The sequence below is a fragment of the Actinoplanes sp. NPDC048967 genome, from assembly GCF_040649415.1.
GTDB lineage: Bacteria > Actinomycetota > Actinomycetes > Mycobacteriales > Micromonosporaceae > Actinoplanes.
This window is the reverse complement of sequence record NZ_JBEZFL010000003.1, coordinates 113,759-169,969: the sequence shown is the minus strand read 5'-3', so window position 1 is coordinate 169,969 and position 56,211 is coordinate 113,759. Positions and strand designations below refer to the sequence as shown.

Annotated in this window: 49 protein-coding genes (2 of these 49 only partly in view); 24 read left to right on the top strand and 25 right to left on the bottom strand. The window is 72.6% G+C overall.

The genetic code is table 11. The features are described 5' to 3' along the window. The 5 genes from AB0C12_RS13310 to AB0C12_RS13290 all read left to right on the top strand — a co-directional run. Positions 1 to 277: the end of an SDR family NAD(P)-dependent oxidoreductase gene (locus tag AB0C12_RS13310; RefSeq protein WP_360547441.1), read on the top strand. The gene continues 524 nt to the left of window position 1, outside the view; only the last 277 of its 801 coding nucleotides appear in the window; the start codon falls outside the window, past its left edge; it ends in the stop codon at positions 275 to 277. Positions 278 to 312: 35 nt separating this feature from the next. Then, entirely contained in the window at positions 313 to 1,497 is a 1,185-nt protein-coding gene (locus AB0C12_RS13305) for a spore photoproduct lyase family protein (protein WP_360547440.1), read from the top strand. A gap of 104 nt (positions 1,498 to 1,601) precedes the next feature. After that, positions 1,602 to 2,225, top strand: coding sequence for a tetratricopeptide repeat protein (locus AB0C12_RS13300; RefSeq protein WP_360547438.1), 624 nt, complete (start codon positions 1,602 to 1,604; stop codon positions 2,223 to 2,225). A gap of 14 nt (positions 2,226 to 2,239) precedes the next feature. After that, positions 2,240 to 2,986 carry an MBL fold metallo-hydrolase gene (locus AB0C12_RS13295; RefSeq protein WP_360547436.1) on the top strand — a complete coding sequence of 249 codons (747 nt, stop codon included), beginning with the start codon at positions 2,240 to 2,242 and terminating at the stop codon, positions 2,984 to 2,986. A gap of 60 nt (positions 2,987 to 3,046) precedes the next feature. Next, positions 3,047 to 3,874 (top strand): DUF72 domain-containing protein, encoded by an 828-nt coding sequence (locus AB0C12_RS13290; RefSeq protein ID WP_360548978.1) that lies wholly within the window; start codon positions 3,047 to 3,049, stop codon positions 3,872 to 3,874. A gap of 130 nt (positions 3,875 to 4,004) precedes the next feature. Here AB0C12_RS13290 and AB0C12_RS13285 read toward each other — a convergent pair whose 3' ends face one another. Next, positions 4,005 to 5,009: a cellulose binding domain-containing protein gene (locus tag AB0C12_RS13285; protein ID WP_360547434.1), complete on the bottom strand. Its 1,005-nt coding sequence runs from the start codon at positions 5,007 to 5,009 to the stop codon at positions 4,005 to 4,007. A 118-nt stretch (positions 5,010 to 5,127) separates the two neighbouring features. Between AB0C12_RS13285 and AB0C12_RS13280 the strand changes: the two genes are divergently transcribed. After that, on the top strand, positions 5,128 to 5,901 hold the full coding sequence (locus tag AB0C12_RS13280) for a hypothetical protein (protein ID WP_360547432.1): 774 nt from the start codon (positions 5,128 to 5,130) through the stop codon (positions 5,899 to 5,901). 117 nt (positions 5,902 to 6,018) lie between these two features. Here AB0C12_RS13280 and AB0C12_RS13275 read toward each other — a convergent pair whose 3' ends face one another. Genes AB0C12_RS13275 through AB0C12_RS13225 form a run of 11 tightly spaced genes read right to left on the bottom strand, consistent with a single transcriptional unit; the run spans position 6,019 to position 18,313 of the window. Continuing rightward, positions 6,019 to 6,633: an SGNH/GDSL hydrolase family protein gene (locus AB0C12_RS13275; RefSeq protein WP_360547430.1), complete on the bottom strand. Its 615-nt coding sequence runs from the start codon at positions 6,631 to 6,633 to the stop codon at positions 6,019 to 6,021. 8 nt (positions 6,634 to 6,641) lie between these two features. Continuing rightward, positions 6,642 to 7,454, bottom strand: coding sequence for a GNAT family N-acetyltransferase (locus AB0C12_RS13270; RefSeq protein ID WP_360547428.1), 813 nt, complete (start codon positions 7,452 to 7,454; stop codon positions 6,642 to 6,644). Positions 7,455 to 7,457: 3 nt separating this feature from the next. Then, entirely contained in the window at positions 7,458 to 8,702 is a 1,245-nt protein-coding gene (locus AB0C12_RS13265) for an FAD-dependent monooxygenase (protein ID WP_360547426.1), read from the bottom strand. A 9-nt stretch (positions 8,703 to 8,711) separates the two neighbouring features. Continuing rightward, a complete protein-coding gene (locus AB0C12_RS13260; protein ID WP_360547424.1) occupies positions 8,712 to 9,725 on the bottom strand; it encodes a GNAT family N-acetyltransferase in 1,014 nt (337 codons plus the stop codon). Between the two features lie 14 nt (positions 9,726 to 9,739). Next, positions 9,740 to 10,906: a hypothetical protein gene (locus AB0C12_RS13255; RefSeq protein ID WP_360547422.1), complete on the bottom strand. Its 1,167-nt coding sequence runs from the start codon at positions 10,904 to 10,906 to the stop codon at positions 9,740 to 9,742. Further along, a complete protein-coding gene (locus AB0C12_RS13250; RefSeq protein WP_360547420.1) occupies positions 10,903 to 12,132 on the bottom strand; it encodes an O-antigen ligase family protein in 1,230 nt (409 codons plus the stop codon). Before AB0C12_RS13250 ends, AB0C12_RS13255 begins: the two co-directional genes overlap by 4 nt. Next, positions 12,129 to 13,433 carry an NAD(P)H-quinone oxidoreductase gene (locus AB0C12_RS13245; protein ID WP_360547418.1) on the bottom strand — a complete coding sequence of 435 codons (1,305 nt, stop codon included), beginning with the start codon at positions 13,431 to 13,433 and terminating at the stop codon, positions 12,129 to 12,131. Before AB0C12_RS13245 ends, AB0C12_RS13250 begins: the two co-directional genes overlap by 4 nt. Further along, positions 13,426 to 15,129, bottom strand: a complete 1,704-nt coding sequence (locus AB0C12_RS13240) for a polysaccharide biosynthesis tyrosine autokinase (RefSeq protein ID WP_360547417.1) — start codon at positions 15,127 to 15,129, stop codon at positions 13,426 to 13,428. Before AB0C12_RS13240 ends, AB0C12_RS13245 begins: the two co-directional genes overlap by 8 nt. After that, positions 15,116 to 16,423, bottom strand: a complete 1,308-nt coding sequence (locus AB0C12_RS13235) for a glycosyltransferase family 4 protein (RefSeq protein ID WP_360547416.1) — start codon at positions 16,421 to 16,423, stop codon at positions 15,116 to 15,118. Before AB0C12_RS13235 ends, AB0C12_RS13240 begins: the two co-directional genes overlap by 14 nt. After that, complete coding sequence (locus AB0C12_RS13230; RefSeq protein WP_360547414.1) at positions 16,420 to 17,550, bottom strand: aminotransferase class I/II-fold pyridoxal phosphate-dependent enzyme; 1,131 nt, start codon at positions 17,548 to 17,550, stop codon at positions 16,420 to 16,422. The genes AB0C12_RS13235 and AB0C12_RS13230 overlap by 4 nt, the downstream gene beginning before the upstream one ends. Beyond that, entirely contained in the window at positions 17,543 to 18,313 is a 771-nt protein-coding gene (locus AB0C12_RS13225; protein ID WP_360547412.1) for a polysaccharide deacetylase family protein, read from the bottom strand. The genes AB0C12_RS13230 and AB0C12_RS13225 overlap by 8 nt, the downstream gene beginning before the upstream one ends. Positions 18,314 to 18,518: 205 nt before the next feature. On the opposite strand from AB0C12_RS13225, the gene AB0C12_RS13220 reads away from it, so the two are divergent. Beyond that, positions 18,519 to 19,541: a GNAT family N-acetyltransferase gene (locus AB0C12_RS13220; protein WP_360547410.1), complete on the top strand. Its 1,023-nt coding sequence runs from the start codon at positions 18,519 to 18,521 to the stop codon at positions 19,539 to 19,541. Here AB0C12_RS13220 and AB0C12_RS13215 read toward each other — a convergent pair. Both AB0C12_RS13215 and AB0C12_RS13210 read right to left on the bottom strand, forming a co-directional pair. Beyond that, complete coding sequence (locus AB0C12_RS13215) at positions 19,534 to 21,108, bottom strand: caspase family protein (RefSeq protein WP_360548976.1); 1,575 nt, start codon at positions 21,106 to 21,108, stop codon at positions 19,534 to 19,536. The two genes, AB0C12_RS13220 and AB0C12_RS13215, sit on opposite strands and share 8 nt — an antisense overlap. A 109-nt stretch (positions 21,109 to 21,217) precedes the next feature. After that, positions 21,218 to 21,625: a hypothetical protein gene (locus AB0C12_RS13210; protein WP_360547408.1), complete on the bottom strand. Its 408-nt coding sequence runs from the start codon at positions 21,623 to 21,625 to the stop codon at positions 21,218 to 21,220. Between AB0C12_RS13210 and AB0C12_RS13205 the strand changes: the two genes are divergently transcribed. The 6 genes from AB0C12_RS13205 to AB0C12_RS13180 all read left to right on the top strand — a co-directional run bounded on the left by AB0C12_RS13205 (position 21,615) and on the right by AB0C12_RS13180 (position 26,762). Next, positions 21,615 to 22,016 (top strand): hypothetical protein, encoded by a 402-nt coding sequence (locus AB0C12_RS13205; protein WP_360547406.1) that lies wholly within the window; start codon positions 21,615 to 21,617, stop codon positions 22,014 to 22,016. The genes AB0C12_RS13210 and AB0C12_RS13205 overlap by 11 nt on opposite strands. After that, positions 22,013 to 23,353 (top strand): hypothetical protein, encoded by a 1,341-nt coding sequence (locus AB0C12_RS13200; RefSeq protein WP_360547404.1) that lies wholly within the window; start codon positions 22,013 to 22,015, stop codon positions 23,351 to 23,353. The genes AB0C12_RS13205 and AB0C12_RS13200 overlap by 4 nt, the downstream gene beginning before the upstream one ends. Before the next feature lie 147 nt (positions 23,354 to 23,500). Further along, the gene (locus tag AB0C12_RS13195) at positions 23,501 to 23,908 is read left to right on the top strand and encodes a YciI family protein (protein ID WP_360547402.1); all 408 of its coding nucleotides are present in this window, start codon (positions 23,501 to 23,503) and stop codon (positions 23,906 to 23,908) included. After that, positions 23,908 to 25,137, top strand: coding sequence for a DUF6596 domain-containing protein (locus tag AB0C12_RS13190; protein WP_360547400.1), 1,230 nt, complete (start codon positions 23,908 to 23,910; stop codon positions 25,135 to 25,137). The genes AB0C12_RS13195 and AB0C12_RS13190 overlap by 1 nt, the downstream gene beginning before the upstream one ends. Before the next feature lie 64 nt (positions 25,138 to 25,201). Then, positions 25,202 to 26,374: a MarP family serine protease gene (locus tag AB0C12_RS13185; protein ID WP_360547398.1), complete on the top strand. Its 1,173-nt coding sequence runs from the start codon at positions 25,202 to 25,204 to the stop codon at positions 26,372 to 26,374. Between the two features lie 196 nt (positions 26,375 to 26,570). After that, the gene (locus AB0C12_RS13180; RefSeq protein ID WP_360547396.1) at positions 26,571 to 26,762 is read left to right on the top strand and encodes a hypothetical protein; all 192 of its coding nucleotides are present in this window, start codon (positions 26,571 to 26,573) and stop codon (positions 26,760 to 26,762) included. Positions 26,763 to 26,767: 5 nt separating this feature from the next. Here AB0C12_RS13180 and AB0C12_RS13175 read toward each other — a convergent pair whose 3' ends face one another. Further along, entirely contained in the window at positions 26,768 to 29,119 is a 2,352-nt protein-coding gene (locus AB0C12_RS13175; protein WP_360547394.1) for a glycosyl hydrolase family 65 protein, read from the bottom strand. A 195-nt stretch (positions 29,120 to 29,314) separates the two neighbouring features. On the opposite strand from AB0C12_RS13175, the gene AB0C12_RS13170 reads away from it, so the two are divergent. After that, the gene (locus AB0C12_RS13170) at positions 29,315 to 30,274 is read left to right on the top strand and encodes a redoxin domain-containing protein (RefSeq protein ID WP_360547392.1); all 960 of its coding nucleotides are present in this window, start codon (positions 29,315 to 29,317) and stop codon (positions 30,272 to 30,274) included. Positions 30,275 to 30,279: 5 nt separating this feature from the next. Here the strand turns inward: AB0C12_RS13170 and AB0C12_RS13165 are convergent, their stop codons facing one another. Further along, on the bottom strand, positions 30,280 to 30,678 hold the full coding sequence (locus AB0C12_RS13165) for a hypothetical protein (RefSeq protein WP_360547390.1): 399 nt from the start codon (positions 30,676 to 30,678) through the stop codon (positions 30,280 to 30,282). Positions 30,679 to 30,808: 130 nt separating this feature from the next. On the opposite strand from AB0C12_RS13165, the gene AB0C12_RS13160 reads away from it, so the two are divergent. Beyond that, positions 30,809 to 31,411 carry a hypothetical protein gene (locus AB0C12_RS13160; RefSeq protein ID WP_360547388.1) on the top strand — a complete coding sequence of 201 codons (603 nt, stop codon included), beginning with the start codon at positions 30,809 to 30,811 and terminating at the stop codon, positions 31,409 to 31,411. Positions 31,412 to 31,918: 507 nt separating this feature from the next. Continuing rightward, a complete protein-coding gene (locus tag AB0C12_RS13155) occupies positions 31,919 to 32,578 on the top strand; it encodes a hypothetical protein (RefSeq protein WP_360547386.1) in 660 nt (219 codons plus the stop codon). A gap of 5 nt (positions 32,579 to 32,583) precedes the next feature. On the opposite strand, the gene AB0C12_RS13150 is transcribed toward AB0C12_RS13155, so the two are convergent. Beyond that, positions 32,584 to 33,279: a phosphatase PAP2 family protein gene (locus tag AB0C12_RS13150; RefSeq protein ID WP_360547384.1), complete on the bottom strand. Its 696-nt coding sequence runs from the start codon at positions 33,277 to 33,279 to the stop codon at positions 32,584 to 32,586. A 130-nt stretch (positions 33,280 to 33,409) separates the two neighbouring features. Here AB0C12_RS13150 and AB0C12_RS13145 point away from each other — a divergent pair, with 130 nt between their 5' ends. The 3 genes from AB0C12_RS13145 to AB0C12_RS13135 are packed head-to-tail and all read left to right on the top strand — an operon-like array spanning position 33,410 to position 36,734. Next, the gene (locus AB0C12_RS13145; RefSeq protein WP_360547382.1) at positions 33,410 to 34,852 is read left to right on the top strand and encodes a glycosyl hydrolase family 79 C-terminal domain-containing protein; all 1,443 of its coding nucleotides are present in this window, start codon (positions 33,410 to 33,412) and stop codon (positions 34,850 to 34,852) included. 11 nt (positions 34,853 to 34,863) lie between these two features. Further along, on the top strand, positions 34,864 to 36,189 hold the full coding sequence (locus tag AB0C12_RS13140; RefSeq protein ID WP_360547380.1) for a BNR-4 repeat-containing protein: 1,326 nt from the start codon (positions 34,864 to 34,866) through the stop codon (positions 36,187 to 36,189). Between the two features lie 5 nt (positions 36,190 to 36,194). After that, on the top strand, positions 36,195 to 36,734 hold the full coding sequence (locus AB0C12_RS13135) for a GNAT family protein (RefSeq protein ID WP_360547378.1): 540 nt from the start codon (positions 36,195 to 36,197) through the stop codon (positions 36,732 to 36,734). 6 nt (positions 36,735 to 36,740) lie between these two features. On the opposite strand, the gene AB0C12_RS13130 is transcribed toward AB0C12_RS13135, so the two are convergent. Beyond that, complete coding sequence (locus AB0C12_RS13130; RefSeq protein ID WP_360547376.1) at positions 36,741 to 40,019, bottom strand: TIR domain-containing protein; 3,279 nt, start codon at positions 40,017 to 40,019, stop codon at positions 36,741 to 36,743. Positions 40,020 to 40,182: 163 nt separating this feature from the next. On the opposite strand from AB0C12_RS13130, the gene AB0C12_RS13125 reads away from it, so the two are divergent. Further along, complete coding sequence (locus AB0C12_RS13125) at positions 40,183 to 41,145, top strand: DUF4034 domain-containing protein (RefSeq protein ID WP_360547374.1); 963 nt, start codon at positions 40,183 to 40,185, stop codon at positions 41,143 to 41,145. Here the strand turns inward: AB0C12_RS13125 and AB0C12_RS13120 are convergent. Then, positions 41,096 to 41,578: a MarR family transcriptional regulator gene (locus AB0C12_RS13120; RefSeq protein ID WP_360547372.1), complete on the bottom strand. Its 483-nt coding sequence runs from the start codon at positions 41,576 to 41,578 to the stop codon at positions 41,096 to 41,098. The genes AB0C12_RS13125 and AB0C12_RS13120 overlap by 50 nt on opposite strands. Positions 41,579 to 41,649: 71 nt before the next feature. On the opposite strand from AB0C12_RS13120, the gene AB0C12_RS13115 reads away from it, so the two are divergent. Then, complete coding sequence (locus tag AB0C12_RS13115; protein WP_360547370.1) at positions 41,650 to 42,015, top strand: VOC family protein; 366 nt, start codon at positions 41,650 to 41,652, stop codon at positions 42,013 to 42,015. After that, positions 42,012 to 42,920: a hypothetical protein gene (locus tag AB0C12_RS13110; protein ID WP_360547368.1), complete on the top strand. Its 909-nt coding sequence runs from the start codon at positions 42,012 to 42,014 to the stop codon at positions 42,918 to 42,920. Before AB0C12_RS13115 ends, AB0C12_RS13110 begins: the two co-directional genes overlap by 4 nt. Here the strand turns inward: AB0C12_RS13110 and AB0C12_RS13105 are convergent. The 4 genes from AB0C12_RS13105 to AB0C12_RS13090 are packed head-to-tail and all read right to left on the bottom strand — an operon-like array spanning position 42,910 to position 50,517. Beyond that, positions 42,910 to 44,346 (bottom strand): aldehyde dehydrogenase family protein, encoded by a 1,437-nt coding sequence (locus AB0C12_RS13105; RefSeq protein ID WP_360547366.1) that lies wholly within the window; start codon positions 44,344 to 44,346, stop codon positions 42,910 to 42,912. The two genes, AB0C12_RS13110 and AB0C12_RS13105, sit on opposite strands and share 11 nt — an antisense overlap. A gap of 38 nt (positions 44,347 to 44,384) precedes the next feature. After that, positions 44,385 to 45,293, bottom strand: a complete 909-nt coding sequence (locus tag AB0C12_RS13100) for a pentapeptide repeat-containing protein (protein WP_360547364.1) — start codon at positions 45,291 to 45,293, stop codon at positions 44,385 to 44,387. After that, positions 45,290 to 49,441, bottom strand: a complete 4,152-nt coding sequence (locus tag AB0C12_RS13095) for a Hint domain-containing protein (RefSeq protein WP_360547362.1) — start codon at positions 49,439 to 49,441, stop codon at positions 45,290 to 45,292. Before AB0C12_RS13095 ends, AB0C12_RS13100 begins: the two co-directional genes overlap by 4 nt. Further along, positions 49,438 to 50,517 carry a hypothetical protein gene (locus tag AB0C12_RS13090; RefSeq protein WP_360547361.1) on the bottom strand — a complete coding sequence of 360 codons (1,080 nt, stop codon included), beginning with the start codon at positions 50,515 to 50,517 and terminating at the stop codon, positions 49,438 to 49,440. The genes AB0C12_RS13095 and AB0C12_RS13090 overlap by 4 nt, the downstream gene beginning before the upstream one ends. A gap of 211 nt (positions 50,518 to 50,728) precedes the next feature. On the opposite strand from AB0C12_RS13090, the gene AB0C12_RS13085 reads away from it, so the two are divergent. After that, positions 50,729 to 53,275: a glycoside hydrolase family 16 protein gene (locus tag AB0C12_RS13085; RefSeq protein WP_360547359.1), complete on the top strand. Its 2,547-nt coding sequence runs from the start codon at positions 50,729 to 50,731 to the stop codon at positions 53,273 to 53,275. A gap of 113 nt (positions 53,276 to 53,388) precedes the next feature. Beyond that, on the top strand, positions 53,389 to 54,759 hold the full coding sequence (locus AB0C12_RS13080; protein ID WP_360547357.1) for an FAD-binding oxidoreductase: 1,371 nt from the start codon (positions 53,389 to 53,391) through the stop codon (positions 54,757 to 54,759). 10 nt (positions 54,760 to 54,769) lie between these two features. Here AB0C12_RS13080 and AB0C12_RS13075 read toward each other — a convergent pair whose 3' ends face one another. Together AB0C12_RS13075 and AB0C12_RS13070 are read right to left on the bottom strand one after the other, a co-directional pair. Next, the gene (locus tag AB0C12_RS13075; protein ID WP_360547355.1) at positions 54,770 to 55,327 is read right to left on the bottom strand and encodes a dihydrofolate reductase family protein; all 558 of its coding nucleotides are present in this window, start codon (positions 55,325 to 55,327) and stop codon (positions 54,770 to 54,772) included. A gap of 54 nt (positions 55,328 to 55,381) precedes the next feature. After that, positions 55,382 to 56,211, bottom strand: partial view of a RecQ family ATP-dependent DNA helicase gene (locus AB0C12_RS13070; protein WP_360547353.1) — the 3' portion only. Its footprint extends 796 nt past the window's final position; 830 of the gene's 1,626 nt are visible here — the last part of the coding sequence; its start codon lies beyond the right edge, outside the window; it ends in the stop codon at positions 55,382 to 55,384.

The window sequence follows — 56,211 nt, the reverse complement described above, 5'->3', positions numbered from 1 at the left end:
CTTCCCGCAGGAGGTCTCGTACGGCGCCGCGAAAGCCGCCCAGACCAACTACACGATGTCCGCCGCGGTCGAGCTGGCCCCTCTCGGCATCACCGCCAACGTGATCCATCCGCCGGTGACCGACACCGGCTGGGTGACCGACGCGGTCCGCGAATTCGTGGCCCGGAGCCCGGCCCTGGTCAACGTCGCCACCCCGGCGCAGGTGGCCGACGTCATCGCCTACCTGGCCGCCGACGCCTCCGCGCTGATCACCGGCAACGTCATCACCCTGCGCTGACGGTAGATCCGTCCTGAGCAGGGTATCTGCCCGGGGTGACCGACCATGCCATCGACGTCGACCAGCCGCTCGCGCCGGACGTGCCCGCGGCCCCGCACAGCGCCAGCGGCGAGGCGGTGCGCACCTACGACCTCAGCGCCGTCGCGCCGCCCGCGCGGCCCGCGCGCCGGTGGACGCCGCGGCGGGTGGTGGCCACCCCGGCGGCCTACGACCATCCGCACGGGCGGCGGATCATGGCGTTGGTCGAGGCGCAGGGGATCGAGGTCGAGCGGCTGCGGGCCAACCGGTTGACCGGGGTACGCGGTGAGACCGACCGGGAGACGTACGCCCGCGCGAAAGCCACCATGGCCATCGTGGTGAGCCCGCCCGCCCGGCGCACCCTGCAGCCGATCGCCCCCAGCGCCGACTGGCGGTTCGACCTGGCCGAGGGCTGCCCGGCGCACTGCCAGTACTGCTACCTGGCCGGCTCCCTGTCCGGGCCGCCGGTGACCCGGGTGTACGCCGACCTCGACGACATCCTGGCCGGCCTGGCCGCGTACGAGGGGCGCGGGACGATCACCAGCCGCCGGGCCGCCCGCCGCGACGAGGGCACCACCTTCGAGGCGTCCTGCTACACCGACCCGCTGGCCCTGGAACATCTGACCGGCAGCTGGCGTCGCGCGGTCGAGCACTTCGGGGCCTGGGACGCGCCGGTGCAGTTGCGCTGGACCACCAAGTTCGACGACGTCGGCACCTTCGTGGGGCTGCCGCACGCCGGGCGTACCCGGGTCCGGCTCAGCGTCAACTGCGCACCGGTGAGCGACCGCATGGAGGGCGGTACGAGCCGCGTGGCGGATCGGCTGGCGGCTCTGCGCAAGCTGGCGCTCGACGGCTATCCGGTCGGCCTGACCATCGCGCCGATCATGCCGGTCGAGGACTGGCGCACCCACTACGGCCGGCTGCTGGACCAGGTGGCGACGGCCGTCGAGGGCGTACCGGGGCTCGATCTGACCGCGGAGCTGATCACCCACCGCTTCACTCCCGGCAGCAAGGAAGTGCTGCTGGGCTGGTACCCGCGCACGAAGCTGGAGATGGACGAGGAGTCCCGCAGCCGCAAGCACGGCAAGTTCGGCGCGGTGAAGTACGTCTATCCGGCCGGGACGATGGCCGAGCTGCGCGGCTGGTTCGAGGCGGAGATCGCGGCCCGGCTGCCGTCCGGCCGGATCCTCTACTGGACCTGACCGTCACCGGGCTAGGCTGCGCCCTCGAACGCCGATGCTGAACGGGGGCGGCGATGAGGGCCGAGGATCGGATCGAACGAGCCGGGAAGTTGTACCACCAGGCCGTGTACAACGGAGATGTCGGCGCGCTGGCCGAGGCCGACCGGGACCTGGACGCCGTGGAAGCCGACACGGCGCTGGCCCGCGGACGGATCCTGCACGCACGCTTCCTGAGCGGGCGTGCCGGCGACGGTCCGGCCCCCGTCGAGGACCCAGCCGAATTGCCGCTGTTCACCCGCGCGGCCGAGTTGTACCGGGCGCTGGGCGACGTACGCGGCGAGGCAGAGACGTTGTTCTGGATCGGTTGCCTGCACCAGGTCATCCGGCGGGACAACGACAGCGCCGTTCCGTACCTGGAGCGATCCTGTCGGCTGGCCGCACAGACCGGCGACAAGCCGACCCGGGCCGAGGCGCTGCGGCACCTGGGGATCGCCGCACACACGGCGGGCCGGCTGGATGAGGCCCGCGAACGGCTGGAGGAGTCCTCCGGGCTGCGCCGGGAGATCGGGGCTCTGCCGGGCGTGGCGGCCAACATGGTCGGGCTGGCCCACATCGCCGCCGCCCAGAGCCGGCGGGCGGACGCGGACGCGATTCTCGACGAGGCGGACGCCATCGCGCAGTCACAGGGGGCATCAGCCATCGTGCGGCAGATAGAGCGGGCGAGGGCGGATTTTCGCGGCGTGACCTGATTCAATCGGTGGTCATGGGGAATCTGTCGCTGTCCCGCCGCCGGCTGCTGTTCACGGCCGGCGCCGGCGCACTGGGTGTGGCTGTGCTCGGCTCCTGCTCGTCGGAGTCGCCCGGGCCATCGGCGCCCGCCGCGTCGTCGGAGCAGCCCGTCCCGGCGGCCAGCGGCGCGGTGGCCGGCGACTGGCGGCGGGTGACCATGTCCTATGTGGCCGCGTACATCCTGGTCCGCAACGGTGAGGCGGCGATCGTCGACCTGGGCACCGCCGGTTCGCAGTCGGCGATCGAGGCGGGTCTCAAGGCGGCGGGCGCGGGGTGGTCGTCGGTGAAGCACATCGTGCTGACCCACCTGCACGACGACCACATCGGCGGCCTCGCCGAGATCGCCCCGCTGGTCAAAGCCGCCATCTACGCCGGCACCGGCGACCTTTCCTCGATCATGTCCGACAAGCCGCTGAAGCCGCTCGCCGAGGGCGACGAGGTCTTCGGGATGCGCGTCGTCGAGACACCGGGCCACACCCTCGGCCACATCTCGATCTTCGAGCCGGCCACCGGTGTCCTGGTGGCCGGCGACGCCCTGCGCACGAGCAACGGTCTGGAACGCTCCGACCCCCAGTACACCGCCGACGAGGCCAAGGCCAACGACTCGGTCCGCAAGCTGGCCGCGATGGACATCAAGGCCATCCTGCCCGGCCACGGCGAGCCGCTGACGGCCGGCGCCGCCCAGGCTCTGCGGACATTGGCGGCCGGCCTGCCCGCCTGAAACCGGCCGGTCCGGCCCACCGCCTACCATTTCGGCATGCGGCTTCACGTGGGATGCGCGATGTGGTCACTGAAGTCTTGGCAGGGACGATTCGTGGCCCATCCGCTGCCGTCGCGCGAGCGGCTGCGGGCGTACGCCGGCTGGTGCAACGCGGTCGAGGGAAACACCACCTTCTACGCGACGCCGGCCCGCGACACCGTGGCGACCTGGGCCCAGCAGACCGACCCGGGCTTCCGGTTCGTGCTCAAGCTGCCCAAGGTCATCACCCACGAGCGCCGGCTGGTCGCGGTCGAGGACCCGCTGCGGATCTTCCTGGACGCGATCGAGCCGCTGGGCCCGCGGGCCCACGCGCTGTGGATCCAGCTGCCGGGATCCTTCGGCCCGGCCGACCTCCCCGCGCTGGAGACCTTCCTGCGGCAGGTGCCGGCCTCTTACCGGTACGCCGTGGAAGTCCGCCACCCGGCCTTCTTCGACGACCCCCGCGCGACAGCAGAGCTCGAACGCGCCCTCGCTCCGGTGGACGCGGAATGGGTGCCGTTCGACACCACGGTGTTCTTCGCGAAGCTCCCGACCAGCGCGGCCGAACGCGACGCGTGGACCAAGAAGCCCCGGCTGCCGCGCCGCTCGCAGGCCCTGACCGACCGGCCGATCATCCGCTACCTGGGCCGCGACGCGGTCACGGAGACGGTCGAGGGCTGGCAGCACTGGGTGGACGTGACCGTGGGGTGGCTACGGGAGGGCCGGGCGCCGACGGTGTTCGTGCACACGCCGGACAACGCCGACGCGCCGCAGCTGGCCCGCCGCTTCCACGACGCGGTCCGGGAACGGGTGCCGCGGCTCGAGCCACTGCCCGACCCGGACCCGGTCGAGCCGCTGACCCTCTTCTGAGCGGACCGCACGTGCCATACGGTCGTTCGTTCCGGGATTGCGGCATCCAGGTGCCGTAGGCGCGTCGTCCACCGGGTGCCGGTCAGTCCGACCCAGGAGCCGGGGCGCCCAGGCGGGACGCCCCGGCAGATCAGGCCAGGGTGCAGGCCGTACCGTTCAGCGCGGCGGTAGTGGCCGGCGCGTTGCTCTTCGCGTAGGTGCCGACCAGGCCGAGCGTGATGTCGGCTCCAGGCTGGATCGTCGCGTTCCAGGTTTCGTTGGTCAATGTCACCGTTGAGCCGGACTGGACCCACTTCGCCGCCCACGACGACGTGACGCGCTGATCGCCACCCAGGGACAGGAGCAGGGACCAGCCGTTGACCGCCGCGGTCGCGGTGTTCGTCAGCTTCACCTCCGCGACGAAACCGCCCGGCCACTCACTGGTTGTCTTATAGGCCACCTTGCACGGGGTGGCCGGTGGGGTCGGGGGTGTGGCGGTCGTGGACACCTGGTTGGAAGCGATCGACAGGTTGCCGGCCGCGTCGTGTGCGCGCACGTAGTAGCGCACCATGCCGGTCTGGGTGCTGAGGATCGGCGCGGTGAAGGAGGTGCCGGTCGTGGTGCCGAGAGACCGGGACACGAACCAGCCGTCGAACAAGTAGACGTAGTAGCCGGTCAGCTCCCCGTCGTCGGTGGACGCGGTCCAGGTCAGCTGAGCGCCGGCCGGGCCGACACCGGTCAGGGTGAGGTTGCCGGGAGCGGTCGGCGCGGTCGTGTCGCCGGCGGTGTTCGCCGGGGTGACCACGACGAGCGGGTTGCTCGCCGTCGAGGAGTGGCCCTCGGCGTCGATGGCCTGGACGTTGAACTGGTACTGACCGTTCGGAACGATGCCGGATGTGACAGTGGCGGTGGTGACGTTGCCGAGGCGCTGGCTGTAGCCGACGTCGCCGAAGGCGGGCCAGTAGGTGAGGGAGTAACCGGCGGGATCGCCGGCGGCGGCAGTCCAGGCGAGGGTCACCGAGGTCGGACTGATGGAGGTGACGCGGAGGTTGGTGGGCGCGGACGGCGCCGCCGCTGCGGCACGGTCGGCGACCAGAAAAAGCGCGCCGATGGAGAGCAGGACGGCCAGGAAGGCACGGGAACGGTACGTGAGCATCTGCTGACCGTCCGACATCCCATAGACGGATGTCAACCCATCGAAAGGCGGTACCGACCTCCGGGCGACCTTCCATATGTCATGGACGTCGACAGTGTCGAGGCCGCATCATCGCTGGGTGACCGGCTCCGACCGTGACATGTTCGCATCCTTGGCTCCGGACGAACGCGCTCTGCTGGCTTGGGTGGCCCCGCAGTTGGACGCCGCCGCGATCGAGGAGATCGCCGAAGCCGACTACGGCGTCGACGTGCCCGGCTATCGTCGGGCGCTGACCGACCTGGTGCACAGCCCCTGGCTGCCCGATGACCTCAGCGGGGATCCCGGCGAGGTCCTGGCCCTGACGCGGTGGACGGCGCCGGCCGGCCGGCGCGGCCACCTCCGGCGACTGTTCGCTTGCACGCTCCTGGTCCGGGCGGTGACCGCCGACGGCAACCCGGTGGACTCTCTCGCCCCATTGGTGGACTCGGCCCGGGAGCTCGGAGCACCGGCCCGCGCCGCCGCTGTGCGCTTTCTGGCCTGGTGCCGGCTGAACCTACCGGGCAACTGGCCCGACGACCCGTCAGCGCCGGTGTTCCTGACCCTCGCAGTGGTGCTGCTGTCAGCGGAAACAGCGACCGCGGCAGGACTGGCGGCTGTCCTGGTCGACGAACTGGACGCAGTGCTGACCGATGAGGACCTGCCGTGGCGGCGACGTGCCCGATCACCTCTGTACGTCCGCCGCGACACCGACTCCGCCTCCACCCGCCGGTTGTGGTCGGCCCTGGTGACCCGCTGCCTGGTGGACAACCCCGCGGTCGTCGATCCCCGGCTGGCCGCGCTGGGCAGAGCCCTCGATGGCGACGCCGCCACCCCGATCACCGAACTACGCGCCCTGTTCCCCGGCACGACGTAGAGCGAGTGCTGCGGGCGCGACCCGGGATGACCTCGCCGGCGCACTCAGAGTTGCGACCATCGCCTAGGTTTGTCGACTTCCGGCGGGCCTCGCGTCTCGGCAGGCTGACCGCGTACCTCAGCCGGTCCGCCCGGCCAGCGCGGCCGCAGCCGCCGCCCGCACCGCCGGGCCCAGCGCCTCCGCGATCACCGCATAACCAGCGCTGGACGGATGGAACCGGTCCGCGCTGAACAGGCTCGCGTCCACCGCGAACGCCTCAGCCGAACCCACCCCGATGTCCGCCACCCGGGCCCCGGCGTCGACCGCGGCGCGGGTCTGGGCCTGCCGCATGGCCGCGCTCGCCGCCCGGACCAGCATCCGGGTCTGCGGGGGCACCCAGGGCACCACGCTGAGGTCCGGCGCCGGGGCCACGACCACCTCGGCGCCGGCCGTGCGCAGGGTGCGGACCGCGTCGCCGAGGCTCGCCGCAGCCTGTGCCGGTGGCACGAAGTGGGTGAGGTCGTTGGCGCCGATGATGATCAGGGCCAGTCCGGGGCGCCAGGCGGCGGCGCTGCGGGTCTGGCTGGGTAGGGCCTGGCTGCGGGCGCCGGGTAGGGCGAACACCCGGATGTCGGTGACGATGCCGGCGGTGGACAGATCGGCGGCCAGCCGGGCGCCGATCGTGTCGGCCGGGCGGGTGGCGCCCTGCCCGTACGCGATGGAGTCGCCGAGCACGGCGAAAGCGAGAGTCACGCTGTTCTTCAACAAGCAGGCGCGGCAATTGCTTCCGGCGGGGGCGTCCACTGGTAGTGCCGCGACGTGGTGATCTTGTGGAAGCCGCACCGGCGCAGGATCGGCGCGCTGGCCGGGGACGCGTCCACATGCAGCAGCCGGAAGCCCCGGGTGACCGCCTCCCGGGCCCGGGCGGCGATCATGGCGCGGTAGAGCCCCCGTCGCTGCCACTCCGGCAGCGTCGCGCCGCCGAGCAGCGCGACGAAGTCGGTGCCCGGGTAGTACACCGCGATGGCGGTGCAGACGATCCGCTCACCGGCCTCGGCGACCAGGATGGTGATCAGGCCGGGAGCGGCCGCCACCCGGGCGCCGAGGTCGGCCGCGACCCAGGAGCAGTCCGCCCCGGTCACCACGGTCTGGTGGTCGGCGAAGCGACGCAGATCCTCGGCCGCGGTGACCTGACGCAGCACGACGCCGCCGGGCAGGACCGGTTCGGTGGCCACCTCACCGGCGTGGCCGAGCAGCACCGTCGCCGGCTCCTCCGGTGCGAAGCCGGCCGCGACCAGGCGTTCGGGCAGTTCCTCGGGGAGGTCGTGGGCCACCAGCTTCCACTCGACGCCCTCACCGCGGGCCCGGAAGTAGTCCCGCTGCCGGGCGATCAGGCGGTCGAGCTCCGCGCCGGTGACCCCGAGGTCGCGCGGCGTCCGGATCCGGCCCACGGGCCCGCCGACGATCCGCAGGACCGGACCGTCGTACTCGTAGGTCAGGCCGGACGGGACGGTGCCGTGCGCCATCCGCATCTGAGTGTCGTAGGCGGCCAGGAGCGCGGCGGTGTCGACCATGCCTCACATGGTGCCGGAACCAACCCGGGTCGGTGGGACCCGGCGGCGTACCGTCGTGCTCGCGGCGGCCAGCGCGGGCCGGCGCCGGGCCCGGTGCCAGCGCCGCCCGCTCAGCGTCCAGCGCAGCAACGCCCGCGGCGCCGCGCTCTGCGTCGCCACATGCAGCAGGTACCGCCACATCGGGTATTCGCCGCGGCGGTTCGACAGCGCGTACGAGAACTGCTTGGCCGGCAGGTCCACATAGTCCGGCACCCGCTCGAACCATTCGCTGCTGGCCTTGGCCGCCCGTTGCAGCGGGGCCAGCGCCGTCTTGCGGCGGTGTTCGTAGCGTTCCAGCGCCACCGCCAGCTCGTCGCCGCCGGCCACCATGTCGGCCAGGGCCATCGCGTCCTGCATCGCCAGTTTGGTGCCCGAGCCGATCGCGAAGTGGGTCGTGTGGGCCGCGTCGCCCATCAGCACCACGTTGCCGTGGTCCCAGCGCTGGTTGGTCAGCCGGCGGTAGTTCAGCCAGCCGGTGCCGCCGGCCTCGGCGCGCTGGTCGATCAGTGGTTGCCCGCCCAGGTGGTCGGCGAAGATCTCCCGCAGGCGGGCGCAGCCCTGCGCCGCGTCGAGGCGGTCCAGCTCCAGCCCGGCCCAGGTCTCCGGCGCGCACTCCACGATGAACGTGCTGGTGCCGTCGTCGAACGGGTAGGCGTGGTACCAGATCCAGCCGGCCGCGGTGCGTTCGAAGCCGAAGGTGAACGTGTCGAAGACGTGCGGCGTGCCCAGCCAGATGTACTTGTTGCGGCCCGTCTCGAGCTCCGCGCCGAAGTGCTCGGCGTGCTGGTCGCGGATCCGGCTGCCGGCGCCGTCGCAGGCCACCACCAGATCGGCGTCGGGCACCTCGGTCAGCTCGTCGTGGTAGCTGATCTCGACGCCGAGCTCGACGGCGCGGGCGGCCAGGATGTCCAGCAGTTTGTGCCGGCCCAGGCTGAAGCCGTACCCGGCCAGGTGGGTGACCGCCTTGCCGGTGGCGCGGACCTCGTACTCGTCCCAGCGGCAGGCTGCCTGCGCGATGCGTCCGGCGCTGACCGGGTCGTAGCGGAACAGGTCGTCGAGCAGGTCGTCCCAGAAGACCACCCCCCAGCCGTACGTGACGCCGGCCGGGTTGCGTTCCAGCACGGTGACCTGATGCGCGGGGTCGGCCAGCTTCGCCAGCACCGCGAAGTACAGGCCGGCGGGGCCGCCGCCGATGCAGGTGATGCGCATGCCGGGCTCCTAACGGTAGGGCGGGAAGGTGGCGGACAGGTCGTCCGGGTCGGTGCCGGGCCGGCGGTCGGCCACCAGCCGGCGGTACGCGTCCGGGTCGGTGACGATCCGCCAGCTGTGGAACGGGTGCCGGCCCGGCGAGAACCCGGCCTTGTACGAGAACAGCGAGTCGTTGCTGCCGCCCTTGCCCCCGCCGAGGTGGAAGACGGTGTCGCCGCGGCTCTTGCACCACCGCCGGACCTCGTCGTACAGCAGCTCGTCGGCGTAGCGCTTGGGCGCCCGCCGGGTCGACGACACGTAGCCGGTGGCGATGCCGTCGTGTTCGAAGAAGGTGTTGCCGCCGACCACCTCGTCGCCCTCCAGCGCGACGGCCAGGTGCATGCGGTCGCCGACGGCGTCGTGCAGCGCGGCCAGGTGCTCGCGGGTGAAGAAGTAGTACGACGACGCGCCGACCCGCCGCATGTTGTCGTGGTACACCGCCACCCATTCGCCGAGCCGGTCCCAGTCGTCGAAGACGACCCGAGTGCCTTCGCGGCGGGCACGGTTGATGTGGTTGCGGTGGTCGCTGCGGGTCTGGCGCCACATCTCGTCGAGGCTGACGGTCAGGTCCATCGAGACGGTCTCGCCGTGCCGGACCAGCGTGCCGAAGCGTTCCAGCGTGGTCAGCGGCGCGTCCAGCAGTGGGTGCATCCGGACGAACGCCGTCACGATGCCCTCGGCGCGCAGCGTGCGGAGCATCGCGGCGCAGGCCCGGGCCCAGAACGCGGGGTCGCCGTCGCCGATCGGCGCGGGATAGCCGTACGGCGAGACGGCGTCGCGCAGCTCCGAGCCGGGCACGTCCCGCAGGATCAGCGGCAGGAGCAGCCGGCGGCCCTCCTCGGCGTAGTGGAAGGCGGTCGGCGCACCGCCGTAGAGCTTCGCGTCGAGCTCGACGTACGCGGGCTCGTGGTACATGTCGTGCGGGGTCTGCTGCAGCACCTCCTTCCATTCCCGGGCTGTCGGGTCGATCAGCGAAGCCTTCATCTCCCATAACCTCCTTACGGCCGCAGGATCCGGGCGTTGAGCGCCATGTTGGCGGCGAACTGGTCGTTGACGACCTGGTGCTGCTCCAGCCGCAGTTGTACGGCCGCGTCGTAGCGGCCCAGTTTCACGAAACCGTCGGAGAACCACCCGTTGTCGGTGCCGGTGCCGTCCACGAAGTTGCGGTAGGTGGTGCCGCCGGGCCAGATCACCTTGGTCAGCAGCGCGCCGAAGGCCGCCATGTCGGCGCCGGTCCAGGTCCGGCCGCGGTCGCGGGCCTCGACGACGTACGCCATGACGCCGTTGGCGTGGCTGACGTCCTGCCCCGGCCGCCGGGCCGAGCCCCACACGTCGCTCCAGAAGTACGCGGTGGGCTCGGCGGGGTTCCGCCGCAGCTGACCGCGCAGGCTCGCGCCGCTGCCGGGCAGGTGCAGGTCGATGTGGCCGACCACGTCGAGGTACCGCTTGCGGCGCGCGGGGTCGGTGGTGACCCGGGAGAGGTTCAGCCCGATCAGCGCCCAGTGCGCGGCCATGTGGGTGCGCTCGCGGTAGATCGCCTCGCCGGGCCCCCGGGCGTACCATTTCTCGAAGATGTGGGTCTCCGCGAAGGCCAGCAACCGCTCGTAGCGCGCGCGGTACGCCGGATCGCGGTGAACGTCGGGGGTTTCGCGCATGGCGACCAGCAGCGCGGTCCCGTAGCGCCAGAAGTAGCTCTCGTAGAGTGGCACCTCGTTGCCGCCCTGCCCCGAGCTGCTCGACGCCCAGCCGCGGAAGTCGTCGTGGAACCGGCTGTCCCGCAGCGACGACGAGGGACGGGCCGAGGCGGCCACGTTCTCCACGAACTCCAGGGCCCGGTCGAGGTAGCGGTGCTCGCCGGTGGCCCGGAACATCGCGATGCAGGAGTCGACCGAGTAGGACAGGTCGTAGTGGTCCCAGCTGTCCGCCGACCGGCTCATCGGCAGGCTGTTCGCGGCCATGTAGTCCCAGCTCTGCAGGAACACCGACGCCCAGTGCGAGACCGGCTTGAGCTTGACCGTGAGATCGGGTCGCGGTGCGGCCGGCGGCGCCGGCAGAGGCTCCATGATGGACGGTACGTCGGTGCGTGGCGGCGCGCTCGCGGCGGTCAGTGAGGCCACGGCGAGCAGCAGCACCGCCCGGCGGCCGATCCTGGCGTGCGCGGTCATGACGACACCGGCTCTCTGACGGGTACGGCCAGCTCGGAGGTCACCGGGGGCAGCGGGATGACAGCCGCGGCGGCGGCCATCGCCGCGAACAGCCAGGCCAGCCGGGCGTCGTAGTAGTCACCGGAGAACAAGCTGCTCAGCGCGACGAAGACGGCCGCCGACACGGCGAGCCCGGTCAGCTGCGGGCGCACGCCGCCGCCGCGCACCGTACGGGTCCACAGCACGATCGCCGCGGTCAGCAGGCCGATGCCGATCAGGCCACCCTCGGCCGCGACGCCCAGCACGTAGTTGTGCGGATATTCGACGCCCTGGTTGACGCCGATGAGGCCGTAGAAGCCGTCCAGTCCCGCGCCGGCGAGCGGGTGCTCGACAGCCAGGCGCCAGGCGGCCGCCCAGATGTCCGTACGGTCGGACAGGTAGCGCTGCTGCACGGTCTGCTCGACGAACCGTTCCTGGAACAGGTTGGTGAAGGCGGGCGGCGCGAACGCCCACACGGTGGCGGTGGCGAGCACCAGCACGGCGCCCGCCGCGACGACCGGACCCGTGCGCAGCCGGCCGCGGATCTTGAAGAGCGCGGCGACGCCGACGGCCACCCCGGCGAGCAGGCCGGCCCGCGAGCCGGACAGCACCGCGGCCAGCAGGAACAGCGGGATGACCAGCAGCGGCAGGATGCGCCGGGTGGTCAGGAACAGGGCCACCGCGCTGATCACGCCGAGGATCTCGATGCGGACGAAGACGTTGGGGCCGCCGCCGAACGCGGAGTAGCGGCCCTGGTCGCCGGGGCCGTTGATGAACAGCGCGGCCAGGGCGAAGATGACCGCCGCCACGAAGAACAGCAGGAACGTGACGCGGATGACCACCGCCGGGTCGCCGATCGTGTAGACGTAGAACGCCACGGTCAGCACGCCCAGCAGGATCAGGTCGAGCGTCTGCGGGCCGACCCGGGAGGCCTGCGGCGCCCACAGCCCCGAGGCGATCTGGAAGAGGAAGAACAGCACGGTCGTCACCAGCCAGCCCTCCCGCCGGTGCCCGCCCAGCACGAGGGGCCGCCGGGCGACATCGACCGCGAGCACGACCAGGGCGATCCCCAGCCCGATCACCCGCAGGTCGACCCAGGCCAGGTCGAGGAAGCCGGCCCGGTCCAGGGTGAACCGCCCGCCGATGGCGACCAGGATCATCAGCAGGCCGGGGGCCAGGAAGACGCGCGGGTTCCGCAGCCGGCTCACGCGATCACCTTCGCGATCCGGTCCCGGGTCACCCGGCTGGCCACGAGGGCGAAGAGCAGGCAGGCGCCGTAGCCGATCAGCGAGCCGTACGCGGCGCCGAGGATGCCCAGCGACGGGATCAGCAGCAGGTACGCCGCGAAGCTGACCGCGAAACCGGTGATCTCGGCGGCGGACACCAGCCCGCTGTAGCCCCGGGCGATGAGCAGGCCCAGGCTGATCCGGGAGACGGCGTAGAGGCCGGCCGCGGCGACCAGCGGCAGCACGACGGCCTGGGCCGGGGCGTACTGCTCGCCGAAGACGGGCACGATGAGCAGGTAGAGCCCGCCGGCGGCGACCGGGGCCACGACCAGGCAGTAGACAACCGCGGCGAGGACGATCGGACGCGTACGCAGTGCGCCCTCGCGGTGGCTGGCCCGCCACTTGCCCAGCCGGGAGTCCGCGTACGCGCGTAGCGGCCAGGCGAGCAGTTCGGTCATCGTGGCGACGCTGGCGTACAGGCCGAGGGCCGAGGTCGACGCCAGCACGGGCAGGGCCAGCCGGTCCGACCGCAGCATGGCCATGTTGGACAGGGCGGCCGGGAACAGCGCGAGGCCCTCCTGGCGGACCGTGCGGTTACGGGTCAGCGGCGCGGCGGCGGGAGCCGGCAGGCGCAGCCACAGCACCAGGTAGGCGACGGTCGGCACCGCTCCGGAGACCAGGTAGGCGAGGATCCACACAGCCGGCTGGGTGGTGCCCGCCACGAACAGGGTGACCAGCAGGGCCAGCAGGAGCAGGGATTCGATGATGCGGGCGTACAGGAAGTCGCGCACCCGGCCGACGCAGATCGCGATGGCCCGGGTCGCCAGGCTCGAGGCCTCGGCGGCCGCGTAGGCGAGGATCAGGCTGATGACCACCGGGCCGGGGTTGAAGCGTTCCGGGGCCAGCACGGCGAAGGCGGCCGCGGCCGACAGGGCCAGGCCGCCGGGCACGACGAGCAGCCGGGCGTACGCGCGGACCGCCGCCGCCGGCGTGACGTCGTGGTAGCTCGCGACGAAGCTGCGTTCGGTGCCCAGCAGCAGCACCTGGGTCGCCAGGTAGACGACCTGCAGGATGAGGGCGACCTCGCCGCGCCCGGACGGGCTCAGGGCGCGGACCATCAGGATGTTGGCGGCCAGGGCGACCCCGCCGGTCAGCAGCTGGGAGGCGACGAGCTTGACGTAGGGCTCGCGCAGCTGGGCGAGCAGCCAGGCAGACGGGCCGCCGCGGCGTGGGGGAGCGAGCCCCGCCTCCGGCGCGGCGCGCTCCGCCTGCAGCTCACTCACCGGGCTGGGACTTCTCGTCCGAGCTGCGCTGGGCCGGCAGCTGCGGCGGCTCGGACCGGCCGGCCGCGCCGGCGTCCGGCGCCGGCTCGGCCACGACGGCGGGCGGGGTGGCCACCGGCTGGGCGACGACCGGCTGGGCCACGACGACCCGGGCCTGGCCGCGGGCCGCCGCCGCCCCGGCCGCGTCGCGCGGGTGCGCGGCGGCTTCCTCGGGCGTGCCGACGGTCGCCTTGACCACCTGAGCCCGGCCCCGCGCCGGGCCGCCGGCCGGGCGGGTGGTCACCGTCTGGTCGGCGGCGTCGGCCGGGCCGGCGAACTGGTCGTCCTGACCCATCGCGCCGAACAACTGGGTCACCAGCTCGGGATCGGACGCGGCCGGCACCTCGGCCCCGCGGTGCCAGTTGCCGCTGGTGGGCAGCTTCTTCGGCAGGGCGTTGAGGACCGCGCCGGCGAGCCGGGCCCCGACGCGTTCCAGCAGGTCCATCGAGCGCTCGACGTCGACCGTACGGGTGCGGTTGGCCCGCACCACCAGCAGCGCGCTGTCGGTCACCTTGCTCAGCACGGCCGCGTCGGCCACGCCGTGCAGCGGCGGCGCGTCCACGATCACCACGTCGAAGCGTTCGGTGAGGGCGCGTACTGTCGCGCCCAGCCGCGGCGACGCCAGGATCTCGCCCGGGTCGGGCGGCTGCTCGCCGGAGGGCAGCACCGTCAGCCGGCCGTCCAGCGAATCCTGCAGCACGTCGGGCACGTCCGCGCTGCCGGACAGCACGTCGGACAGCCCCGGACTGGTGTCCAGGGCCAGATACCGGCCGACCCCCGGGCTGCGCAGGTTGGCGTCGACGAGCACCACCGTGGCGCCGGTCTCGGCCATGGCGATGGCCAGGCCACAGGCGACAGCGGTGGTGCCTTCCTTCGGCTGGGCCCCGGTGAGCAGCAGCGACGTGCCGCGCCCGGTGTCGCTGTGCATGCCGGCGACATCGGGCAGCAGGCTGCGCAGCCGCCGGAACGCCTCCGCGAGCGCCTCGTCCGGATGGCCGTTGCGCCCGGAGCGGCCGCCGAGCGAGATGAGGCCGACCGTGCCCAGCCCGAGCCGGCGCAGGTCGTCCTCCTCGCCGATGGTCTTGCGGGTGGCCTCGCGGACGGCGACGGCGACCGCGCCGATCAGCAGACCCAGCACCGCGGAGAAGCCGATGTTGCGGACCAGGTTGCCGGGAACCTCGGTGGTGACCGGATTCTGCGCGATGGACACCGACGGGGTCGGCCCGTCGGCCGGGGCGGTGCTCGGCGGGTCGAGCTGCTTGGCCAGCCCGACCAGCGACGTGGTGGCGGTGGTGACGATCTCCTTGCTGCGCTCGGCGGACGCGTCGGTGGCCGAGACCACCAGCAGGTCGGTGCCCTCCTGGACCTGCGCCGACAGGCTGGCCTGCACCTGCGCGGTGGTCATCGGCAGCTTCAGCTTGGTGATCACGCTCTCGGCCACCCGGGGCCCGGTGAGCAGCACGATGTAGGAGTTGAGCCGGCTCGCCTTGGCGTCCGGGTCACCGGTGCCGGTCGTCACGAACAGCACCATCGACGAGCGGTAGGCCGGCTGGGCGGTCAGGCTCAGGCCGGCCGCGGCGCCGGCGGCGAGCAGCACCGGTACGACGATCCACAGCCATCGCCGCCGGCAGGCCCGCACGTACTCACGCAGTTCCACTCTGGTTCTCCATCGTCACGCCTGCTCCGACAGGGCCGCGGCGACCCTGTTTCCGGCCGGCCGCCGACCGGTTCAGTACGGCCTCGAACTGCGCGAACAGCAGATCGCGGGAGAACCGTTCGACGGCCAGCCGATGGGCCGCCTCGCGCGCCTGCTTGAGCCACAGCTCGTCGCGGAGGTGCGCGGCCAGCACCGAGCCCGCCTGCTCGGCGTCGTACGGGTCCAGCACCAGCCCGGCCCCGGTCCCGGTCAGCAGGTCGGCCTGCCAGCCGCCGTAGTTGACGGCGATCGGCCGGGACGCGGCGAGCGCGTCGAAGAACTTGTTGGCCGAGTTGTCCCACAGGGCGCGTACCGGCCGGACGAAACTGCTCGACATGGTCGCCGCCCCGAGGATCACCGGCAGGTCGGCCTTGGGGACCTTCTCCCACATGTGCACGGTGCGGTCGAGCAGGCCGTACTCGGCGGCGAGCCGTTTGGTGGCGTCCCATTCCTTGCCGTGCCCGACGATGAGCACCTGCGCGTCCGGGTCGGTCTCACCCATCCGGCGGGCCGCCCGCACCAGGTATTCCACACCGTTCACCGCGCCCAGGGCGCCGGTGTAGACGATCAATGGCCGGTCGCCGAGCCAGCGGTGTTCGTCGCGGAACCGCTGGACGGCGTCCGGGGCCACGTCGAACAGCGCCAGGTCGGCGGCGTTGGGGATGACGGTGGTGCGGGTGCCCGGCCGGCGGGCGGTGACGCCCGCGGCCATGCCCGGCGACAGGGCGATGACCTCCTCGGCGTTGCGGTAGGCGAAGTCGGCCAGGGCGCCGGCGAGCCGGCGGGCCAGCGGGTTGCGCAGCACGCCCATCTCGATCGGCACCTCGGGCCACAGGTCGCGGACCTCGAAGACGAACGGCACCCGGCGTAGCTTGGCCGCGACGACGCCGGGGACGGCGACGGTCAGCGGCGTGCTGGTGGCGAAGACCAGGTCGGCCTTGAGCGCGGTGGCCCTGGCCGCGGCCAGGACCATGAACTCGGCGAAGGCGCGCAGCCGCCGGGCGAAGGACATGTTGTTCGAGTACGGCACGGAGAACCAGTGCACCTGGATGCCGTCGTCGTCGGTGCGCCGCCAGCCCAGCGACCGCTTGCCCGGCGTGATGTCGGTGGTGATCACGTGCACGGTGTGGCCCTGGGCGACCAACCGGCGGGCCTGCTCGTAGGAGCGGATGCCGCCGGTCATCGTGGGGTTGCAGTAGTACTGGTGGATGTAGACGATGCGCATCCGGCCGGCGTCCCTTCCCTCGGTGGTCATCGGGCCACCGCTCGCACAGCCGCGACGACGCGTTCCCGGTCGTGCTCGGTGAGGGCGGAGCCGCTGGGCAGGCACAGCCCGCGGCGGAACAGGTCGGCGCTGACCGCGCCGCCCCGCATGACGCAGTCGCGGAACACCGGTTGCAGGTGCATCGGCTTCCAGGCCGGCCGGGCCTCGATGTTCTGCCGGCCCAGGTGCTCGATGATCCGGTCGCGGTCCGCGCCGAACGTGCCCGCGTCGACCAGCAGGCAGGTGAGCCACCAGTTGGGCACGCCGTAGTCCGCCACCGGCATGAAGGTCAGCCCGGGCAGCTCACCCAGCGCGGTGCGGTAGAACCGGGCGGTGCGCCGCCGGGCCGCGATGAGCTCGTCGAGGCGCTGCACCTGGCCGCGGCCCACGGCGGCCAGCAGGTTGCTGAGCCGGTAGTTGTGGCCGACGGCGCGGTGCTCGTAGTGGGCGACCGGCTCGCGGGCCTGGGTGGCCAGATACCGAGCCTGGGTCGCGATCCGGCCGTCGTCGGTGACGAGCATGCCGCCGCCCCCGGTGGTGATGATCTTGTTGCCGTTGAACGACAGCACCCCGGCCAGCCCGAACGATCCGGCGGCGCGACCCTGGTACGACGCGCCGAGGGCCTCCGCCGCGTCCTCGATCAGGGCGACGCCGTACCGGTCGCAGGCCACCAGCAGGGGCTCGTAGTCGGCGCACTGGCCGTACATGTCGACGGCGATCACGGCCCGCGGCAACTGGCCGCGGGTGGCCCGCACGCGCAGCTCCTCGGCGACCAGCCAGGGGTCGACGTTCCAGGAGTCGGCGGTGCTGTCCACGAAGACCGGCCGGGCACCGAGATACATCACCGCGTTGGCGCTGGCCGCGAAGGTGAACGAGGGCACCAGCACGGTGTCGCCGCGCCGGACGCCGGCCGCCATCAGCGCCAGGTGCAGGGCCGCGGTGCCGCTGCTGAGCGCGACCGCGTGCCGCACCCCGATCAGCTCGGCCACCTGCGCCTCGAACGCGTCCAGGTCGGGGCCGACCGGGGCCACCCAGTTGGAGTCGAAGGCGTCCAGCAGCAGCTTGCGCTCGATGTCGCTGACGTCGGGCGGGGACAGGTAGATCCGGGCGTCAGTCATGGACCCGGGTCCGTACGGCCCAGCCCGGCCAGGCCGGGTGCAGGCCCTGGCGCTGGATCCACATCGGTGAGTCGCCCGGGTGCATCGCGTCGCGCAACGTGGTGGCGAAGCTGCGGTAGCCCGCCTCGCGCACGATGCGCAGCTCACGCTCGCCGAAATCGACGGCGGGATTGCCGTACGGGGCGGCGAAGTCGCGTACCTCGACGCCGAGCTCGTCCTCGATCTCCCACTTCGAACCGGCGATCTCCTGGCGGGCGGTGTCGTCACCGGCGTCCGCCAGCCGCGGGTGGGTGACGGTGTGCGAGCCGAAGTGGTGCCCGGCGGCAGCCAGGTCGCGGCAGTCCCGCCAGGTGAGGTTCCCCGGCTGTCCGACCAGCCCGGAGGTGAGGAAGAAGGTGGCCGGCACGTCCAGCTCGGCCAGGATCGGGGCGACCACGTCGCGCCAGCTCAGGTGCCCGTCGTCGAAGGACAGGCAGAACATCGGCCCGGTCAGCGGGCGGCGCCCGGCCAGCACGTCCAGCGCGTCGTCCCAGGAGACCAGCGGGCCGAGGCGGCCGAACGTGCGCAGGTGCCGGCGCAGGTCGGCGGCGTACTCGGCCGGGACGTCGTGATAGAAGGGGAAGTAGAGCCCGGCGGTGGTCGGCAGCCGCTTGAACATCCCGGCCGGCGCCAGCACCCGGCCCTGGACGCGGGGGCGGGCCCGCAGCTTGCTGCGCAGTCCGAGCTCGTTCAGCCGTCGCTTGACGGTGGTCGGCGATCCCATGTTTCTCCCACCTGCGCTCGTCGACTTCTCCTCGTCCCGTTCACCCTGACAAATGCGGGGCGGGCAGCGTCAGTAGCAATTGTCATAACGAACGTGAGAAGTGTTCACATCAATTCGAGAAGGGTCCGGACGGTCCTTGCGAAATGGCCGGACAGCGAGGCATCCTCCGTCCCAGGGCCTTTTATCGAGCCGCCCGGGGAGAGTCATGCTGCGACTGCGACGGGTGGCGCCGACGGCCGGGCTGTGGGCCGACCGCGCGACGTACGACGACCGCCTGATCTTCCACACCGAACCGTGGCTGCGCTTCGTCGCCGAGACCCAGCGCGCCGAGCCGGTGCTGGCCACGGTCACCGACGGCCCGCGTACCGTCGGGCACTTCACCGGGCTGGTCACCAAGCGTTACGGCCTGCGGATACTCGGCAGCCCGATGGCCGGCTGGACAACGTCCTACGTGGGCTTCAACCTCGACCCGGCGGTGCCGCGCCGGGTCGCGCTGGAAGCGCTGATGCCGTTCGCCTTCGGCGAGCTGGGTTGCGCCCACCTGGAGATCCGCGACCGCGGCCTGACCGAGCCGGACCTCGAGGGCCTGGGCCTGCGCTGGGCCGCGGCCCCGACCGCGGTGATCGACCTGAGCCCATCCGAGGACACCCTGTTCGCCGCGATGGCCGGCGCCTGCCGGCGCAATATCCGCAAGGCGGCCAAGTCCGGAGTCGTCATCGAAGAAGCGCAGCCGGACGACGAAGCATTCGCCGACGATTTCTACAGTCAGCTGCGCGACGTATTCGCCAAACAAAATCTGGTGCCCACCTATTCGATCGAGCGGGTGCGCGCCCTGATCCGCCATCTCGCCCCGGCCGGCCAGATCCTGCTGCTGCGCGCCCGCGACTCCGAAGGCCGTTGCATAGCCACCGCGGTCCTGCCCTGGTACCACCGCACGATGTACTTCTGGGGCGGCGCCAGCTGGCGCGCGGACCAGCACCTGCGCCCGAACGAGGCGCTGATCTGGCACGCGCTGCGCTGGGCCAGGGAGCGCGGGGTCACGGAGTTCGACTTCGTCGGCGGTAACTCCTACAAGGCCAAGTACGGCACGACCGAAGTGCCGGTACCGTGGGCGCGCCGGTCCCGGTCGCCCTTGGTGGCCGGCCTGCGCGATGCGGCCAAGGAGGGTTACGCGCTCAAGCAGCGAGCGGCGGCCCGCCTCACCCGGGTGAGGCAACGAGTCAGCTGAAGATGGTCATGTCGAGATCAAAGCTGATCGTGACGTACGGCGGCGTGTCGGTCACCTGTCCCGAGCTGATCCTGATCAGGACGATGTCCCCGCGCTTCGTCCGGGCGCACACGGAGAGATCCGTGGAGCCCTGCAGCGGCTGGTCGATGCGCTTGCCCGCGTCGGCCAGGACGGGATCACAGATCGTCTTGATCTCCTTCGCGCTCGGGTAGATGTCGCCCTGGGCGGCGATCGCGGCGGCTGAGGCGAACGCCAGGGCGGCCGCTTCTCCGGTGGCGGAGGCCCGGGCCACCGTCAGGTCGGCCTCCGAGTCCTGGCTCGTCAGGGCGACGCCGGACTTCCCGAGACGGACGGCCTGCCCGGGGGCCAGTCTCATGGATTTGACATAGGAGAGTCGAGGCTCATCGCCGGGCTTGAAATAGGCGGCGAAGGTTCCCACGAATCCGGTCGCTATGGCCAGGAAGGCCACCGCGGCAAAGACGCGCAGGCGCCCTTTTCTCCGGCCCTTCACTGCCGGCGGCCGGGGCGCAACGGGTTCCCCCCGGGGCCGAACGATCGGCGCCGCAGTCGAGGGAGAAGCGATTCTCGGTGCACTGAGGGGGAGCGACAACCAGCCCAGGTCCTTGATGTGCTGTTCCGTCTCGCGGATCTGGGAGTCGGCGGCCTGAATCTCCTCGACGAGTTCCATGGCACTTTCCTGAGTCTGCTGCGATTCCTGATCGGTGACCGGCAGAACATTCGCCTGGGCGCTCTCCAGGCCGGCCTCGGCGGCCTGCTGGATCTTCGCGATCTCTTCCCGGAAGCGCTCCATCTCCTCCCGGTGCTGCCGGTTCTTCTCGCTGAGCTCCCGCGACAACAATTCGTACGAGGATCGCAGTTCGGCCAGTTCCTGTTCGACGTCGCGCTGTTGCTCCGGCGGCGCCGCGTTGACCGCGAACTCGAAGTCGGCGGCGGTGTCGCTGTTGCGCAGCGTCGGAACCGACGGGCAGACCGCGGCCAGCCGTTCGCGGACGGTCGTGAAGATCTGGCTCAGCCGCAACCGGGCTGGGCGATCGGGGATGCCGTGGGTCACGACGTCCGCGAAGTATTTGGTGAAGTAGGTCTGCTGGGAGCGCTCGCCGGTGCTGTCGTCGACCCAGGCCTTGTCGTACGCGCTGCTGGCGGCGATGGTGATCACGCCGCCGACCATGGTGAGCTGCTCGAACTCCGCCGTGGCGGCGCCGAGGCTCTTGCCGCTGGAGGTGGCGATGCCCGAGTAGCAGCAGTCCAGGATCACGATCTTCACCTTGGCCGGCGAGTGGCGCAGGGCGTGCCGGACGTCGTCGTACGACAGGCTCGTGGGGCGCCGGCGTTCGGATTTCATGACGGTGCGGCGTACGCACAGGCACAGGTGTGACCCGTCGCTGACGATGCCGTGCCCGACGAAGTAGAACAGTGCGACATCGCGGGCCTCGGCGAACCGTTGCACCAGGATGTCCGGGATGCTTCCGGCATCCCTCTCGTCGGCCAACGTGGTGACGGCCGCGGCAGGCCAGCCGCACACGGCGGAAGTGAGCAGGTCGTGCATGCGCCAGAAACTGTTCTGGGCGGCCGGCACATCGGGAAGTTCCTCGTCCTGGTAGGACCACGTTCCCATGAGCACGGCGCGGGAGGCGCTGTAGTCCAAATCGCCGGCCCTACTTCTGCTGGAGTTTGTTCACCAGTTCGGTCGCGTCGGCCACGTTCCGGCCGGTGAGCTCGATGGTGCCCGCCTTGGTGGTGATCCGGATCTTGACCTCCTCGCGGCGCGCGCGGATGAAGTCCGGCGCCGTCCTGATCAGCGCATAGAGGCCGGAGCTGCTGACCACGGCCAGGAGAATGTCGGCGGCGCCGAGCTCGTTCTTCGACCCCGGAACCGATCGGCGATCGACGCGTAAATGATGGACCGTGGTCAGCCAGTCCAGCAAAGACGGAATCGCCGCCGGATCGGAGATCTCCAGCTCGATGGCCGCCTCGCCATTCGTCTGGCCGAGGAGGACGGAATGATCTTCTTGCGGATCCGGGTCCATCATTGATTCGTACCGCAATTGCGGGGTGAACCGCATCACCTACAAGGTTCGCTCCGGTCAACGGTCGCCGCCGGCCGTACCAATTCGGCCAGAGACCTGCGACGATGTGGCGGTGAGCCGCGCCCTTAAGATTTCGCTCAGCCTCATCCTGCTGGTGATCGCCGCGGCCCTGGCGGTCTGGTCGTGGTTCCTCAGTGGCCGCGACCTCGACGACGCCGACAAGATGTCCAGTGTGGCCGGCCTGTTCGTGTCGTTCCCCTTGGGCGTCGCCGGCCTGGTCTTCGCGATCCTGGCCTGGCGCGACGGCCGCCACGGCCGCTCCAAGGAATCCGGAAAGGCGGGCTCGCACTTCACCGTGACGGCGGGCCGCGATGCCTACACCGCCGAGCAGATGACCATCAATCAGAGTGACGGTCCCGCCACGTGAAGCTGTGGCGATGGGCGAAGGTTCAGGCCGCGCGCGACGCCTACGTCGCCGGCACCCAGTACTTCCAGAACGCGCCGCCGAAGCCGTACTTCCTGGCGCCGGTCCTGCTGGAACCCACCGGCGACCTGTCCACGCTCTCGCCGAGCCAGCTGCTGTCCGTCGGCAACCGGGCGGTTCCCTTCGCCTTCCGCGAGGACGAGTTGCGCGAGCTGGTGCAGTGGCGCGACGACGGCCCGACCGTCTCGGCGCATCTCCTGTACGCCCCCGGTGGCCAGGGCAAGACGCGCCTCGCCGACAAGTTCTTCACCGACAGTGCGGCGCTGGGCTGGCAGACCCGCGCTGCTCGCCACGTCACCGAGGTGCCGTACCCGTCGGAGCCGGACGCCGCGGCCGCGGACACCGTCGAAGGACCGGCGCTGGTCGTTGTCGACTACGCGGACCGGTGGCCGCTGGACGACCTGCTGGGCCTCGCCGCCGAGCTCGGACGCTCCCGCACCGGGCCGGTCCGGATGCTGTTGCTCGCGCGCACGCCGGACTGGTGGATCCCGATGCGGCACCGGCTCGGAAAGCTGGGCTGGGAGGTGCGGCAGCGGCGGCTGGAGCGGCTGACCCAGCCCAGCGACGATCGGCTCGAGGCCTTCGACCAGGCCCGCGCGCGGTTCGCGGCCATCCTGGGCGTCGCCGACACCCGTACGGCGGAGCCCTGGGCGCAGCTGCACGGCCGGCAGTTCGACCTCGTCCTGTCGATCCACATGTCGGCCCTGGCCTCGGTCCTGGCCGGCGCCGGGAGCGAGGTGCCGCTCGCCGATCCGGCGCGGGTGTCGGCGTACCTGTTGGACCGCGAGCGCTCCTACTGGGAGAGCATGCGGACCGCCGGGAGGATCAACGCGCAGCTGACCACCATGTCGAGGGCCGTGGTGGGAGCTGTCCTGGCCGGGCCGTTGTCCTACCCGGGTGGCGTGAGCCTGCTGGAATGCGCCCGCATCTGCTCCACGGCCGAACCGGCGGAGCAGGTCCTCGACGATCACAAGGTCTGCTATCCCGCGGTCGACCCGGCGCACGTGCTCCAGCCGCTGTATCCCGACCGGCTGGCCGAGGACTTCCTGGCCCTGCAGATACCCGGTGCGCGACCCCGGGAGCTCGGGGACGGCGATCCGGCGATCGAGCGGATCCTGGACAACCTGCTGCGCCCCGGCACGGATCTTCCGGCGGAAACCGTCGAACGCATCATCGTCGTCCTGGTCGAGACGGCCCGCCGCTGGGAGCACGTAGCGGACCGCCACTTCCACCCGATCGTCGCCGCGCGTCCCGACCTGGGCTTCACCGTGTTCCCCTGACCCGCTCCGGGCGGCGGATCTCACGCGTGACCCAGCGCCCCCGCAGCAGCCGGCTAGATTTCTCCCGGGGCCGTGTCGATCCGCTCGCCGCTCGTTCGACATGAGGGTGCGAGGGTCGAGAGCGACCCGCCGGACGAGGAGAGCGCGATGCAGAAGTACATGCTGATCATGCGGGGCACCGACGAGACCAACGCGGCCATGATGGCCCGGATCGACGAGATGATGGCCACCACCCGGCAGTTCATCGAGGAGATGGTCAAGGCCGGCGTCTACGTCGCCGCCGAGGGGCTGGACGATCCCGCTCAGGGTGCCGTCGTGCACTTCGGTGACGGCGCCCCAGTGGTCACCGACGGGCCGTACGGCGAGACCCGGGAGCTGTTCGGCGGTTACTTCACGGTCGAGGTCGCCTCGCGGCAGGAGGCGGTCGAGTGGGCCAAGCGGGTCCCGGCGGTGCCCGGTGCCAAGATCGAGGTGCGGCGGGTGCCCGGCGAGGACGAGGTCCCGGAGGCCGGCGGGGAGTTCGTCAAGCAGGACGAGAGCAGCGGCCGGGTCTGATGGGCGCCGCCGACGTCGAGGCCGTCTGGCGCAGTGAGTCGGCGCGGATCGTGGCCACGCTGACCCGCTTCACCGGTGATCTCGGGCTGGCCGAGGACGCGGCCCAGGAGGCGGTGACCGAGGCGCTCGTGTCATGGCCGCGGGCCGCTCCGGCCAATCCGGCCGGCTGGCTGATGGCCACGGCCCGGCGGCGGGCGATCGACGCGATCCGCCGCCGGAGCGCCCTGCGGGACCGGTACGCCCTGCTGGCGGCCGACCCGGCGGCCGGTCCGGTGGTCGACGACGAGATCGACCCGGACCGGATCGACGACGACGTCCTGGCGTTGATGTTCATCAGCTGCCACCCGGTGCTCTCGCCCGAGACCCGGGTGGCACTGACCCTGCGGGTGGTCGGCGGCCTGTCCAGCGAGGAGATCGCCCGCGCGTTCCTGGTGCCCGTGCCGACCGTGCAGGCCCGCATCACCCGGGGCAAGAAGGCGATCGCGGCGGCCGGGGTGCCGTTCGAGCTGCCCGCGCCCGGGGAGCGGCGGGAGCGGCTGGGCGGTGTGCTCAGCGTTCTCTACGTGATCTTCACCGAGGGGTCGACGGCCACGTCGGGTGATCAGCTGGTGCGGCCGGATCTCGCGTACGAGGCGATCAGGCTGGTCCGCACGCTGGCCGCGCTGGTGCCGGACGAGCCGGAGGTGCACGGCCTGCTCGCGTTGTGCGAGCTGACGGCCGCGCGTTTCCCGGCGCGGACCGGGCCGGACGGTGCGCCGGTCCTGCTGGAGGATCAGGACCGGACGCTGTGGGACTTCCCGGCGATCCGGCGCGGGCTGGCCGCACTGGCCCGGGCCGCGGCCGGCGGCCTCGGGCCCTACGGCCTGCAGGCCGCGATCGCGGCCTCGCACGCGTCGGCGCCCTCGGTCGAGGAGACCGACTGGGCGCAGATCGTGGTGCTCTACGAGGCGCTCGCCCGGGTGGCGCCCTCACCGGTGGTCGAGCTCAACCGGGCGGTCGCCGTGGCCATGGCCTCCGGCCCGGCGCCGGCCCTGCTCCTGGTGGACGAGCTGGTCGCCCTGGACCGGCTGCCCGGGTCGCATCTGGTCCCGACCGTACGCGGGGAGCTGCTGACCCGCCTCGGCCGGCTGCCGGAGGCCCGCGCCGAGCTGGAACGGGCGGCCCGGCTGTGCGCGAACCAGCGCGAACGTTCGGTGCTGCTGCGCAAGGCGGCCGCGCTGGGGGCGTGAGCGACGTGCGCTTGGGTGTTCCCCTTACTGTGTCCGGCGTGAGAGCTTGCTGCCCGGCGGAGGGATGCCCGTGGTCGACGGCATTCTGATCCTGCTCATGCTGGTCTTCGCCATCGGTGGTTACCGGCAGGGCTTTGTCATCGGGGCGCTCTCCTTCGGCGGTTTCTTCAGCGGTCTGCTCATCGGGCTGCAGCTCGGCCCGCTGATCGCCGACCAGTTCGCCGACGGTGCCGTGCGGCTGGTCGTCGCGCTCGTCACGATGCTCGCGCTGGCGGTGCTCGGGCAGACCCTCGCGAGCTGGCTGGGCGCCCGGGTCCGCGCGGCCATCGTGCATCCGTCGGCGCAGCGCCTCGACGACGCCGGCGGGGCCGCTGTCTCGCTGGTCGCGGTGCTCGTCGTCGCCTGGCTGCTCGCCGTACCCCTGGGGTCGACGCCTTTCCCGGAGCTCAACAAGCAGGTCCGCAGCAGCGCGGTGCTGCAGGGGATGGACACCCTGCTGCCGCGGCAGCCGCAGGCGCTGTCCGCCGCGTTGCGCGAGTCGCTGGACAGCGACGGTTTCCCGGACGTCTTCGCCGGCCTGGCCGGCACCGCCGCCCGGCAGGTGCCGCCGCCGGATCCGCGGCTGGCCCAGGCCCGGGTCGTCGGCGACGCCCGCCGGTCGGTGCTCAAGGTGGTGGGTACGGCCTGCGAGCAGCGCATCGAGGGCACCGGATTCGTGTACGCGGCCGAGCGCGTCATGACCAACGCGCACGTGGTGGCCGGCACCAGCACCGTGCAGGTGGAGACGACTGACGGCCCCCGCGACGGCACGGTGGTGGTGTTCGACCCGGAACGCGACCTGGCGGTGCTCCACGTGCCGGGCCTGCGCGCGCCGGTGCTGCCGTTCGGGCGGGAGCCGGCGCGGACCGGCGCGGACGCGATCGTGCTGGGTTATCCGCTGAACGGGCCGTACAACGCGCAGGCCGCCCGGGTACGCGAGTCCGGCGACATCACCGGCCCGGCGATCGACGACTCGGCCGACGTGACCCGGCAGATCTACACGATCCGGGCCCTGGTGCGCCGCGGCAACTCCGGCGGCCCGCTGCTGGCGCCCAACGGTGACGTGCTCGGCGTGATCTTCGCGGTGGCCCGGGAGGACCGCAATGTCGGCTTCGCGCTGACCGCGGCGGAGGCAGCCGGCCCGGCGAAGCTCGGCGCGGGGCGCACCCGCGGCGTCGGCACCGGCGCCTGCGGCTGAGCAGCGGGATCAAGCAGTCGGCCGGCTGTCGATCCACACCGTCTGCGTCACCCACCCCTTGGTCGGTGTGACGACGGCGCATCCGCCCAGCGTCACCGGAGCCGCGACGGCAGCGCACTCTTCCTGGGAAATGTCCCGATAGGTCACCCGGGTGGGTGCACCGTCGGATGCCCCGGCGCGGTGGCATCATCGGTCGATGACGAGCGTGCACATCCGGTTGGCGGGCCCGGGGGAACATCTCGACGACGCGGCCATGATCTGGGCCGAGGCCACGGCGGCGCGTGACGGCGACGCCGAGATCGCGGCGTTGAGCGTGGCCCGCCCGATCATCCAGCGGGTCCACCCGCGCAGCGGCCGTCTCGAACAGCGCTACCGGCTCGACCTCTGAGCCGGTCACTGCCCGTCGCCGGGTCGGCGGCCCGGTGGTTGTTCCGGGGTCGGCAGAGCCGCCACCCGTTTGCGCAGGGCCACGGTCTGCGGCCGGTCGTTCGCCACCTCCAGGCCGGCTCCGGCGTGCACGAGCGTCAGGGGGCGCGGATCCTCGTCGTGCAGCGCGTACGTGGCCTGCGTCGAGGTCACGGTGACCCGCAGACTGCGGCCCTGCCAGCGGACCGCGAAGCGGAGCCGGTTGATGCCCGCCGGCAGCGCCGGGTCGAAGGAGAGCACGCCGCCGTGGTCGCGCAGGCCGCCGAAGCCGCTGACGATCGCGGTCCACGCGCTGGCCAGCGAGGCCATGTGCAGGCCGTCGCGGCTGTTGTGGTGCAGGTCGAGCAGGTCCACCGTGGCGGCCTCACGGGCGTAGCGGTGGGCCAACTCCAGATGGCCGGTCTCGGCGGCCAGCACGGCCTGGGTGCCCGCCGACAGCGACGAGTCGCGGACGGTACGGCGTTCGTAGTAGTCCAGGTTGCGGGCCTTCTGGGCGGGCGTGAACGCGTCGCCGCACCAGTGCATCGCCAGCACCAGGTCGGCCTGTTTGACCACCTGGCGGCGGTAGAGCTCGAAGTACGGCGCGCTCAGCAGCAGCGGGTACTGCGCGGGATCGTCGGTGAAGGCCCACTCCGGGTGACCGGTGAAGCCCGCCGACTGCTCGTGCACCTCCAATTCGGGGTCGTAGGGCAGGTGGACCGCGGCTGCCGCCGTACGCCAGGACAGCGCCTCCCGGTCGGTGACGCCGAGCCGGTCCGCGAGGTCGGGATGCCGGGCGACCGCGTCGGCGGCGCCGCGCAGGTTCCGGGCCGCCATCAGGTTGGTGAAGATGTTGTCGTCGGACAGGGCGCTGTACTCGTCCGGTCCGGTGACGCCGGGCAGGTGCCAGACGCCGCGCCGGTCGAAGTGGCCGAGGGAGTCCCACAGCCGGGCCGTCTCGACCAGCAGTTCGACGCCGCATTCCCGGTCCAGCGTGTCGTCGCCGGTGACCATGCGGTAGCGCAGGACCGCGTCGGCGATGTCGGCGTTGACATGGAAGCCGGCCGTGCCCGCCGGCCAGTAGCCCGAGCATTCCTGGCCGCGGATCGTGCGCCACGGGAACGCCGCCCCGCGCAGCCCGAGTGCCTGCGCGCGTTCCCGGGCCAGCCAGAGCGTCGAGTGCCGCCAGCGCAACGCGTCGGCGGCGGCCCGCGGCTGGGTGTAGGTGAGCACCGGCAGGACAAAACCCTCGGTGTCCCAGAACGTGTGCCCGTCGTACCCGGGACCGGTCAGGCCCTTGGCCGGGATCGCCCGCCGTTCCGCCCGGGCGCCGGACTGCAGCACATGGAAGAGCCCGAAGCGGACCGCCTGCTGCAGCTGCGCGTCGCCCTCGATGACAACGTCGGCGTTGTCCCAGAACTCGCGCAGGTATTCCTGCTGCTCACGCAGCAGCCCGGCGAAGCCGGTGCGGCGGGCGCCGATCAGGGCGGCCGCGACCTGGTCGCGCAGCGACGGCACCGAGCGGATGCTGGACCAGCCGTACGCCATGGTCTTGACGACCGTGAGGGTCGCGCCCGGCCGCAGCACTCCGGTGACATTGGTACGCGCCCAGCACGGCTCCCCGTCCGACTCGACGACAACATCCTCGCCGCCGGTGACGATGTGTTCCATGCCCGCGGCCATGAGCTGCTTGCTGACCCGGGTCCGGTGTACGAGCAGGGCGCTGTGCGAGCCCACGACGTGCTCCACGGCTTCGAGCGGGTTCTCCAGCGCGGCGGCCACCCGCGGATCCACCGAGGTGGTCGACTGCTCCTCATTGGTGATCAGCTCGGACTGCACGATCACCCGTACGGCGGCGTCGACCGCCTCGACCTGGTACTCGATCGCGGCGACGGCCCGCTGGGTGAACGACACCAGCCGGCGCGAGCGGACCCGGACCCGCCGGCCCGCCGGTGAGGTCCAGTCCGCCTCGCGGGTGAGCACACCGTTGCGCAGGTCCAGCCGGCGCTCGTGGTGGTGCAGGGTGCCGTAGCGGACGTCGAACGGCGCGTCGTCGACCAGCAGCCGGATGATCTTCCCGTCGGTCACGTTGACCACGGTCTGGCCCGACTCCGGATAGCCGTAGCCACCCTCGGCGTACGGCAGCGGACGGCGTTCGTGGAACGAGTTGAGGTAGGTGCCGGCGATCCCGTGCGGCTCGCCCTCGTCGAGGTTGCCGCGCAGCCCGATGTGGCCGTTCGACAACGCCAGCACGCTCTCCGACTGCGCGAGCCGGTCCAGGTCGAGGGTGGTCTCGCGGACACACCACGGCTCGACGGGGAACGGCGGTTGCCCGGTCATGGTGCTGCCTCAGTCATGGTCTGACCCTCCCGCGCTGGTTGGGGTGTTCGCGCCCGTGTAAGACCCTGGTGCCGGCCCGGTGTCGCCGTACCCGTGCTTGCGCCAGGGAGTTGACCGGTTCCGCCGGACCCGGTCGGGCGGGATGGTGGAGCCAGTCCGGTCGAGAGAGGAGCTGCCATGGTGCGGGGTGCGGGAATGAAAGGGCTCACTGCGCTCGACAGCGCCACCGCGTGGCTCAACACGCCACCACTGACGGCCACGGACCTGCGCGGCAACGTGGTGGTGGTCAACTTCTGGACGTACACGTGCATCAACTGGATCCGTACGCTGCCGCACGTACGGGCGTGGGTGGACCGCTACCGCGACCACGGACTCGTCCTGCTCGGCGTGCACTCGCCGGAGTTCGGTTTCGAGCACGACCTCGGCAACGTCCGCCGGGCCGTGGCCGGGATGCGGGTCGGCCACCCGGTCGCCGTCGACAACGACTTCCGGATCTGGCGGGCCTTCGACAACCACTACTGGCCGGCGCTTTACTTCATCGACGCCCGGGGCGAACTGCGCCACGCCCACTTCGGTGAGAACGACTACCAGCAGTCGGAGGTGGTGATCCAGGACCTGCTGACCGAGTCGGGACGGCAGATCCCGCCGCACGGCCCGCGCGCGGTGGACGCGGCCGGGCTGGAACTGCCGGCCGACTGGGACAACCTGGCCTCTCCGGAGACGTACCTCGGCTACGAGCGTGCCGAGAACTTCGCCTCACCCGGCGGTGCCGTCGCCGACGTCCCGCACAGCTACGCGGCGCCGGCCCGGTGGGCCGTGAACGACTGGGCGCTGACGGGGGACTGGACCGTCGGCCCGCGCGACGCCCGGCTGCACGCGCCCGGCGGCTCGATCGTGTTCCGCTTCCACGCCCGTGATGTGCACCTGGTGCTGAGCTCACAGCCTCACAGCGGGCCGGTGCGGTTCCGCGTCCAGCTCGACGGTCAGGCCCCGGGCGCGGCAGCGGGACTCGACGTGGACGCCGAGGGCCGCGGGGAGCTCACCGAGCCGCGGCTGTACCAGCTCGTGCGCCGGCCCGGCTCGGTCACGGACGGCACCTTGGAGATCACCTTCCTTGATCCGGGCGCCCTCGCCCACGTGTTCACCTTCGGCTGACGGCGCTAGCTTCCCGGGTAGCCCAGGCTGCTGCCGGTGCCCCAGCCGACACCGCCGGGCGGCTGCTTCCACGTGCGGCCGCGACGATCGCCGAGCGCGGCCGCGAGGTGCGGCCACCGTTTCCGGGCCGCCTGACGGCTGATGCCGACCGCCTCTCCGAGCTCGGGATATCCCGCCCCGTACAGCGCGGCGTCGGCGGCGCTGGTGGAGATCAGATCGGCGAGCAGGGTGCGCATGTGCTCGCCCGCCGTCATCCGCGCGAGCTGCGAGCGTCGCCGCGCTTCCGGGTCCGGCTCGGATGGGCCATTCGTCGGGTCATCGTCGAGCTGCCGGGTCCAGCGCCGGACGAGCTCATTCAGTTCGATCCGCAGCTGGTCACGCTGGTTGGGGCTCATGGTGTCCATGCCTGACCTCCCTCGGCCGCCAGCCTGCGCTCGACAACCAAGGTTGTCAAGGGCGCTGCGCTGACGCGCATCGGACAACCTGTCCGATTCGGTGTGGTCGTTTCTTTCTCCTATGGTCCACACTTGCCGGGTGCCGAATTCGGAGAGCAAGTCATTGGCCGAATCGGCCTCGACCTGGATGCAGGTGGTGTTCGGCGGATTGGGAGTGGCGATTGCGCTGGTGGCGCTGGTGATCGCGTATTTCGCCTGGGTCCAGCCGCATTCCCCGGCCGCCGACGACGACAAGGCCGAGCCGGCGCCACCGGCGCCGGTCACCGGGACCACCACGCCGGAGACGGCCGGTCCCACCACCGCGGCGGCCGGGGTGCCGCTGGTACGGCTCACCCCCGCCGTCGGCGCCGGCAACGTCCGCCCGGCCGACGATGACCTGGTGATCCACTGTGCCACCGGACAGACCAGCGACCGCCAGCGGGTCGTCGAGTACGACCTGCTCGGCCGGTACACGGCGCTGAACGCGGAGCTGCGGGTGTCCCGGGCGCGCGACGGCGACACGCCGCTTCAGCTCAAGGTCTTCACCGATGACGCGATCGCCGCGAATCAGGTCGTCACCAAAGGTAAAAGCGCCCCGATGCGTATCCCGCTCGACGGGAAGCAGAAGATGCGGGTCCAGTTGACCTGTCAGTTCCCGGACGGCGAGATCAAACTCGACAATCCCGAGCTCGATCATTCCTGACCGGGTGTCACCCGTTCGGGGATTGGTGCATGACCCCGGTTGCCCGTAACGTTCGGGCCTTCGGAAATGCCATTCGATCGGGGAGCGGCTTTGGCGGCGAATCCGCAGGCTCCAATTCCGGCGCGGCCGAGTTCGCCGGCCGGCCCGGCACCGCACAGCGGACCGCCCTTCCAAGGGAACGCCGGACCGCAGAGCACCCAATCGCCGCCCGGCGCAACCTACGGCCAGCCACCCCAGTCCGGCGCCCCTTACGGCCAGCCGCCGCCATCCGGCACGCCCACGCAGGCCATGCCCACGCAGGCCATGCCGGCCCCGGCCGCGCCCAGCCCAGCCACGCCCGGCTCGTCCGGGCAGCCCACCCAGCCGATGTCATTCGGACCGCCCGTCCCGCCGATGCGGGCCGGCCAGCGTACTCAGCCGGCGCCGGCCGCACCTGCGCAGACCGCGTCAGGCGCTGCGGGCGCGAGCCCGGCCGCGGCGGCGTCGCGGAGTCGCAGCGGTCTGCTGGTGGTCACCCTGGTCGTCGCGGTGCTCGCGTTGGTCGTCGGCCTGGCCGGAGTCGTCATCGCGGCCATCGCTCTCGGCCGCAGCGACAAGGCCACCACGCTGGCGACCAGCGCGAACGAGCGCCCGCTGCCTCCGGCGAACGTGGCGACGCCGGCGGTTCCCGAGCCGACGGATCCGGCCGACCCGCCCACCGAGACCCCGGAGCCGGGCGCGACCACCTCACCCGGGGACATCAGCCCGACCGCCGAGTTCGCGATCGCCTATCAGGACCAGCACCTGCGTGTGCAGACCGAGCGATGCCAGTCCGACTACGGTGCCGCGGTCGACTTCGACGAGCCCCGGGTGATCGGCGGCACCGAGGGCGACATGGTCTACGACCAGTGCAATCCCGGCATCATCAAGACCGGGCTGCCGCTCGCGGAGGTCTCCGGCCAGAGCGCCACTCCCGCCGACTGCCTCGAGAACATCAGGACCACGCCCGCGCAGTCGCCGATCGCCCCGGCCGAAGGGCTCACCTTCTGCTTCCTGACCTCACGCAACGACGCCGCCGCGCAGGGCACCACCCAGAAGCTTGTCTTCGTGACCGTCGACTCCATCACCGAGAAGAACGATCACGGCATCCTGACCATCACGCTGAAGGCGTGGAACGTGCCGGAGTGAGCCGCTCAGCGGGGCGGCTGAGCGTCCGCCAGCTCCGGCTCCAGTCCTTCCTCGACAACCCGTTCGGGTCGTAGCCGCGGGAACGCCGCCGCGGTCACCGCCACCACCGCGATCCCCAGCAGCCAGCCCGCCACCACGTCGCTGGTCCAGTGCACGCCGAGCACGATCCGGCTCAGCCCGGTCAGCACCGTCACCGCGATCGCCGAGCCCCACAGCACCCAGCGTTTCGCGCCCCGGGCGACCGGCAGCAGCACCAGTACGAACACCCCGGCGGTCAGGGCCGCGTTGAGCGCGTGCCCGGACGGGAACGAATACCCGGTGGCCCGGGCGACCGGGTCCAGCAGGTCGGGGCGGTGCCGGCCGACCAGCAGCTTGAGCAGTGCGCCGAGCACGCCGCCGACCGCCATCGCCGTTACCGCCCACAGTGCGAGCCTTTTGGCCCGGCGCCGGAGCAGCCAGATCACCAGGATCAGCGCCGCCGCCCGCAGCGGCATCGGAGCGAAGATGTTGGTCCACCACTTGTTGGCCTCGGTCCAGTGCGGATGGCCCAGCGCCCAGGTGTGCAGGGAGTCCGTGACCGCCCGGTCGAGGTCGTGCAGGGGTGGCCAGCCGCCGGCGACGAGCGCGGCGATCAGCGCGAACGGCACCAGCCCCAGCAGGGCGAGGGCGGACGCCGTCGTGAGCCGCATGCCGAGCTTCATCTTCTCTCTCTACCCCAGAACCGCTTTCTGAATCCATACACATATGTGGACGCGTTTCCTGTACGTAGACACGGTGTTATGCTCCGCCTCCCATAGGCATCGAGCCACGACGATTGCCCGAGGAGTACCCGTGCTGTTCTCATCCGTTGCCTGGCTGACCACCGCCGTCCTGGCGTTGTCACCCACGCCCACCACCGTCGCCCCCGATCCGGTCACCATCACGGTCGACGCCCGGCATCCGGCCGGGCGGCTGCCCGCCGACTTCGTCGGGCTCTCCTTCGAGATGCGCGAGCTCGGCATCGGCAACCTCGACCCGGCCAAGGGCAACACCGCCGCCCTGCTGCGCACGCTGGGTCCCAGCAACCTGCGGATCGCCGGCAACACCCTGGACCGCGACACCCTCTGGGTGCCCGAGGGGCAGCAGGCTCCTGATCCACTGCCTGAGTGGGTGCGGGACGTCGTGCGGCCGGCCGACATCCGCCGGCTGGACGCGCTGCTGCGGAGCACCGGCTGGCGGACCGAGGTCGGCATCAACGTCGGCCGCTGGGACGCCGAGCTCGGCGCCGACCAGGCCGCGGCGATGACCGCGATTCTCGGCCGCCGGCTGGTCGCCGTCGAGTGCGGCAACGAGCCGGACCAGTGGGCGGGCAAGGCGCTGCGCCCGGCCGGGTACGCGTACCCGGACTATCACGCCGACTGGCTGGCCTGCGCCGACGCCGTGGGGCACCACCGCATCGCCGGGCCCGACACCGCGGGCACCTCCTCGGACTGGGCGGCCTCGCTGGCCCGTGACGAGCACGAGCGGATGGCCATGCTGACCGTGCACCAGTACAGCTCCGGCCCGGACGCCACCATCGCGACGCTGCTGGCCCCGCAGACGGTCACCAACCAGCTCAGGTCGGTGGCCAAGAACCTCGCCGCCGCGCAGGCCGCCGGGCTGCCGATGCGCGTCGACGAGGCCAACTCGGCCTACAGCGGCGGCGTCGACGGGGTCAGCAACAAGTACGCCTCGGCGCTGTGGGGACTGGACTACAGCATGCAGATGGCCCAGGCCGGGCTGGCCGGGGTCAACATCCACGGCGGCCTCGGCGTCTGCAACGAGCCCATCTGGAACGGCAAGTGGCAGCGCTACACGCCGATCTGCGCGGCGGACAAGGCCGACGAGGCGGCCCAGATCTACCGGGCCATGCCGATCTACTACGGGCTGTGGATGGCCCGGCGGATGGGCTCCGGCCAGTTCCTGCCGGTCACGGTCTCGCCGGGGCGCAACATCACCGCGTACGCGGTTCGCGGCGACGACTGCAAGCTGCGGGTCGCGGTGGTGCAGAAGGACGACACGTCGGCGACACCCGTCACCGTGACCCTGAACGTGGGCGGGCGCGACCGGCGCGGCCAGGTGCTGCGGATGACCGGCGAGAGCCTCGGCGCCGAGCCGACGGCGGTGCAGGGCGCCACCGTCGACCGGTCCGGGCACCTGCGGCCGGGGCGTCCCGACGTGACCCGGGTCCGCGGTGGCTCCTTGTCCCTCGACGTTGCCGCCGGCAGCGCCGCTGTCATCACCCTCGACCGCTGAACGGGGCTGTCATGCGTACCGTCATCGCATTGGTGTCCGTGCTGGCCGTGGCGACGCCCGCGCAGGCGGTCCCGCCGCGGCCGGACCTGATGACCCCGGCCACCGCGGTCGCTGCCCGCAGCGACCGCCGGCCGGTCGCCGGTGGCGTCCACGACGCCGCCGTGGGCCGGACGTTCATCTCCTGGGCCGGGCAGTACGAGGACAACTACGTGCAGTCCTACGAGCACCGCACCGGCACCTGGAGCGCCCCGGTCCGGGTGGCCGGCGGCGACAACGACTCGCACAACTATCCGACCATGATCCAGGCCGCCGACGGGCACCTTCTGGTCTTCCGCGGTCTGCACAACCGTGAGCTGTGGGTGGCCCGGTCGCCGCGACCGCACTCGATCGGGGGCACCTGGACCGACGTGAACATCGCGGAAGGGCTCGGGGCGACGTACCCGATGCCCTTCCGCACCGCCGACGGCACGATCTTCGTCTTCTTCCGCGAGACCGCCGGGGATTTCGACCCGGCCTTCCCGACCGACACCCGGCCGATGAAGTACGTCCGGTCGACCGACGACGGGCGGACCTGGCAGAGCTCGACCAGCCTGACCGGGGACCGCTGGGCGATCGCGCCGCTGAACCGGCCGGACAACATGAACGAGATCTACGTCGGCCAGCTGCGCTACGAGCCCGCGACGCTGCTGCACCGTGAGCGGGTCGGCATCGTCTACACGCTGGCCGGCGGCGGTCCGGAAGGGCACCTGCACGACCGCTACCACCGCAACATCTACTACACGGCGTTCGACCCGGGCTCCCTGACGTTCCGCTCGGCCGCCGGGCGGTCGCTGGGCACCTCGATCGACGACGTCGATCAGGAGGCGCACCTGAAGGTCGTGGAGACGCCGCTGCAGACGGTGAACCCGCGCTCGCCCGACTACATCAACCTGGTCGGCACGACGCTCGGGGTCGCGCCGTTCGTGGTGTGGATGCAGCTCGACCAGGCCGGCGTGGTGCACACCCACACCGGGACGTGGGCCGGGCCCGGCGGCTGGCGCACCCGGGAGGTGGCCACCGGTGTGCGGGTCCGCGACATGGAACCGGCCGGACCGGCCGGCTGGCGGATCTACGCGACCCCGGCGGACGGCACGCCCGGCATCGGCGTCTACCGGCTGACCGCCGGCAGCTTCTGGCGGTACGGGACGACGATCGCCACTCCCGAGCCGGTGCAGCGCATCGAGGTGATCGACGGCCGTCGTGACCCGGCCTGGATCCTGGCCACCGGGGCCAGCAGCGCGCGCGAGGTGGCGGTGGCCGATGGCGATATCTACGTCGCGGGCCGTCCGCGACCGTGATAATCATGGCAACCATGCTGGGTGATCTGGTGCGACTGAGAGCCATGGAACCGTCCGACGCCGAGGCGCTGTGGCGGTGGAACCACGACCCGGAGGTCATGCGTTGGATGCAGGACAGCCACCCGCAGTCACTGGCCCAGGTGACGCGGTGGCTGGGCGAGGAGCGGGGCCGCAACGAGTACGGCGACCTGCTGCTGGGCGTCGAGGTCCAGGCCGATGACAAGCTCATCGGCCTGGTCCGGCTGCACGGCGCCGAGCCCGAGCTCGGCATCGCCGAGCTGGACATCTATCTGGGCGAGCGGAACTACTGGGGCAAGGGGTACGCGACGGACACGGTCCGCACGGTGTGCCGCTACGGCTTCGACAAGATGCGCCTGCACAAGATCACTCTGACCGTCGTGACGGAGAACGAGGCGGCCTGGCGCGCGTACCGCAAGGTCGGCTTCGTGCAGGAGGGCCGCCTGCGCGAGGTCTTCCGCCGCGACGGCCGGTGGTACGACCAGTACACGATGGGCCTGCTGGCGGGCGAGCTGACCGACGCCTGACCCCCTTTACCGACAGGTCCTCTCGTAGGGCACGTCGGTCACATAGCGCGCCCACTCGTCCCGGGTGAGGCCGCCGTTGACAGCACAGGCGCGCTCGGTCGCGTGCCGGCGGAGATCGTTGAGGTCAGCCAGGTCCCACACCGCGGCGGTGCGGCGCAGACCGGCGGCCAGGCTGTTCCCGTCGGCACTGAACGCCACCGCCGACGTCGAGCTGACCTGGCCGTCGAGCTGGGCCAGGCGGCGGGGGTGGCTGCGGTCGGTCAGGTCCCACACCAGCACGGCGTCCGGACCGCTGTTGACCAGGGTGCGTCCGTCCGGGCCGAGCGTCACCGCGTCGGCCGAGCCGAAGTCGCCGACGACCTGGGTGAGCTGACGGGGACGACTCGGATCGGTCGTGTCCCACAGCAGCACCACGCCGTACGAGCCGCCGGCGGCGAACGTCCGTCCGTCGGCGCTCAGCGCCAGGGTGCCCAGGGCGCCGGAGGAATCGCTGAGCAGCGCCGCCTTCCGGGGCGAGGCCGGCCTGGTCAGGTCCCACAGCTGGACGTTCACGCCGTTGCCGACGGCCAGGGTCTTCCCGTCGGCGCTGAGGGCCAGCACGTCCAGTCCGATCCGGACTCCCTCGAAGCGGGCCAGTTGTCGCGGTGCGCGGCGGTCGGCCGTGTTCCACAGCTCGACCGTTCCGTCAGCGAGGCCCACGGCGAGCAGCCGGCCGTCCCGGCTGAGCGCCGACGCGGCCACCGAATTGGTCCCGCCGGTCATCCTGACGACGGGGTGGCCGATGGACAGGTCGGCGGTGTCCCACAGCCGCACGGTGTCGGTACTGCTGGTGACCACGGTGCGTCCGTCGGCGCTGAGCGCGACCGCGTCCAGCGAGTCGAGGTGGCCCTTCAGCCGGCCCAGCAGGCGGGGGGCGGCGGGCCGGGCCAGGTTCCACACCTGCGCGGTGCCGTCGTAGCTGCCGGTGACGAAGGTCCGTCCGTCGGCGCTGAGGGCGACCCCGCTGATCTCGTCGCTGTGACCGGCGACCTCGGCGACCCGGCGCGGGCCGGTGCTCTCGGTCAGATCCCACAACTGCTCGGTGTAGTTGCGACCCTCCATGGCCAGCGACTGCCCGTCGGCGCTGAGGGCGATCGCGTTCAGCGACCCGGAGTTGTGGGTGAGCTGAGCGACTTTCACGGGCTTGCCGGGGCGGGTCAGGTCCCATGCCAGTACGGCGCGGTTCACGTAACTGGACACGAGGGTGTGCCCGTCGGCGCTCAGCGCGATCGCGGTCACCCATCCGGTGCCGTCGGTGAGCTGGGCCACGCGGCGGACGTCGGCGCGGTCACTGAGATCCCACACCGAGACGGGCCGATCCTGCTGGCTGACGGCGAGCGTACGCCCGTCCGCGCTGAGCGTCAGGTCGACCGACGAGCGCTTGAGCTCGTCCAGCGTGTCGAGACGCTGCGGGTCACCACGGTCGCTCAGATCCCACACCTCGGTGCCGTCCCACCGGCTGGTCACCAGGGTGCGCCCATCGGCGCTGAGGGCCAGATCGTCCAGTTGCGAGTCGCTCTCGGCGAGGCGGGCCAGGCGGTGCGGCTCACGCCGATCGGTCAGGTCGTACACCAGCGCGGAGCCGTCCGCACTGCCGCTGACCAGGGTGCGCCCGTCGGCGCTGAGCGCGACCGCGGTCACGCTGTCGGTGTGGTCGGTGAGCTGGGCCAGGCGGCGGGGATGACGGCGGTCGCCGAGGTCCCACAGCAGTACGGTCCCGTCCTGGCTGGCCGTGGCCAGGAGCGTGGCGTCCTTGCTGAGGGCGATGCTCACCACGAAGTCGGCGTGGTCGGTGAGCCGGGCCAGGCTCCGCGGGGTGCCACGCTCGGGCAGGTCCCACAGCCGTACGGTGCTGTCGGCGCTCCCGGTCACCAGCAGCCGCCCGTCGGAGCTGAACGCCGACGCGGTCAGCGATCCGGTATGGCCGCTGAGGGTCCCCGCGTAACGGGTTCCGACCACCGTGTTGACGAGCGCGGCCTCGGCCCGGTCGCCCGGGTTGAGCTGTGCCGCCGCGAGACCGAGTTGGGTCGCCGTACGCGGATCCTGCTGCCGGACGGAGTCGGCCTGGCTGATCAGGCGCTGGCTGATGCCGATCCGCTGCTGGGTGCGGGCCGCCTGCTCCTGCCGTTGCGCCTCGGCGGCGGCGGCCGCTGCCTTACGCCGCTGCTCGGCGGCGAGGTTTCGCTGGCGTTGGGCCTCGGTCGCGGCGCGGTCGGCGCGGGCCTGTTGCCGATCGGCGGCGTCGCGTTGCCGCCGCGCGTCGGCGGCGGCCTGCGCCGCCTTGCGTTCCTGCTCGGCGGCGAGGGTTCGCTGGCGTTCGGCCTCGGCCGCGGCGCGGTCGGCCCGGGTCTGCTGCTGACGCGCCGCGGCGGCGGCCTTGGTGGCGTTGTCCTCCTGCCGGTCCGCCTCGGCCGCCGCCTCTCCCGCCTTGCCCTGCTCCCGGCGGGCGTCCGCCGTGGCCTGCTGAGCACGGCGCTGCTCGTCCCCGGCGATCTGCTGCTGACGTTGCGCCTCGGCGGCGTAGACCGTGGCGGAGACGCGATGCTGGTCGGCCAGCTGTTGCTGCCGCGACGCCTCGACCGCCGACGCGTTCGCCGTCCGCGCGTTGCGTACCGCGAGCGCGCCGGTGACCCCGGCCAGCACCAGGAGCAGGCCCACGACAGCGAGCACGCCGCGGCGCAAGCGGATCATCCCGCGGTGCCGGGCGACGTCCTCGCTGTCCAGGTCTTCCTTGCTCACGCCGTGGATGGAGGCGGCCAGTTCGGCGACGGCGTCACGGAACCGGCCGTGGCGCAGGTCGAGTTCGCTCTCCGAGCGGGCCCAGCGCAGGTCCAGGTGACGCGGCTCCTCCTGGAACACACCGCGCAGAGCGGGCGGTACGGCCGTCGACCGCTCCCAGTCGAAGTCACCCCGGGCGGAGTCCCAGACCCACTCCCCGGACGTCACGACGGGCAGCAGCCGGTCCACCGGGTGGTCGGCCAGCCAGGCCTCGATCTCCTGGTTGACCCAGCGGGAGCCCGCGGCCTCCGGACAGGCCAGCAGGACGAAGTACTGCGATCCGGCGAGGGCCTTCTGAATGGACGACCACAGCGCCGGGCTGGTGCCGAGGCCGGTCTGGTCGCGGAACACCTCCAGCGCCCGTCGGCGGTGCCACGGCCTCGCCAGCCGTTGCAGACCACGCTGCAAAGTCGGTGCCAGTGCCCCGTCGGCCGCATGACTGTAGGAGATGAAAGCGTCATAAGGCATGTCGAGGCCCTTCCCCGTAGCAAGGTCGCGCCAGATTGTGCCGTAACACCATGGCGTACGTCGATGGGTTAGTTGCTCCACGGCAATTGACGGCACCGGCGCGGCACCACCCGGCCGGCCGGATGATCTAGGATCTCCGGCCAGCACGGGGAGGAAATCGCACATGTGGCCATTCAGCAAGCGCGGACCGGCGACGGCCGGCCTGATGATCGACCCGACCAACGGTGACCCGCAGGTACGGGCGCTCGTGGCGGCCGTGGCGGCCCGCGACGGCGCCACCATCCGGGCCATCCTGGACGGAGCGCCCGATCCCGACACGCACGCCTACCTGATGGAGTCGGCCGCCGAGGTCGACGGCGTGCAGGACTGGATCGGCGGGTGGATCGCCGCCGAGCCGCACTCCACACTGCCGGTGCTGCTCAGGGGCTGCCACGGCGTCTTCTGGGCCTGGGAGGCCCGCGGCGCCGCGCGGGCCGAGTACACCCGCGAGGAGCAGTTCCGCGAGTTCCACCGCCGGCTGCGGATCGCCGAGAACGCCCTGGACGAGGTCGTCGAGCGCGACCCGGACAACGTGACCGCGTGGACCTGGCTGGTGACCTCGGCCCGCGGCCGGCAGGTCGCCCCCGACGAGGCCGCCGCCCGTTTCGCCGAGGTGGTCAAGCGCCACCCGGCGCACGTCGTCGCGCACGAGCAGTACCTGCAGTATCTGTGCGCCAAGTGGTTCGGCAGCGACGAGCAGATGTTCGCCTTCGCCCGGCAAGCCACCGCGGCCGCCCCGGACGGCAGCCTGGTGCCGGAGGTCCTGGTCGTCGCGCACATCGAGAAGTGGCTGTCGCTGCCGCGCGGCGAGGACGACCAGTACCTGCGCAGCGCGCCGGTCCGCGCGGACATGCTGGCCGCGGTGCACAAGTCACTGTTCCGCCCGGCGTTCCGGCCCGGCCTCGGCTGGTTCCCGCGGGCCAACTCGTTCGCGATGGGCCTGGAGAAGGCCGGCGAGTTCGACGCGGCGGCGCGGGTCTTCGACATGATCGGCGACCAGGTGACCGACTGGCCGTGGAGCTACTGCGGCAACGTCGTCAAGGAGTTCGCGGCGGCGCGGGAACGGGCGTATCGGCACCGGGGCTGAGGTTGCGGGCGCAGGCGGCCAGCGTGTCGAGAAGGTCCTGCTGTCGTGCCGGGCTCAGGCCCGCGCACATCCTCTTCTCGACGGCGCGGACCGCCGTGCTGGCCGCGAGCAGCTGATCGCGGCCGGCCGGGGTCAGCTCGGCCGGCAGTTCGCGCCCCCGGGCAGCGGTCGCCGGCCGGGTGACCAGCCCCCGCTCCTCGAGGCCCTGCAGCACCACGTTCATCGACTGGCGGGTGACGAAGGTCCCGCGGGCCAGTTCGGCGTTGGACAGGCCGGGCCGCTGACCCAGCAGTTCCAGGCAGGAGTACTGCGGGACGGTCAGCTGCAGTGGCCGCAGCACCGCGTCCATCGCGGCGCGCAGCGCCACCGCGGCCTCCTTGAGGACGTAGCCGACGGCGTTCTCCACCGGCCCGACCGTTTCCTGTTGCGTCATGTCAGCATCCTGACATACGCTGATGGATGTCAGGACTTTGACATAGCGAACCAAGACGCGAGGAGTGAACCATGACGGTCACCGGACCCGACTTCGTCGCCCTGCAGGTGCGTGACGTGCCCCGATCCGCCGCCTTCTACGAGCAGCACCTCGGCCTGCGCCGGATCCCGGCGAGCCCGCCCGGCGCGGTCGTCTTCGCCACCCAGCCCGTGGCCTTCGCGGTGCGCGAGCCGCTGCCCGGCGTTGATCTCGACGCCGGCCGGCCCGGACTGGGAGTCGCCCTGTGGCTGCACAGCACCGATGCCCAGGCGCTGCACGACGCGCTCGACGCCGCCGGCGTGCCGATCGTGACGCCGCCCTTCGACGGGCCGTTCGGCCGCACTTTCACCTTCAGCGACCCCGACGGTTACGCCGTCACGATCCACGACAAGGCGTGACCACCTTCCGGATGCGGGCGCGCGGCCCGTTCTCGCTGCGCAGCGCCGCCCGCTTCGTCGCGGGGTTCTCGGCCGGACAGGGCGGCGGCGACGAGGCGCGGCTCGACCTGGCCTTCCCCGCCGAGCACGGCTGGACCCCGGTCGGCGTCCGCGTCACCGGGGACGGCGCCGAGCCGGTCGCCGAGGTCGTGGCCAACCCCGGCTCGGTGCCGGTCGAACGGATCCGCGGCCAGGTCGAGCGCATCCTGTCCCTGGATGTGGACGGCACCGAGTTCCCGGCGGTGGGGGAGCGGGACGCCGTCGTCGGCGAGTTGCAGGCCCGTTATCCGGGGCTGCGGCCGGTGCAGTTCCACAGCCCGTACGAGGCCGCGGTGTGGACGATCATCGGGCAGCGCATCCGCCGGAGCCAGGCCGCGGGCCTCCGTACCCGGCTCGCGACCCAGCTGGGGGAACAGATCGACTTCGGCGACGGGCGGCTCCCGTCGTTCCCGGCGCCCGACCGGCTCGCCGGCCTGCGCGAGTTCCCCGGCCTCACCAGCCGCAAGATCGAGCAGCTGCGGTCCCTGGGCCGGGCCGCCGACGACGGACAGCTCGACGCCGCCACCCTGCGCGCCCAGCCGCCCGAGGAGGCCCTGACCCGGCTGCGGACCCTGCCCGGCATCGGGCCGTTCTCCGCCGAGCTGATCCTGCTGCGCGGGGCCGGCGACCCCGACGCCTTTCCCCGCAACGAGAAACGGCTGCACCAGGCCATGGCCGGCGCCTACCGGCTCGGCGACGATCCCGGCCTCGCCCAGCTCGAGGCCATCGCCGAGCGCTGGCGTCCGTACCGGACGTGGGTCGCGCTGTTGCTGCGCGCGTCGCTGGCCGAGCAGGGCCAGGCCGATCAGGTACGGCTCAGCCGATGATCACCGTCTGCAGCTCGGTGAACGCCTCCATCGGGTGGGCGCCACCCACCCGCCCGAGGCCGCTGTCGGAGCCGGACCGCCCACCGAACGGCAGGTGGCTCTCCCAGTAGTTGGTCGACTCGTTGATGTTCACCCAGCCGGTACGCACCGCGTCGGCGAACGCGAGCCCGGTGCTCAGATCGGCGGTGTAGACGGCGGCCAGCAGCCCGTACCGGGAGGCGTTGGTCAGCTCGATCGCCTCCTCCAGGCCCGACACGGCGACGATCGGGGCGATCGGGCCGAAGGTCTCCTCGGTGGCCGCCGCCGCGTCGGCCGGTACGTCGGTGAGGACGGTGGCCGGCCAGTACAGGTCGGTGGCGAAGCCGGTGGCGCGGGCACCGCCGGTCAGCGCCGAGGCCCCGCGGCGCAGCGCGTCGGCGACGTGCTCGTCCATCTTGGCCGCGACGCCGGCGTTGTTGAGCGGACCCATCGTGGTGGCGTCGTCGAGCGGATCGCCCAGCCGGATGCGGTCGGTGACCGCACGGGCGAGCCGCTCGGCGAAGTCGTCGCGCACCGCGTGGTGCACCAGCAGCCGCTCGCCGGCGGTGCAGCTCTGCCCGGCGCACAGGAAGCAGGCCTGCAGAGCGCCCTCGACGGCCCGGTCCAGGTCGGCGTCGGCCAGCACCACGAGCGGGCCGTTGCCGCCCATCTCCAGCAGCGTCGCCTTGCCCGCCGCCGCGCTCGCCACCGACCGGCCGGTGGCCGTCGAGCCGATGAAGGCGACCGCGTCCGTGCCGGGGTGGCGGGCGATCTCGTCACCCACCACCGGCCCGGGACCGGTCACCAGGTTGAGCACCCCGGGCGGCAGGTCGGCCTCGGCGACACACCCGGCCAGCGCGACAGCCGAGATCGCCGTCGACGGCGCCGGCGTCCAGACCACGGTGTTGCCGCCGGCCAGCGCGGGCGCGATCAGCTCGGCGGGCATCGTGTACGGCCAGTTCCACGGCGTGATCACCCCGACCACCCCGCGCGGGCGCCGGACCAGCAGCGCCCGCTTGCCGGTACTGGCCGAGTTCGGCAGCAGCCCACCCAGCCGCTTGCCGTCCTCGGCGGCCATCCGCCAGTACGTGACCAGCTCGTCGACCTCGTCGTAGGCCTCGGCGCGCAGCGGCTTGCCCTGGTCCAGGGTCAGCGTGCGGGCCAGGTCGTCACGCCGGGACTCGATGACGTCCGCGACCCGGTGCAGCAGGGCGGCGCGCTCGAAGGCGGACAGCCGCGCCCAGCCACCGGCGGCCCGGCGGGCGGCGGCGATGGCGGCGCGGGCGTCCTCGCGGTCACCGTCGGGCACGGTGCCCAGCTGCTCACCGGTCGCCGGGCTGGTCGCGACGGTGGTGGCGCCGGACAGCGCGGAGATCCAGGCGCCGTCCACGAACATCTGATGGTGCATGACTCTCCCAGCCGGCCGGACGATGAGGCGAGCCCACCCTAGTCGGCGGCGACGGCCGCCGGGCCGCCCGGACGCCACCCCGTGGCTGTCAGCGCGGCCCGGACCGCCGGTGCCCCGGCCGGGAAGTCCCGGGCATTGAGCAGAGCCGCGGAACCCATGCCCAGCAGTTTCCGGGCGTGCTGCAGGATCGTGCCGGGCAGCGTGCCGTCGGCGGGGCTCAGCGCGGCCAGGGCACGGTCGGCCTGAGCCACGTCGGTGATCATCATCAGGTCCGGGTCGGCCGGGAGCCGGACCGTCGTGAACGGCGTGCCGCGGAACTCGCAGCCGTCGAACTCGGCCCGGCTCAGGTCGACCTCGGTCATCGGGTTGGTGTCCGGCTTGTCCTCGCCGAGGTGCCGCCCGTCGAAGACCACGTCGCGCAGCGGCCCGGCGAACGTGCACCGGACCAGACTGGACTGCCAGAAGTTGACCCGGTCGAGCCGGGCGAACGAGAAGTCGCAGTCGGTGTACGTCGCGGCGCTGGAGCCGACCGCGGTGAGGTCGGCCCGGACGAAGCTGACCCGCTTGTAGCGGTTGCCCCGGCCCTCGCGCCAGGCGCCCAGCGACGAGCCGCGCAGCTCGGCGCCGGTGAACGTGGTGTCCGCGACCGTCGAGCCCCACAGCCGCCAGTCGTGGCAGACCGCCCGGTCCAGCCGGACGGACTCCAGCGTGCAGTCGAACAGCCGGACCCCGGCCAGCGACGCCCCGGACAGGTCGATGCCGGCCAGGTGGGCGCCCCGCCACTGCGTGACCGCCGCGGCGGCGGGGAACCCGCGGAGGTCGCGCTTGCCGTCGACCTCCGCGAGGTCCAGGTCGTCGAGCCCGGCCCCGGCGGCCAGCCGGGACTGGATCTCCCGGTGCAGCAGCCGGCCGTCCGGTGTCGACCAGCGCTGCCGTAACGCTCTCACTGCCACAGGATGCCCACTCCCGGGCCGTAGCGGGGGCCGTAGTCGTACACGTGCTGACCCCAGCTCTTGGTGGTGGTGAGGTCGTACCAGCCGACGAGCGGGACCGGTCCGGTGTTGGCCCAGTCCGGGCCCGGGTAGCCGTTGGGCGTGCTGAACAGCCGGGCCAGCGCGGGGTCGTTGTCGGCCAGCCGCTTCACCTCCGCGTCGAGGATGTTGCCCTTGATCGTGTTCCGCAGGCCCTCGTTCTGGGCGATCCGCGCCTGGTCCTTGGCCGAGTAGCCGATCTCGCCGTCCTCCCACCGGCGCAGCGCCTCATTGGTGAAGTCGCGCAGCTTGCTGGCCAGCGGATCCGGGTTGGCGATCTCGTTGCCGTAGAGATCCACCACCTTGGCCCCGCAGTTGTGCACCAGGATCCGGAAGGCGCCGGCCTGCGCGTAGAAGGTGTGGAAGCCGCCGACGCTGAGGTTGTGCACGGTGACCGTCGCGGTACGGGCCCGCACGGCGGTGACCTCCGCCTGGCCGCCGACCTCGGTCCGCAGCCGCGAACCCGGACGCAGGTCCTCGGCGTCGATCCACCGGCGCGCGTCCGGCGCCCAGAACGGGTGACTGTCGGCCGCGGTCAGGGTCGCGATCCGGCCGTTGGACTTGATCGTGAGGTCGACCAGCTTCCTGACACCCCGGTCGGTGACCACGTCGGTGACCGGGCGGGCCGCGGTGCGGTTGGTCTCCGGGTCGGTGGCCAGCACCTTCGCGCCGACCGGCACGTCCTCGATGGGCACGGTCCGGCCGTCGGCGAGCAGGATCGGCGTGCCGGCCAGGAAGCTGTTCGGGATCTGGCAGGCCTGCGCCCGTTCGGCGATCTCCAGCAGGTCGTCGATGCGGTCCCGGGCCAGCGCCGCCCGCTCGATGAAGTTCTGGATCTTGGGCGCCAGCTTGCCGAGCTTGATCGCCGTGGTGAGGAAGCGGGGTCCCGGGATGAGCCCGACGGCCGCCCACAGGCAGGCCACGAGGTCGCCGTTGCCGAAGCAGGCCTCGAACTCGGCCAGCCCGGTCAGTTCCTTGAGCAGCTCGCCGTCCTCGGAGGCCAGGAAGTCCCAGACGCTCATCCCGGCCAGCGCCTGATCGCTCTGCAGCTGGGCCTGCTGCTCGGGGGTCAGGCCCGCCAGCAGCTCCGGTCCCGGCAGCTCCGGCGGGTTGCCGGACACCTGGGCGGCCAGGGTCAGGGCCCGGCGCCGGCGGTCGGTCTCCTCGGCGCGTTCGGCTGCCGCCTGCGCGTCGATGGCGTGCTGCAGCGCGTTCGCGGCCGCCGTGGCGGCACTGTCGGCCGCCGCACGGGCCGTGGTCGCCGCGCGTTCCGCCGTCGTCGCGTCGGCTTCCGCGGTCTTCGCCGCGTCCTGGGCGTCCGCCGCGTCCCGGGCCGCCGTGCGGGCTGCGCCCGCGGCGCTGTTCGCTTCCTGCTGGGCCGAGGCCGCGCTGCGTCCGGCGAGGGCCGCGTCGTCGGCCGCCGCGTTCGCCGCGGACCTGGCCGTGCGGGCGTCCGCCTTCGCCTGGGCGTCGGCCCGTCCCGCCCCTTCCGCGGCGCTGCGGGCGGCGGCGCCGTCCCGGGCCGCCGCGGCCGCGGCCTGTTTGGCCTCCGCCCCGGCCGCGGCGGCGTCGGATGCCTGCCGGGCGGCCTCGGCGGCCGCCTCGAACGCCGGTTTGACCTGGCCGTTGGCCAGTGCGGCGGCCTCCTCGGCCCGCCGGGCCGCGGTCAGGGCCTCGGCCGCCCGGGCGGTGGCCGCGGCGGCCTGCTCGGCGCCGATCGTGCGGGCCTGCTCGGCGACCAGGACCACGAAGTCCGCGTCGATGTCGGCCCCGGTGAACGGGCTGACCATGCCCAGGGCGTTGTCGAGCGGCTCGGCGATGCCCGCCGACGAGGCCCGGGCGGCCGCGGCCGCGGTCACCGCGATCTCGGCCTGGGCCGCGGCGGCGACCGATTCGGTGGTCGCCGCGTCGGCCTCGGCCTTGGTCCGCTGGGCCGCCCACAACGACTGCACCGCTTCGTCGGCGGCCTGCTCGGCCAGCCGCACGGCGGCCCGGGCGGCCTCGGCCGCCCGCGCCTGCTGGGCGGTCGCCTCGGCGGCCCGCGCGTCGGCCTCCAGCCGGGCCTGATGGGTGGCCTTCGCCTCAGCCTCGGCCCGGTCGGCGGCGGCGTCCGCCCGCACCGCGGCGGCCCGGGACTCCGCGGCGGCGGCCTCCGCGCGGTCCGCCGCCCGCTGCGTTTCGGTGGCCTCGGCCTGGGCGTTGGCCGCGGCCCCGGAGGCGGAGTTGGCGGCGGTCCGGGCCGCGCCGGCCGCGCCCCGGGCGGTCTGGGCCTCCCGCGCGGCCTCGCCGGCCTGGCGCTCGGCCTCCACTTTGGCCTCGCCTGCCGGTGTCGCCGCGGCCCACGCCCGCAGGGCCTGCGCCTTGGCCTCGGCCGCCTGCAGGGACAGTTCGGCCCGGGTGGCCGCGTCGCGGGCCTGGCGGGCGGTGCCCTCGTGTTCCCAGGCGGTGTACTGGGCCGACACGGCGGCGTCCTTGGCGCTGTCCGCGCGCTGCCGGGCCGCTGCCGCGGTCGCGGCCTGAGCCTGGGCGTTGCGGCGGGCACCGGCGGCGGCCGCGGCCTGCTCGTCGGCGCGCTTGCGGTGGGTCGCGGCGGTGGCCCGCTCCTGGTCGGCCCGGATCCGCGCGTCCCGGGCGGCGGCCGCCTCGGTCTCGGCGGTGATCCGGTGCTGCCGGGTCCGGGCCGCGGCCGCCCAGGCGCGGGCCTCGGCGGCCTGGGCCTGCTCGCGGGCGGTCTTCGCGCGGGCGGCGGCGGTCTTGGCCGCGGTGGCCTGGGCGCGGGCGGCCGCGGCCAGCTTCGTGGCGGCCAGGGCGTGCTGTTCGGCGTGCGCGCGCCACTTGACGGCCTGGTCGGCGTGGGCGGCGGCGCGGGCTTCGGCGCTCTGGGCGTTGTTGGTGGCGATGGTGGCGTCGACCGCGTGCAGCGCGGTGGTGGCCGAGCCGACCGCCGCGACGGCCGCCTGCTGCATCCCCTGCACGATCAGCGACCACTCGGCGCCGTACTCCAGGCCGGTGTCGATCAGGGTGTCGGCCGCGGCGGTCGCGGCGAGGGCGGCGTTGCGGGCCCGGTCGGCGGCCTGCTGGGCGTCGTCGCGCTGGACGGCGGTGTCGGTCCGGGCGGCGGCCAGCCGGGTGGCCTTGACCGCGGTGGTCTCCCCACCGGCGAGGATCCGCTCGGCGGACCGGGCCGCGTTGGCCGCGCCGGCCATCGCGTTCGCCGCGCGTTGCAGCTCGCGGATCGCGTTGCCGTGGGCGATCAGCAGCTGCCGGCGCGCCTCGGACGCCCGGGCGGCGCGCCGGGCCAGCTCGGACAGCTCCTCGGCGGCCTTGTTGCGGGCCTCCAGATCGGCCAGGTACTGCTCCCGGGCGGCGGCGTCGGCGTTGGCCGCGGTCAGGTAGCCGCCGTTCCAGAACGCCGCGATCGCGGCGTCGTCGCCGGCCAGCGCGGCCTCGGCGGCCCGCTTGACCTGCGACTCGGCCGGGGCGGCGGCGACCAGCGCGGCCACGCGTTCGCGCAGCACGGTACGGCGGTCCCGCTCGGACCTGGCGGCCTGCTCGTCGCGGCCACGGGCGATCTCGGCCCCGTACGCCAGGAACACCGCCCGGTCGTTGTCGGTGGCCCGCAGCACCCGGGCGACCTCGGTCTCCAGGTGTCCACCCGGCACGCCGGTGCCGGCCATCGCCCGGATCGTGGCGGTGTTCTGCCGGGCCGTGTCCCGGCGCCGCTGGTCGGACTGCTGTTGCAGGCGCGGGTGCGTCTCGGTCAGGAACCGGGTCAACGCGTCCGGGACCTCGGAGGCCAGCGCCGCGGCCGCCGCCTCCCGGAACTCCGCTTCCTCGTGCGTCTCGGCGATCTCGGCGACCAGCTCGCGGGTGACCGGGTCGGCCGGGAACTCCACCCCGGCCCGGCCGTCCCACGTCCCGATCTCCAGCGGCGGCACGACCAGCGGCGTGTGGTCGTCCAGCGGCGCGGCGATCGGCGGGGGTGCGGCAGCCGCGGGCGGAGCGTTCAGGAAGCCGGTCGACAGCAGCAGGGCGGTGGCGAAGACCGCGAGGCGCCGGCTCATGCCGCGCCGCCGGTCATGCGCTGCTCACCGGCGACCGCCTGGGCGAACAGCTCGGCCCAGTGGGCGGCCTGTTCACCCGCGTGGACCTGCTCGGCGGCCCAGCTGTCCGCGGTCACCCCGGCGCTGCCGGCGATCGCGGTCCAGTTCACGCCGGTCGCACCGCCGGCCGCCTGGGCCACCTGATGCCAGTTGGCCGCCTGCGCCTCGGCGACCTGCTGGGTCTGCGCCCAGGCGACCCGGGCCGGGCCGGTCTGCGCGCCGGCGGCGGCCCAGGCGCGCGCGGCCGCGGCCCGGGCCTGCTCGGCCGCCTCACCGGCGGTCTTCAGCGCCGCCTCCTCGGCGGTGCGGGCCTCGGCGACCAGCCGGGCGGCGGCGGCCCGCCAGGCCATGTCCTCGTCGGCCACGCGGATCCGGAACGCGTCCAGGTCCAGCGCCGCGGCGTTGACCCAGTCGTAGGCGAAGAACTCCACCAGGTCGGCGTCCGTGGCCGCCGGGCGCAACGCGAACGTGGCGGCGGCGCGTACCTGTTCACCCGGCGCGGTGTCGCGCAACAGCGCCACGAAGTCCCGGTCGGCCTGCACGAGCGCGGCCGCCTGCGCGCCGGTCGACTCCCGCGCCTGCCGGTCGCGGTCCTTGGCCGCGGCATATCCGGTACGCGCGAAGTAGTCCAGGTCGGCGGCGGTGCCATCGAGGGCGTACCGGGCGGCGGCGTGCACCTCGGGCGCGAACTCGGCGGTGTGCGTCTCGAGGACCCGGCGGGCGAAGTCGGCGTTGCGCACCTTGGTCTCGGCGGACCGCCGTACGGCGTAGGGGTAGCCGGACAGCACGAACCGGGCGACCGCGGCGTCCACATTGCTGCTGATCAGCGCCGACCAGGCCGCCGCTCGTACGGTCGAGCGGGTGTCGTAGCTGGCCAGCAGGCGCGTGCGGGACCAGTCGGCCGAGTGGGCGGGTGCCGCCGCCGGCCCGGCCGGCTGCGCGGGTGGGGCGGCGGCCCACGCCGGGCCCGGGGTGACCAGAACCCCGGACAATGCGACGGCGGCGACCATTCCCGAAAGCCGGGTTCTCGCATTCATGGCATTCCCATCCACGCAGGGCACGCGTCGCGGCAGATCGACGGCCGTCACAGCGGAACACTTTTCCGGCGGTGTGCACCGGGCGTGGCAGCAAACGGCCGTCTGCTTGCCCGGTAAGAGATTCCCGGGGTAGGCGGCGGCGTCCGTACCGGCGCTGGACGGTTTCTGTACGCCGGCCGCTATAAGTGGTCTGCCGATTCCGGGAGGAACAATGAAATCGTCGGGAACACTGAGACGGGCGGTCACCGTCGCCGCCGTACTGCTGACCGCTCTGGTCGTGGGCGACCCGGGCGCACTGGCCGCGCCGGGCGCGCCGAACCGCGCGGCCGCGGCCCGGGCCGCGGGTCTGGAGTCCTCGATCGAGGACCGGGTCCGCGCCGCCGCCATCGTCGGTGTCGTCGCGCCGGACAGCTGGCTGGTGCTCAACGAACGCGACTTCGTCTTCCAGCTCTGGCAGAACGCGACGAACCTGCCCGAGGTGCGCGGCTCCGCCGAACTGGCCCTGATGAACAGCTCCGCCGATGACTTCGTCGAGTGCACGGTGTTCATCGAGTCGGGCATCAACGACGCCAGGGACCGCGACGTGGCCAACGAGGTCCGCGACGCGACCGCCGCCCGGGAGGCCCGCGAGCTCAAGCAGCGCGCGCTGATCACCGTGCAGATGCAGGTGACCCCGGAGCTGCTGCTGCTGGCCGACCGCGAGTTCGTGTACGAGATCTACCGCGGCCCGACCGGCCCCCGGGTGAAGGCCGCCGCGCTGACCGCGTTCGGCGGGACCGCGCAGCAACAGCGTGACTTCATCACCACCGGCATCGCGCAGGCCCGCGAGCAGGACCGGCTCGCCGAGATCGCGGCGGACCAGGAGCGCACCGAGGCCGAACGCCAGGCGCTGGTCGCGCGCGAGCAGCGGATCGCCGCGGCCGCGGTGCTGGGCGTGGCCGCCGACGAGGGCAAACTGGTGCTCAGCGACGTCAACTTCGTGCGCTGGGTGTGGAACACCGCGCCCGAGCCCACCGAGGTGTACGCCGCGGCCGAGGCCGCCCTGCGCAGCAACGACCCGGCCGACTGGCGGGCGTTCATCACCACCGGCATCCACGCCGCCGACGAACGCGACCGGCAGGCGGCGCTGAAGAAGAAGGCCGAGGAGTACCGGGTCATCATCCGCGGGATCGAGGCCCGGGCCGAGGCGGCCGGGCAGGGCAACCTGGCCCGGGCGGCCCGCGCCGCGCTGGCCGGCCCGGACAGCGAGCTGGCCCCGTTCGTCCGGGTCGGGCAGTACCAGGTGTCCGACAACGAGTGCGCCAACCCGGTGCTCGGCACCGACGCGGCCGGCTGGGGCAGGCTCAGCAGCAGCCTGGTGGTCACCCGGCAGGCGGTCACCGATCATCCGTCGGCGGCCTGGGAGCTGGGCGTGGCCAACGGCGCCGCGACCACCGCCGGCATCTACCTGCCGGAGCAGAAGGTGCAGCCCGGTGCCGTGTGGGAGGTCGGGGCGGACGCGCGGGCCAACGATCCGGCGCGCCTGCGGATGGAGATCGACTGGGTGGACTCGGCCGGCGTGTACCTGGGCCACACCAACGGCGGCTACCTGCCGGTGGCCGGCACCCGGGCCTTCACCCGGATCTCCGGCCGGTTCACCGTGCCGGCGGGCGCCGTCCGGGCCAAGGTGCTGCTGCGGGCCACCGAGCTCGACGCGAACAAGGGTTTCGCCGCCACCATGTGTGCGTACAAGGCGACCCCGGACGCGGACGTCAAGCTGAGCGGGACGTGGGCGGACGGCACGGCGACGGCGATGTGGACGACCAGGCGCACCGACATCATCGGCTGGAACGTGGGCCGCGACGGCACCGACACCCGCGAGAACGGCCCGTGGTCGACCGACCGGACGACCGACATCAGCAGCCACCAGTTCAACCTGCTCAAGAACGGCTCCTGGTATTCGCTGATCCTGATCCCGAAGACCGCCGCCGGGCCGCTGACGCCGCTGAGCATCAGCGTCAGGCCGGGCACCGCGCCGCCGCCGGGCCCGGAGCCGGAGCCGGGCGACAGCGACGGCGTCACGGCGGCCAAGCGGCTCAACTGGGGCGCGCCCTTGGCTCAGCACAGCGACGAGTTCAACTACACCGGTACGCCGGACCCGGCCAAATGGAGTGTGGGCGAGGGGTGCTGGGCCAACCAGCACGCGGCCGGCACCCGCCGGTGCGCCGACCGCACCACTGTGGCCGACGGCAAGCTGATCATGACGGGTCTGGCCAACGGGGACACGGCCTGGATGCAGAGCGACTACAGCACCCGCTACGGGCGGTGGGAGGCCCGGGTGCGCTCCCGCAACACCGGTACGGACAACGGCCGCTACTTCCGGACCCTGCTCATCGTGTGGCCCGACGACGACATCTGGCCGGAGGAGGGTGAGTACGACTTCCTGGAGAACACGAGAACGGCTGCCCCGTGCGTGAACGCGGTGCTGCACTACCCGGTCAAGTCCGGCGACACCCAGCAGGAGCACCGCGAGAAGACCGACTGCCGTCAGCCGATGAGCGAATGGCACAACATCGGCTTCGAGTGGACGCCGGACCACGTCCGCGGCTTCATCGACGGGGAACAGTGGTTCAGCATCTCCGGCGGCGAGTCGTCCACCCGCAAGGCGATGCAGTCGATGTGGCGTGGCCACCTGACCATGCAGTTCGACAACTTCCGCGGGCAGAACATGACCCCCGGGTCGTACGAGGCCGAGTGGATCCGGATGTACCCGGTCTGAGCCCGGCCGCCGGGGGCGGACCGCCGCCCCCGGCAAGTCGTGTTCGCGACTTCACGCGGCGTGACGACGCGGTACGGTCGCCGCATCCCGCCCGTGCGCGCATCGGAGTCGTCATGACCGCCACCAGCACCCCGGCCGACCTGGCCGGCGCCGTCCGGATCCTGCGCCCGCTGTTCGCCGAGCGCCTGCTGCTGACCCAGGACCCCGGATTCCCGGCCGCCCGCCAGGTCTGGAACGCCGCGGTGAAGCACCAGCCGGCGGCGATCGCCCGCTGCGCCACGGTGGCGGAGATCAGCGCGGCGGTACGCACCGCCCGCGACGCCGGGATGCCGCTCTCGGTGCGATCCGGTGGACACGACTGGGCGGGGCGGGCCCTGCGCGACGGCGGCCTGGTCATCGACCTGACCGGCATGCGCGACGTCACCGTCGACGCGCCGGCCCGCACCGCCACGGTCCAGGGCGGTGCCATCACGGCTGACCTGCTGGCCGCGACCGACCCGTACGGGCTGGCCACCGCGACCGGCGTGGTCCGGGCGGTGGGCCTGGCCGGCCTGACCACCGTCGGCGGCTACGGCCCGCTGATCGGCCGGTACGGCCTGGCCCTGGACAACCTGCTGGGTGCGACGGTGGTGCTGGCCGACGGCACGACGGTCGTGGCGGGCCCGGACGACGACACCGAGCTGTGGTGGGCCCTGCGCGGCGGCGGCGGCAACTTCGGCGTCGTCACCGAGCTGCGGTACCGGCTGCACGAGGTGCCGTCGATCCTCACCGGCATGCTGATGTTCCCGTTCGAGCAGGCGGCCTCGGTGCTGTCCGGCCACGCCGAGATCATGGCCGGGGCCCCGGACGAGCTGAGCGTCATGACCGGCTTCCTGCCCGGTCCCGAGGGTCGTCCACTGGCGTTCGTGTGCCCGTTCTGGTGCGGCGACCTCGGGGCGGGCGAGCAGGCGATCGCCCGGCTGCGCGCCCTGGGTGACCCGATCGTGGACCAGATCGGCCCGATGCCGTACGCGGCAGCACTGAGCATGTTCGACCGCAGCATGGTCGAGGGCAACCACTACCTGCTGCGTACGCGCTGGCTGCCCGACGTGCCGGCCCCGGCGGTGGACGCCCTTGTCACCGCCGCGAACGAGATCAGCTCCCCGTTCTCGGCTCTGATCCTGAACCGCTTCCACGGCGCCGCCGCACGCGTGGACCCCTCAGCGACGGCCTTCGCCCAGCGCTCACCGCACACCGTGCTGGAGGTGATCGCCGCCTGGCCGCCCGGGCAACCGGTCGAGCCGCCCCGCGCCTGGGCCGACTCGGTGGCGACGTCGCTGGACGAGCTGTCCCTGCCGGGCGGCTACCCGAACCTGCTGGGCCCGGACGACGAGGACCGCTCCCGCGACTCCTACGGCGCCAACCTGAGCCGGCTGCTGGCCGCGAAACGCCACTACGATCCGGACAACACCTTCGCCTCGGCCATCCCGTCCCTGCTCGGCTGACCCCGGTGATTCAGCGCGTGGGGCGGTAGTGCAGGGCCACCGCGCCGTCGCGGAGCGGCTCCGCCGAGACCAGCTCGAGCCGGCGCGTGCCCGGCAGCCCGCCCTGGTACAGCGTCGGGCCGTGGCCGGCGATCCGGGGATGGACGAGCAGCCGGTACTCGTCGATCAGGTCCAGCCGGTCGAGCTCGGTCGCGAGCTTGCCGCTCCCGAGGAGAACCCCGGCCGGCGTCGCGTCCTTGAGCTCCTGCACGCCCGTACGCAGATCGCCGCCGATGTGGTGGCTGTTGGTCCACGGGAAGTCCGTGCGCGTCGACGACACCACGTACTTGGGTTTGGCCTCCAGCTTGGCCGCCCACTCGCGCAGGGCCGGCGGCGCCTCCACGTCGCCGCGGGCGACGGCCGGCCAGTGGCTCTCCATCATCTCGTAGGTGACGCGACCCCACAGCATTGCGCCGCTCTCGTCCATGAGACGGGTGAAGAGGGCATGCGTCTCATCGTCGGCGATCCCCTCCTGGTGGTCGACACAACCGTCCAGGGTGACGTTGTAGCTGAAGGTCAGGAGTCCCATGGCCGGTGAGCCTAGCGTCACCACGGTGTCGCGGCGCCCAGGCGCGCGTCGGGCTCAGTCGAGGGTGAGCAGCCCGTTGTCCAGCGCCGCCGGGGTCAGGTGCCGGTAGCCGACCGAGTCGAACACCACCGTCAGTTCGTGCTCGTCGCGCGACAGCAGAGTCCCCGCGCCCCACAGCCGATGGTGCACCCCGACCCCACCCGGCACCGCCTGCCGCGAAGGCGCCGACGAAGGCCCCGGGTCAGTCCCCGCCGCATCGTTGTCGCACGTCCCGCAGGGCGGCTCGTAGTGCTCGCCGAAGTATCCCAGCAGCTCCGCCCGCCGGCACCGTACCGTCTCCGCATAGTGCCGGGCCGCGTCGATCCGGCTGGTCAGCACCGCCTGCCGCCGATCACCGGCCGCCGCCACCGCCGAGAACGTCGTCCTCGGCAGCGCTTGCGGGACCCGTACCGCGTCGTTGCCCTCCGGGACCAGCGCCCCCAGCTCCAGCAGTTCGTCGACCACCCGCTCGACGACGTGCCGGCTCATCCCGCTGCCCTCCGCCAGCTCCCGCAGGCTCCGGCGCCCTGGCGCAGCCTCCAACGCGTCGACCACCGCGTGCACCGCGTGCGGCGTGAGCCGGGACCGGGCCGCCAGCAGCCGTGGGATCCGTACCGTGCGCGGGTCGTACACCAGCACCGCACTGGCCGGCGCCCCGTCGCGGCCGGCGCGGCCGATCTCCTGGTAGTACTCGTCGAGGCTGCCCGGCACGCCCGCGTGCACCACCGTGCGGACGTCCGGCTTGTCGATGCCCATGCCGAAGGCGCTGGTCGCCACCACGATCTCGAGGGCGCCGGAGAAGAACCCGTCCTGGACGCGGCCGCGTTCCGCCGCCGGCATGCCCG

What these genes read in the sequence shown, in the direction of transcription:
- AB0C12_RS13190 (WP_360547400.1), top strand. Translation starts at nt 23,908, where the DNA reads ATGGGCGCCGCCGACGTCGAGGCCGTCTGGCGCAGTGAGTCGGCGCGG.
- AB0C12_RS13140 (WP_360547380.1), top strand. Translation starts at nt 34,864, where the DNA reads ATGCGTACCGTCATCGCATTGGTGTCCGTGCTGGCCGTGGCGACGCCC.
- AB0C12_RS13075 (WP_360547355.1), bottom strand. Translation starts at nt 55,327, where the DNA reads ATGGGACTCCTGACCTTCAGCTACAACGTCACCCTGGACGGTTGTGTC.
- AB0C12_RS13210 (WP_360547408.1), bottom strand. Translation starts at nt 21,625, where the DNA reads ATGCGGTTCACCCCGCAATTGCGGTACGAATCAATGATGGACCCGGAT.
- AB0C12_RS13125 (WP_360547374.1), top strand. Translation starts at nt 40,183, where the DNA reads ATGTGGCCATTCAGCAAGCGCGGACCGGCGACGGCCGGCCTGATGATC.
- AB0C12_RS13295 (WP_360547436.1), top strand. Translation starts at nt 2,240, where the DNA reads ATGGGGAATCTGTCGCTGTCCCGCCGCCGGCTGCTGTTCACGGCCGGC.
- AB0C12_RS13180 (WP_360547396.1), top strand. Translation starts at nt 26,571, where the DNA reads ATGACGAGCGTGCACATCCGGTTGGCGGGCCCGGGGGAACATCTCGAC.
- AB0C12_RS13080 (WP_360547357.1), top strand. Translation starts at nt 53,389, where the DNA reads ATGACCGCCACCAGCACCCCGGCCGACCTGGCCGGCGCCGTCCGGATC.
- AB0C12_RS13195 (WP_360547402.1), top strand. Translation starts at nt 23,501, where the DNA reads ATGCAGAAGTACATGCTGATCATGCGGGGCACCGACGAGACCAACGCG.
- AB0C12_RS13120 (WP_360547372.1), bottom strand. Translation starts at nt 41,578, where the DNA reads ATGACGCAACAGGAAACGGTCGGGCCGGTGGAGAACGCCGTCGGCTAC.
- AB0C12_RS13225 (WP_360547412.1), bottom strand. Translation starts at nt 18,313, where the DNA reads ATGGGATCGCCGACCACCGTCAAGCGACGGCTGAACGAGCTCGGACTG.
- AB0C12_RS13090 (WP_360547361.1), bottom strand. Translation starts at nt 50,517, where the DNA reads ATGAATGCGAGAACCCGGCTTTCGGGAATGGTCGCCGCCGTCGCATTG.
- AB0C12_RS13085 (WP_360547359.1), top strand. Translation starts at nt 50,729, where the DNA reads ATGAAATCGTCGGGAACACTGAGACGGGCGGTCACCGTCGCCGCCGTA.
- AB0C12_RS13265 (WP_360547426.1), bottom strand. Translation starts at nt 8,702, where the DNA reads ATGCGCATCACCTGCATCGGCGGCGGCCCCGCCGGCCTGTACTTCGCG.
- AB0C12_RS13230 (WP_360547414.1), bottom strand. Translation starts at nt 17,550, where the DNA reads ATGACTGACGCCCGGATCTACCTGTCCCCGCCCGACGTCAGCGACATC.
- AB0C12_RS13255 (WP_360547422.1), bottom strand. Translation starts at nt 10,906, where the DNA reads ATGACCGCGCACGCCAGGATCGGCCGCCGGGCGGTGCTGCTGCTCGCC.
- AB0C12_RS13285 (WP_360547434.1), bottom strand. Translation starts at nt 5,009, where the DNA reads ATGCTCACGTACCGTTCCCGTGCCTTCCTGGCCGTCCTGCTCTCCATC.
- AB0C12_RS13215 (WP_360548976.1), bottom strand. Translation starts at nt 21,108, where the DNA reads ATGCACGACCTGCTCACTTCCGCCGTGTGCGGCTGGCCTGCCGCGGCC.
- AB0C12_RS13165 (WP_360547390.1), bottom strand. Translation starts at nt 30,678, where the DNA reads ATGGACACCATGAGCCCCAACCAGCGTGACCAGCTGCGGATCGAACTG.
- AB0C12_RS13115 (WP_360547370.1), top strand. Translation starts at nt 41,650, where the DNA reads ATGACGGTCACCGGACCCGACTTCGTCGCCCTGCAGGTGCGTGACGTG.
- AB0C12_RS13270 (WP_360547428.1), bottom strand. Translation starts at nt 7,454, where the DNA reads ATGGTCGACACCGCCGCGCTCCTGGCCGCCTACGACACTCAGATGCGG.
- AB0C12_RS13135 (WP_360547378.1), top strand. Translation starts at nt 36,195, where the DNA reads ATGGCAACCATGCTGGGTGATCTGGTGCGACTGAGAGCCATGGAACCG.
- AB0C12_RS13095 (WP_360547362.1), bottom strand. Translation starts at nt 49,441, where the DNA reads ATGAGCCGGCGCCTCGCGGTCTTCGCCACCGCCCTGCTGCTGTCGACC.
- AB0C12_RS13260 (WP_360547424.1), bottom strand. Translation starts at nt 9,725, where the DNA reads ATGAAGGCTTCGCTGATCGACCCGACAGCCCGGGAATGGAAGGAGGTG.
- AB0C12_RS13150 (WP_360547384.1), bottom strand. Translation starts at nt 33,279, where the DNA reads ATGAAGCTCGGCATGCGGCTCACGACGGCGTCCGCCCTCGCCCTGCTG.
- AB0C12_RS13220 (WP_360547410.1), top strand. Translation starts at nt 18,519, where the DNA reads ATGCTGCGACTGCGACGGGTGGCGCCGACGGCCGGGCTGTGGGCCGAC.
- AB0C12_RS13105 (WP_360547366.1), bottom strand. Translation starts at nt 44,346, where the DNA reads ATGCACCATCAGATGTTCGTGGACGGCGCCTGGATCTCCGCGCTGTCC.
- AB0C12_RS13185 (WP_360547398.1), top strand. Translation starts at nt 25,202, where the DNA reads ATGCCCGTGGTCGACGGCATTCTGATCCTGCTCATGCTGGTCTTCGCC.
- AB0C12_RS13175 (WP_360547394.1), bottom strand. Translation starts at nt 29,119, where the DNA reads ATGACCGGGCAACCGCCGTTCCCCGTCGAGCCGTGGTGTGTCCGCGAG.
- AB0C12_RS13170 (WP_360547392.1), top strand. Translation starts at nt 29,315, where the DNA reads ATGAAAGGGCTCACTGCGCTCGACAGCGCCACCGCGTGGCTCAACACG.
- AB0C12_RS13235 (WP_360547416.1), bottom strand. Translation starts at nt 16,423, where the DNA reads ATGACCACCGAGGGAAGGGACGCCGGCCGGATGCGCATCGTCTACATC.
- AB0C12_RS13130 (WP_360547376.1), bottom strand. Translation starts at nt 40,019, where the DNA reads ATGCCTTATGACGCTTTCATCTCCTACAGTCATGCGGCCGACGGGGCA.
- AB0C12_RS13290 (WP_360548978.1), top strand. Translation starts at nt 3,047, where the DNA reads ATGTGGTCACTGAAGTCTTGGCAGGGACGATTCGTGGCCCATCCGCTG.